We start from the raw sequence: 54,620 nt of genomic DNA, 5'->3' as shown, positions 1-54,620 counted from the left end.
GGAGACGGGCCGCTTGCCGCTCAGGGCGTACGACACGGTGCTCCGCGACACACCGGCCCGCCGGGCGATCTCACCGATGTTCACGAGGGCTCCTCACAGCGACTGGTCGAACCGGTTCGAATTTTTATGAGGATCATGCAGCAACACCTCGTCGAACCGGTTCGCGTGAAGTGAAGTTAGGAGCAACCCTGACGGCTGTCAACGCCTCGCGCCGAAATTCCCGTGGCGTCCGGGAAACCCCGGGGTGGGGTGGCGCGGGGGCCGGACTGCCCGGGTGCGTGCGTCTCCAGCGGCAGGCCAGGCCGTGACCTGCGCGGGGTGCGTGACGGCGCGAGGCCGGTGGACGGAGCGGCGCACCCGCCACACGTCGGGCGGACCGAGCGGAAGGACGTCCGCGCCGCAGAAGGACGTCCGCGCCTTCGGGCGCCGCATCCGGCCTGCGACCCGGCGAGCTCGTTCGGCCGAGGCGCCGGAGGCCGCCGGAGGGGCACCCCGCCACCGGGCCGTCGTCCGGGCCGCCTTGCGCCTTCCCGGCACGGGTGGTGTTCTCCACCACGCTGTCTGCGGTGCGGGGCCATGCCCGCGTGCCTCCGGCGGCCCGGCGGAGAAGATCGAGCGGTGGCCAGCAGGGCCGGGGAGGGCGGCATCGCGTTCGACGGCGCGACCCTCGCCGCCGAGGCGGCCGCGTCGGGCCGGATCGACGAGTACCGGGTCGACGCGCACCGGATCGTCGGGCCAGGGTCTGCCCGGGGCTGGTCGCCGGGGCGCATTCCGTTCTTTCCCCGGCGCTGACACTTGGGTGGATCTCGCAGTCGTCGAGACCCGGACGTGCGGTTCGAGAGTCGTTCACCACCGTTGCCGCGTGGCGCTTCTTACGACTCGCCAGCCGGCCGCGGGGCAGAACGGGCCGGCCGGTGACTTCGCCAGGTTCAACCGACCACCGCGGCCCGTACGCACAGCACGTCGGGCAGGTGCGAGACCAGTTGCCGCCAGGTGTCGCCGTCGTCGGCGGAGGCGAACACCTCGCCGTTGCGGTTGCCGAAGTACACGCCCGCCGGGTCCGCGTCGTCGGTGCACATCGCGTCACGCAGAACCGTGCCGTAGTGGTCCTCCGGCGGCAGGCCCGCGGTGAGCGGCTCCCAGCTCCTGCCGGCGTCCGCCGTGCGGAAGACCCGGCACCTGCGGTCGGCGGGCACGCGGTCCGCGTCGGCGTTGATCGGGAACACGTACGCCGTGTCCCCGCGTGTCGGATGCGCGGCGACGGCGAAGCCGAACGTGGAGGGCAGTCCCTCGCCGATGTCGGTCCACTGCGCGCCCGCGTCGTCGCTGCGGTAGACCCCCCAGTGGTTCTGGAGGTAGAGGCGGTCCGGGTCCGCCGCGTCCCTGGCCACCTTGTGCACGCACTGGCCGAACTCCGGGTGGGGATCCGGCAGGAACACCGCCGACACACCGGAGTTGGACGGCGCCCAGCTCGCCCCGCCGTCGGTCGTGCGGAACACTCCGGCGGTCGACACCGCCACCGTCACCGCCCGCGGGTCGCGCTCGTCCGTGAGGATCGTGTGCAGTCCCTCCCCGCCGCCACCCGGCACCCACCGCGAGCGGGTGGGATGCTCCCACAGCGGGCGGACCAGTTCGAAGCTCTCGCCACGGTCCTCCGAGCGGTACAGCGCGGCCGGCTCCGTGCCCGCGTACACCACGTCCGGCTCTGCCGCGGCCGGATGCAGCTGCCACACCCGCTCCAGCGAGGCCTCCGTGTCCTGCGGGAACCTGACGGCCGGGCGGGACGGTTCGGTCCAGGTGCGGCCCAGGTCGTCGGAGTGGAACACCGACGGGCCCCAGTGGGCGCTGTCGCCGCCGGCCAGCAGCCGCGGCCGCTCGCCGCGAGTGTCGACGGCGACCGAGTAGATCGCCTGTGCGTTGAAGTAGGGGGTCTCGTCGAACTCCCAGACGCCGCCGCGCCGCCGCCCGATGAACAGGCCTTTGCGCGTGCCCACGGCGAGCAGTACCTCGGTCATGCCGATCACCTCCGCTGTGTCTTCGACACCGTCGTCTCAGATATCGGCCAGTCTGCACCCAGCCACTGACAGTCACCTCCGGAAAGGCCGTCACCGCAGGTCACTACGGGAGCGGCGGGCCGCAGCCGCTCGACTTCGGCCACTTTCCCAGGGATGCGTGCGCGGGTTTCGGGGTCCATGGGAACGTCGGCGCGGGGGACCGGCCTTGAGCATCAGGCCCGCCCGCCGCGTATGGGAGGGCGGCCGGGATGTTCATGTGCGCGTGAGGAGGCAGCCTTCGATGGCGTTCCGAGGTCCGAAGGTGTGGCTGTGGCGCTGGCGGCGCAACCCGCTCAAGCGTCGCGCCGACACGGTGGAGTCCTGGGTCGTGCTCGGCGTGTGGGCGCTGACCGTCCTCGCCGGGGTGCTGGCGGGGACGGCGACCGCCGGGTCCGTCGAAGACGGTCTGGCGCGGGAGCGCGTCGAGTGGCGCCCCCTCGTGGGACGGCTGACCGAGCAGGCCCCGGGCAAGCCCGCGGCGAGCCGCTCCGCGAGCGGCGAGCAGGTGTGGGCGAAGGTGGGCTGGACCGGGCCGGACGGCTCCGTGCACACCGGGCAGGTCCGCGTCGGCCCCGGCAGTGCCGCGGGCACCCCGGTCGAGGTCTGGACGGACCCGCAGGGCCGCCTGGTGACCCGGCCGGCCAGCGCCTCGCAGGCCAGGCTGCGCGCCTCCCTGGTGGGCGGTCTGGCCGGTGTCGGGATGGCGACCCTGCCCTTCGCGGGCGGGCGCGTGCTGCGGAGCCGTCTGGAACGCCGGCGCGAGGAGCAGTGGGACATCGAGTGGGCCCGTTTCGCCGTGCTCTGGGGCCGCCCGACGAGCTGACCGACGAGCGCGGGCGCGCCGGCACTCCCGCCCCTGTCCGGCGGACGCGTCGGTCCGCCGACAGGTTCACGGCTCGGGCGACGGTTGTCCGGCGCCCGCTCACCGACCCCGTGTGCCCGTCGGCCTCCTGTCCGCCGACCGGTCCGGCACGGCGCTGCGCGACCTCTACGACCACTGCCGCCGCGAGTTCTCCGCGGCGGTGCCGGTCCGGTTCCCCGAACCACGGGGCGGCCGTGCGAAGCGCCGTGCGGGGATCGCTTCGCACGGCCGCCTTCTCACCGTGGGGGGAACGTGGGAGGGGCTACTTGTAGGTGATGTCGGACGACGAGTACTTGCAGTAGGTGCCGTCGGCGTCCGAGCCGTTCTTGGGCGGTTCCGCGCCGGTGTTGTTGCCGATGTACTTCTGGCAGGGAACGATCTTCTTGCCGCTGTCCCCGACGATGGTGATCTTCTTCAGGGTCGCGCTGTCGCCGTAGTTGGTGTTGATGCCGACGAGCCGGCCGCCCTTGTACGTCGCCTCGATGGTGTTGAGGTTGATGGTGCGCTTGTACTGGGCGCTCTTGCAGTTGCCGCAGCTGCGCACGAACGTCCCGAAGTTCTTCACCGCGAAGTTGGAGACGTTGAGCGTGCCGGCGCCGTTGAACTGGAACACCTTGTCGCTGGCTTCCTTCGCCCCGCCGCCGGAGACGGTGTAGACGTTGGACGACGAGGAGCCGAGGAAGGTCGCCGCGTCCTCGCCGACGTCCTCCCACCAGACGTTCTGCAGCGTGCAGCTGCCCTGGCAGTGGATGCCGTCGGCGGCGGGCGAGCCGATGATCACGTTCTTCAGGACGGCGCCCGGCGCGAGCTGCAGGATCGGGTCCTGGTTCTCGCTCTGGCCGCCGGTTCCCAGGTCGCCGCTGCCGTACAGGCGCTGCATCCCGTAGTCCTTGGTGCCGGAGATCGGGATGGTGGCCGTCACCGCCTTGCTGCTGGTCGGGGTGGGCCAGGTGGCGGCGCTCGCGGGGGTGAGCGCGCCGCTGGTCATGATCATGCCAACCGCGAGCCCGATCGCGGCCAGTCCGCCGGTGAGGGCGCGCCCGGAGGACCGGCCGCCGCGTCGCGCCGCAGGCGATGGCGCCGGCGGAGACGTCTTTTGCGAAAGTGCTGGTGTATCCATGTCCCGATGCCTTCTTCCGGATAGGGGATGGGAGTGGGGGGTGGGAGTGTGGGGGGACGGGCGGGAGCGCTCCGAGCGGTCAGAGCCTTCCGGCGCCCGCGCCCGAGGTCACCGAGGCGACGACGGACGAGGCGGGCTCGGCGGTGTAGCTGTACGGCGGCTTGGTGAACGTCCCGACCCGGGACACCTCGGTCGCGGCTCCGCCGAGGTCGTTGCCGGTGAGGTTGGCGTAGCCGTCCACGTCGCTGTCACGCTTCGTCGTGACGGCGACCAGCGTCGAGCGGAAGACGTTGTTCTCGACGAGCATCTGCGCACCCATGCGCGAGTGGACGGCGGTCTCGGCGCCGACGACGTAGTTGTCGTAGAAGTGACCAGTGCCGAAGCGCAGGCTGGGGATGCGTGAGTAGACGTTGCCGAAGTAGTTGTGGTGGTACGTCACCCTCAGGTGCCCCGTGTCCTGGCCTGCGTTGTTGTCGCTGTGGCCGACGAGCGAGCCCTTGTAGTGGTCCTTGAACGTGTTCCACGACACCGTCACGAAGTCGGAGGCGTGGTTGATGTCCAGCAGGCCGTCGTAGTAGTCCTTGTCGTGATCGCGGTCGGCCGAGAAGGAGTTGTGGTCGATCCACACCTTGGTCGAGGCCTGGACCTCGATCCCGTCGGCCGGCTTGAGCGGCTTGCTGATGTTCAGGTTGCGGATGACGACGTTCGTCACCTTCTTCAGCCGCAGTCCGCCCCCGGTGAACCCCGACGACGAACCGACCCCGAGCACTGTGGTGTTGGACCCGATGTCGACCTGACCGCTCAGCGGGATCAGGCCGTTGACCTTCACCACCTTCGCCGTGCTGCCGGTCACCGCCGTCTTGAACGCGGCCAGGGTCGAGACGGTGACCGCGCCGGCTCCGCCACCGCCGGTCGTGCCGGCGCCGAACCCGATCGGTGAGCTTTCGGCGGCGCCGGCCGAGGACGGGAGGACCGTGACCGCCGCCGTGGCGAGCGCGGCGGACGCCGCGAGGAGGACGAACCTTTGCGGGTGTGCACGCGGGGGACCTGTGCGCATGGGGGGTGCGTCCCTTCGTGGGGAAAGGAATGGGTCATGTATGTGATTGTTGTACTTCTTGCTGAACGCTAAGCGCGGTCAGTGCTTACTTCTTGCGGGCTGTGTGAGCGGCTCGATCACACTGCTGAACGGAACGTAGGGGGTAAGCGCTTTCTAGTCAACGCTTCGCGCAGAAGACTTCCGGCCGTCCGGGTGCGCCCCGGTCGATCGGCGAAAGCTTGCGCGCCGCTGCTGTGGGAGCGCTTCCATGGCGGGCGTGTGCATGCCACCATGCGAGGCGGACGCTTCCCTTCGAGCGCGCCTCCCGGCGTGCACCACGAGAGGGCGAGTCGATGCCGACGCCCCGTACGCGCACGTCCAGCGCCGGGCCGGACCTCGTCGCCGGGCCGCCCGGCGTCGTGGGGCGGTCGTGCCTGCCGCCACCTGACCACCGTCCACGCCGAGTCGGCGTCCCCCGCTCACGCACCTGTCGCTCACGCACCTGTCGCACACCGTCGTCCGAGCAGCCACCGAGAAGGGACAGAACGTGTTGACCACCACCCCCCACATGACCGCTTCTGCCAGAAGAAGGCCTCGTCCGGCGATCCTGGCCCTCCTGGCGGCCCTGGTGTCGTTGCTCGCGGCCACCGTCCTCACCGCGCCCGCCGCCTCCGCCCGTGCGCACGCCGCCGGCCCGGTTCCCGCCGCCACGCTCACCGAGGTCACGGGCTTCGGCACGAACCCCAGCAACCTCCAGATGTACGTGTACGTGCCGGCGAACGTCACCGCGCGCCCGGCTGTTCTGGTGGCCGTGCACTACTGCACGGGTTCCGGCCCCGCCATGTACAACGGCACCGAGTTCGCGCGGCTGGCCGACCGGTACGGATTCATCGTCGTCTACCCGTCGGTCACCCGCAGCAGCAAGTGCTTCGACGTCTCCTCGCCCCAGGCGCTCAAGCGCGGCGGCGGGAGCGATCCCGTCGGCATCAAGTCGATGATCGACTGGACCATCCGCACCTATTCCGCCGACACCGGGCGGATCTTCGCGACGGGCATCTCCTCCGGCGCGATGATGACGAACGTCCTGCTCGGCGACTACCCCGACGTGTTCGCGGCGGGCGCGGCGTTCGCGGGCGTCCCGTTCGGCTGCTTCGCGACCACCGACGGATCCGAGTGGAACAGCCAGTGCGCCGGCGGCACCGTGATCCACACGCCCCAGGAATGGGGCGACCTGGTGCGCAACGCCTACCCCGGCTACACCGGCCCCCGCCCCCGGATGCAGGTCTGGCACGGCACGCAGGACGACACGCTGCGCTACCCGAACTTCGGGGAGGAGATCAAGCAGTGGACGAACGTTCAGGGCGTCGGTCAGACCCCGGCCGCCACCGACTCGCCCGTGTCCGGCTGGACCCGCACCCGCTACGGCGCCACCGGTGACCGCGCCCCCGTCGAGGCCATCAGCGTCCAGGGCGTCGGACACGGGGTGTACAGCGACGGCATGGGCGCACGGGTCCTCAGGTTCTTCGGCCTCGACGGCTCCGTGCCCGACCCCGACCCGGGCCCCCAGCCCGGAGCCTGCCGGGTCACGGCCTCCACCAGTGCATGGAGCACCGGCCTGACCGCGTCAGTGACCCTCACCAACACCGGCGCCTCCGCGATCAACGGCTGGAAACTGGGCTTCACGCTGCCCGCCGGGCAGACCATCACCAGCGGCTGGGGCGCCACGTACGCACCGGTCTCGGGAGCGGTGACGGCGACGAACGCGACCTACAACGGCACGCTGGCGCCTGGTGCGAGCGTCAGCATCGGCTATCAGGCGAATCACACGGGCAACAGCGCGGCGCCGGGTGGCTTCACGCTCAACGGTGCTTCCTGTTCGGCGAGTTGAGTCACCGTGGGCGGCCGGGCCAGGCCGCCCACGAACCTCGCGGGAGCGGACGTCCCCGCGACGGCCGGCGTCTCGCGAGGAGAACGGCGTCGGGGGCGTCGAGGCCCCCAGGAGCGCCGCCCAGGCTGCCGGAGGTCAGGGGAGGAGGTCAGGAGGTCAGGAGGGCCGGTCCGCGGGACGCGAACGGCCGGCAGGCGCGGTCGCGGCGCGCGAAGGGCCGGCGGACCCGGCCGCGGCCCTCAGCGCCGCCCAGTCCGGCAGCTTCACCACGCCCCGTCCCAGAGAGGCTCCCAGCGCCGCCTCGGCCCGCTCGATCGCCAGCCACCCCGCCCACTCGACGGGGTCGGCCCCGATCGCCCGCAGCGCGTCCAGCGGCTCGTCGGGCAACCGCCGCCGCGCGAGAACGGGAGCGTCCTCCAGCAGGGACGTCGCCGTCTCCTTCGCGCACGGCCGGTTGGCGCCGATCACACCGGTCGGGCCGCGCTTGATCCAGCCCGCCACGTACTCGCCCGGCGCGACCGCGCCTCCCCGTACCACCCGCCCGGCGGCATGCGGCACCGTGCCGCTCACCGCGTCGAACGGCAGCCCCTCCAGGGGCGCCCCGCGATACCCCACCGACCGCAGCACCAACTGCGCCTCGACGACCTCGTAGCGGCCGGTGCCCCGCACGCCCCCGCGCCCGTCCGGAGCCGTCCGCTCCAGTCGCACCGCCCCCAACCGGCCTTCGACGGGGAGCAGTTCGACGGGGCGCAGGAAGAACCGGAGCCGGATCCGCCGCCGCACGCCACGGGCCGGCGCCGCCGCCCAGCCGCGCAGCACTTCCACGTTGCGTCGCTGCGCCGCCGGGAGTCCGGACGGATCACCGTACGCCGGATCGGACGCCAGCTCCGCCTCGTCGACGACCACGTCGGTGTCGGGCAGCCCGCCCAGCTCGCGCAGTTCCTTGGTGGTGAAGCGCGCCTGGGACGGGCCGCGCCGCCCCACCATGTGGATCTCGCTCACCCCGCTCGCCGACAGCGCGCTCAGCGCCGACTGCGGCATGTCGGTGGGGCTCAGCTCGGCAGCGCCGCGGGCCAGCATCCGGGTGACGTCCAGCGCGACGTTCCCGGCGCCCACCACGACGGCCGTGCGGACGTCCCGTACGAACCCGTCGCCGGCGGCGGAGTCCGGGTGCGCGCTGTACCAGGACACGAACTCCGTCGCCGACCAGCTGCCGGGCAGTTCCTCGCCGGGGATCCCGAGGCGCCGGTCGGACGCGGCGCCCACGCAGTACACGACCGCGTGGTACATCTCGCGCAGTCGGTCCACGGGGACCCCGTCCGCGCCCACCCGGACCCCGCCGAGGAAACGCACCCGTTCGTGTTCGAGGACCGTGCGCAGGCTGTGCTGCAGGGACTTGATCTTCTCGTGGTCCGGGGCGACGCCGTAGCGCACGAGCCCGTACGGGCACGGCAGGCGGTCCAGGACGTCGACGAACGCCTCGGGATCTCGCTCGACCAGGCTCTGAGCGGTGTAGACCCCACTCGGACCTGAACCGACGACGGCGACACGCAGCACGGCGGAACTCCTTGCCCCGGGTACGGAGGAGAACGCTGGTGTCTCCAGCATCGCACCGGCGCCGCTCCGCTGACAGGGCGCTGTGCTCTCGCGGCGCACGCGTGTCCGTTCGTACGGAACGTGACCATGCGATCGCCTTGGGTGTGTGCTAGAGCATCGTTTCTCGGCCTCCGTGCCCGCCCGGCGCCCCTTCCTGAGCGCTGTCCAGGGCTGACCGCCGTCCCTCGGTGCCGTTGCCCGGCCGCGCCGTCACCCGGACGGGCGGCCGGGTGACGGCGTCACCGCATGGCGCGCATCCGGGTGATCTCGCTCGTCTGCTGCGCGATCACATCGTCCGCCATCTCCTCGATCTGCACGTTGTTGCCCTGCGCCTTGACGTCCGCGGCCATGGTGAGCGCGCCCTCGTGGTGGGTGATCATCAAGGTGAGGAAGAGGGCGTCGAACGCCTTGCCGCGCGCCGCGCGCAGCTCGCTCAGCTGGTCCTCGCTCGCCATCCCGGGCATGACGGCGTGGTCGTGCCCGCCGCTCGCCGTGGTCTTGCCGTGCGTCGTGAGCCAGCCCTTCATGGCCTCGATCTCCGGACCCTGAGCCGCGGAGATGCGCAGGGCGAGCCGCTTGACGTCCCCCGACCGGGCGCGGTCCGGGACGAGCTGGGTCATCTCCAGAGCCTGGGCGTGATGCCGGATCATCATCCGCGCGTACGACACGTCCGCCGTGTTCGGGGTGTCGTCGTCGGCGCGCTGCTCGGCCGCTTCCTGGGCGGAGAGGGTGCGGTTCTCGTCGCCCGGCTCGCCGGGGGCGATCACCGAAGGGCCGTCCGCGCCGGACGGCTTGGCGTCCGGCCCGGAGTCGCAGCCCGCGAGGGCGAATGCCAGCAGCAGTGCGGCTGAGGCGAGGGGCATGCGGCGGAGCGGCACAACGACCTCCGGGGATCGGCGAGTTGAGGACGGGTCCGTCCTCGTCTGGATCTATGCACCACTGATCGCACTAATGAACAGAAAGATTCATGACGAGTGCGTTGCCCGCCCTTGATATGTGCATGATGAAGACGATACTTCGGAGCACCGTGAACCGTTCCCTGGGAACGGGGACAAGGGAGGATGCAGTGACCCTGTTGAACGATCCTCGAACACGACGCAGACGGCTGGGAGTCGCCGCCGCGTGCACCGGTCTCCTCGCCGCCCTCCTCACGGCGGTCCCGGCGGCCGCGACCCCCGACCCCGGGGACGCGCCCGCCGTGGAGCAGGAGGTCTCGCAAGGCGCCAGGGCCGAGGCGGCCGCGGCGATCGCCCAGGGCGAGATACCCGGGCAGGACGAGATCGTCCACTCCGCCAACATCGAGCACCTGGCGAACATCCCCAAGGACGCCCTGCCCGGCACCAACTCGGACCTGGCCTTCCAGGGCAAGTACGCCTTCGCCGGCAACTACGACGGCTTCCGCGTCTTCGACATCAGCAACCCGAAGTCGCCGAAGACGGTGGCCCAGGTGCTCTGCCCCGGCTCGCAGAACGACGTCTCCGTCTCGGGCGACCTGCTCTTCCTGTCGACCGACTCCTCGCGCAGCGACAGCAGTTGCCACAGCACCACCCAGCCGGTGACCGAGAAGTCCTCCTGGGAGGGCATGAAGGTCTTCGACATCAGCGACAAGGCGAACCCGAAGTACGTCGCCGCCGTGGAGACCGCCTGCGGCTCGCACACCCACACCCTGGTGCCCGAGCGCAAGAACGTCTACATCTACGTCTCCTCGTACTCGCCCAACGCCGCCTACCCCGACTGCCAGCCGCCGCACGACGGCATCTCGGTCATCAAGGTGCCCCGCAAGGCGCCCGAGCAGGCGGCGGTCGTGAGCTTCCCCGTGCTGTTCCCGGGCGAGGGCCCGGACGGCGGCGGCAACCCCGGCGGTCCGACCAACCCCGGGGTGTCCAAGACCACGGGCTGCCACGACATCACCGTGCTGCCGGAGAAGGACCTGGCGGCCGGCGCCTGCATGGGCGACGGCATCCTCTTCTCCATCAAGGACCCGGAGCACCCGAAGGTCATCGACCAGGTGCAGGACAACGTCAACTTCGCGTTCTGGCACTCCGCGACCTTCAACCAGAAGGCGAACAAGGTCGTGTTCACCGACGAGCTCGGCGGCGGAGGCGCGGCCACCTGCAACGAGGCGACCGGCCCGAACCGCGGCGCCGACGGCATCTACGACATCGTCGGCAAGGGGGACAAGCGCAAGCTCGTCTTCCGCGCCTACTACAAGATCCCGCGCCACCAGGCGGACACCGAGAACTGCGTCGCGCACAACGGTTCGCTGATCCCGGTGAAGGGCAAGGACCTCATGGTCCAGGCCTGGTACCAGGGCGGGGTCTCCGTCTGGGACTTCACCGACTCGACGAAGCCGAAGGAGATCGCCTACTTCGAGCGCGGCCCGCTGAACACCACCACCCTGCAGACCGGCGGCTCGTGGTCGGCCTACTACTACAACGGCTACATCTACTCCAACGACATCGCCAAGGGCTTCGACGTGCTGAAGCTGGACGACAAGCGCACGGACCCCGCGAAGCGGGTGCGGCTGCGCGAGCTCAACGTCCAGACGCAGCCGGACTACTTCGACTGATCCCCGGCCGGCAGATCTGTCGCGAAGAACCGCGACAGATCGCCGCCGCCCTTCCCGCCGGGCGCCTCGGCGTCCGGCGGGTCCCCCTGCTCCCAGTCGAGGCGGTAACGCGCGAACAGGTCGGCTCGCAGGGTGACCAGCGGCAGCGGCACGTTCGGCAGCACCATCGAGTAGACGGCGCCCATCAGTTGGGAGCGCAGCAGCGGGTAGTCGTGGCCGGCGTCCTGTGAGCTGTGCCGGGCCGCGGTGTCCCGCAGGAGTTCGGCCAGCCGCTGCTGCTCCGGGCACTCGAGGAAGCCCTCGGCCTGCAGCAGCCCCGCCATGTGCTGACGCATCAGCACCGTACGGTCCCGGGCCAGCCCGGTGATCGCGTCGATGGCCCGGGCCATCCGCTCCCGGCCGTCCTCGGTGTGCGGTTCGCGCTCCAGCGCCTCTTCCAGTGTGCGGTGCATCAGGCGGTGCACGGCCGACTGCACCAGCTGGCGCTTGCCGGGGAAGTAGTACGACACCAGGCCGCGCGCCGCGCCCGCCCGGTCCGCTATGTCGCCGAGGGTCGTGGCCTCGTAGCCACGCTCTCCCACCAACTCCACCGCGGCCTGCAGAAGCCGCTCCCGGGAACGCCGCCGCAATTCTTCATTGACCGAGGCGCTGCGCGGGGACATCCTGTAACTCCTGGGTTGACTGGCTGCCAGCCAACTATACTCAGGAACTCCGGTCGGCTCCGGAACGGAGCCCGCCGGGGTGGCGCCTGCTCTGGGCGACGCGGGGGATCGTCCAGAGTGGGCGCGCTTTTTCAGTCGTGGGGTCCTGAGGCCGCCGTCGCCGGGGCGTGCGCGGTGTTCTCGCCGCTCAGCCCACCAGCTCGAGCACCGCCCGCAGCCCGTCCGGGCGTTCCGCCGCAGGCAGATGGTCCACGAAGTGCACCGCGCAGCCCAGCGCGGCCGCCCCGCCGTCCGCCCGCCGGTCGTCGCCCACCATCAGGGTCCGGTGAGGTTCGGCCCCCAGCGCTTCGCACGCGATCGTGAACAGCCGTGCGTCCGGCTTCTGCACCCCGTGCTCGTACGACAGCGTGTACGTGTCGACGTATCCGTCGAGGCCATGCTCCCGGAACACGGGCCGCAGGTCCCAGCCGATGTTGCTGACCACGCCGACCCGCAGACCGCGCTCGCGCAACCCGCGCAGCACGGCGAGGGCGTCGGGGTACGGGGACCAGGCCGCCGGCGTTCTGTGCCGGTCGTACAAGGCGTCGTACAACGCCGGGTCCGGCAAGGGCACCTGACGGCACAGGGAGGTGTACGCGGCCCGGTGCAGCTCCGCGCTCTCGTCCCGTGCCCGCCACAGCCCGGCCAGCTCGTCGGGCACCCTCAGGGGAGAGGCCCCGCCCGGCAGGGCCCCGGCCGTCTCCAGGGCCCGCGCCGTCGCGGCCAGCTCCGGCCCGGGCATCGCGATGCCGGCCTCGTGCAGCACCGATCCCAGCCAGGACTCGGCGGACTCGATGCGGAAGAGGGTCCCGGAGAAGTCGAACAGCACACTCGTCATGGGGCGATCCTATGAACCCCGCCTCGGCCGGCGCCGGGCGTTCCGCACGCCCGGCATCGCCTCGCGGACGGCGCGGATGATGCGGACGACGCGGACGACGCAGCGGCGCGGACGACTGACGTTGCGGACGTTGCGGACCCGGACGGGAATCGGTGCCGGTGCGCGGAAGGCGCGGACGCGCGCACGCGTCGCTGCCTGCCACGCCGTGACGAAGCGTCACCCGAGGCTCCGCCACCACCTCAGATGCGCGGCCCGGCCGTCGAACTCGCCGCGTCCACCGTGGGCCTGGCCCGGTCCGGCCGCCCACGCAGGTGTGCCGCGATCGCCACCGCCACCAGGGTCGCGCCGAGCAGCCAGCCGGCCAGGACGTCCGAGGGCCAGTGCACCCCCAGCCAGATCCTGGTGAGTCCCACGCCCACCACGGAGATCACCGCCACCGTCAGCGCCGCGCACCACAGGAGGGGACCGGCGCCGTGCCGGTGCAGCAGCCACAGCAGGAGGCCGCACACCACCATGGCGGTCAGGGCGTGCCCGGAGGGATAGGCCGCGTAGTGCGCCGAGTCGACGGGGTCGGGCCAGACCGGGCGGGCGCGGCCCACGGCGGCCTTGAGCGCCTGCTGGATCAGCGTGCCCAGCGCGGCCGTGGCCACCAGCCATCCGGCGGTCCACCAGTCCGTGTGGCGCCACACCAGCCACACGGCCGCCGCCGCGCCCAGCAGTCGCATGGTCACCGGATCCCAGACCCAGTCGGTGAGGATGCGGCAGACCCGGGTGACGTCGGGATCGGCGACGGCCCAGCGGTGGGTGGTGCGGGCGACGTCGCGGTCGGCGGAGATCAGGGGACCCCACTCGCCCACGACGGGGACGAGGAGGAGGACGGAGCACAGGCCCAGGACCAGGGCGACGCGGGCGGCCGTGCGCTGGGCGACGGGAAGGGGCGGGGAGTCGGTGGACGGGTAGCGCATACGACGATCCTCGCCGACCGAGTGCGCCGGAGGCGAACGCGCCGTCCGGGAAGAGGTCCTGAGCCACCGTCGACCCGTGCGGGGCGCACACGGTTCCTCCCGCTCCGTCGGACGCTCAACTGCCCTTGTGGTCAGCTCGGTCGGTCCCGCCGGGCGGGCTCCGGCCTCCGCACGTGGCCTCTCGGCGGAGCCGGCGGGCGGGCAGTCCGGCGAGCGCGGTCCCGGCATCGGTGGCCGGGCCGGCACCCCATGAGCGGCGCACCTTCAGGAGTACGGCTTCACCCGGCGAAGGGACGCAGGTCATGCCCGTGACTCGAAGTCACATCGTCAGCAGCATGGCGAGCATGCCGATGCCCATCGACAGACGGCACGCCCGCGCCACTTCGGGCCGGTCACCCCAGGCGACGGCCGCCCCGCCCGCACCGGCGGCCGGCAGCAGCCTCACCCCGGCGAGAAGGACGTAACCGGTGAAGTACGCCAGCAGCGCGCCCGTCAGCACCGGGACTCCCGAGCCGCCGTGCCCGTGACTGTGCGAGGGCGTGCCGGCCATCGCCGCCGCCATGTACACCATGGCCCCGGCGCCCACCAGATGATGCAGATGATGCGCGTCCGTCCGGGCCGACCACAGCGCCCGCAGGGCTGCCGCGCCGAAGACCGCGGCGTAGGCCGGCCACGCCCACGCCGGTGGGGTGAACACGGCCGGCGGCACGGCCATCGAGGCCATGCCGAAGCCCATCAGGGCCTCGCCGCCCGCGGCTCTGCGCTGTTCCTCGACCCTGCTGCGCATCCGCAGCAGGCAGTAGGCCCCGGTCGCCGCACACAGCGCGACCAGCAGCCAGCCGGGCGAAGCCGGTCCGTGCACGCGCACCTCCCCGCTCGACGTTCACCGACCGCTCGGCGTCCACGCGGCGACGCGCAGCGCCCTGCGCGCTCGGTGTCCGCCGTCGAGGGATGCGATGCCCACACCGTGCCGTGCGCACGCGGGCGCAAGGGTGTATGCGGGGAGCATGCGAGGAAGCACGGAAGTATTTCATGAGTAAAACACATGTTAAATTAATGAGGTGAGCAGCGCGATTCCTCAGCGACCCCGCCCACGGCCCGGGCCCCGGTTCCGGCTCCGCTTCCGGCCGGGGCCCCGGCCCGAACCCCGAAAGCGCCCCGGACCCCGTTTCCCGCTCTCCGGCGTCCTGCGGCTCGGACGCCCCTCGGACATCTGGTTCAAGCCCGCTCTCAGCGTGATCGCCGCGGTCGCCCCGCCGAACCTGATCCTGCTGGCGCTCGGACGGCTGGATCTCGCGGTGTACACCATGGCCGGATCCCTGTGCGCCCTCTACGCCCACAACCGCCCTTACGCGGCGCGGGCCCGTGTGCTGGCGTGGGTGGTGCTCGGCATGACCGGCGGCCTGGCCGTCGCCCTGCTCGCCGCCTCGCTCACCGCGTCGCCCCTCGTCCTGGTCACCGTCGGCGCGCTCCTCGCGGCCGCCCAGAAGGCCCTGTGCGACGCCACCCGCCTCGGCCCGCCCGGCAACGTCGTCCTCACCTTCATCAGCTCCGCCGCGCTGTTCGTGCCGCAGACCCTCGGACAGGTCCCCGGCCATCTCGGGCCCGCTCTCGCCGCGGGCGGCTGGGCCTGGCTGATCGGCATGGCGCCCGGGCTGGCGCGCCCGCACGGCCCCGAACGACGAGCCACCGCGCACGCCCTGAACGCGGCCGCCGCCCACGTCGACGCGTATGCGGCGGGCGAAGGCGAGGACCGGGCCCGCGCCGGCGCGGCCGCCGCCGTGCACGCCGCCTGGCAGACCCTCCTGTCGGCCCGTGCCGGGCAGACGCGGCGCGGCCTGGAACGGCTCGTCGTGCGGGCCGAGATCGCCCTCGCCGCCCCCGCTGACACCGACCCGGCCCGGCTGCGCGACTGGGCCCGCGACCTGCGCGGCACCACCTCGGTCCCGCGCCCCGAGGACCTCGTCGACGACGACGAACTCATCGGCGTCGACGCCGGACTCGCGGTCGGCCGAACGTCGTCGAGGCGACGCCTCGGTCCTCTCGCGCCTCTCGCGCCCCTCGCGGCGCGCACGGCCCTGGGCTGTGCCCTCGCCGGATACGCCTCCTGCGCCCTGGGGATCGGCCGCCCCTACTGGGCGCTGGTCACCGCCGCGTCCCTTTACCAGGCGAACGTCACGCTCACCTGGAGCCGCGCGGTCCAGCGCATCGTCGGCAATCTCGTCGGCGTCCTCGCCTTCGCCGTGCTGGTCCCGCTCGCCCACCTCGCGCAGGCGGCCCTCGTCCTGGTCTGTCTCGCCCTCAACTTCGGCGCCGAGGCGCTGATCAGCCGCAACTACTGGCTCGGCAGCGTCTGCGTGACCCCGATGGCCCTGCTCATCACCGAGTTCACGCGGATCCAGGACCCCGGGCGGCTCATCGCCGAGCGGCTCGTGGACACCCTCGTGGGCGCCGCGGTCGGTTTCGCCGCCGCGATCGCCGTCACCGACCGCCGCGTCGGCGACCGGCTGGAAGCCGCTCTGACGGCGGTGGAAAGGACCCGGGAGCACGCCGCTCGCCTGGCGGCGGAGCCGCACCCCGCCACCGGAACCCTGGACGCGGCCCGCCGCGCACTGGCCGCCGCCCTGGTCGACCTCCGTGCCACCGCCGACGCCGCGGCCGGCGAGTGGTGGCAGCGCGCCCTGCCCCGGGAGCGGGTCGTGACGGCCGAAGAGTCGGGACACCGTACGCTCGCGGCGACGGTACGGCGTCAGGGGCTGCTCCTGGACCGGGACGCGAGCGTGAGAGCGGAGGACCTACGGCGATGACGGCGACGCAGGGACGGGCGGCGGCCGGGAACGGGGCGCGGGAGGGTTCGGCGGCCGGGAACACCCCGAGGGGAGGCCCTGCCGCAGAGACCCCGACCGCCACGGGTGCTCCGACCGTAACCGGCGTCCCGACCGCCACCGACGACGCCACGGCCACCGATGACGCCACGGCCACGGGTGACCGGGTCAGGAGCGGCGACCGGACCGCGGACGGCGAGCCGGCGAGGAGCGACACGGTCGCCGCCGTCGTACGGCAGTGGCAGACCGTCCGGCCCGACCTGGACACCGGGCCCATGGAGATCATCGGCCGGGTCAACCGCTGTGCCGCCCTGCTCCAGCAGGCCGAGGACGCGCCCCTGCGCCGGGTCGGACTGAGCCGACCGGAGTTCGACCTGCTCGGCGCGCTGCGCCGCACCGGCCACGAGCTGACCCCCGGCGAGCTGGCCCGCGAGACCTTCTCCTCCGGGGCAGCCGTCACCAAACGCCTCAAGCAGCTCACCGAGCGCGGCCTCGTGGAGCGCCGCGGCGACACCCGCGACCGCCGGGTCGCCCACCTCCGCCTCACGGAGGCAGGACAGGAACTCGTCGACGGCGTCCTGCCCGAGCAGCTCGCCTACGAGAGCGCGGTCCTGTCCGCCCTGGACGACAGCAGCCAGGGCGAACTGGCCACCCTGCTGGGCAAGTTGCTCAGCCGTCTGGAGGGGCACATGCGCGCGCTGCGGGTCTGAGCGGCGGCCTTGTCCGCCGACGACGCCCAAGGCTGCGCGGGCCGTGCGGAGAGAGGCGGCTCAGGTGGCTGTGCGGACGGGGCGGCCTCAGGGGGCTGTGAGGACGGGGGCGGGCTCAGAGGGCTGGGTCGCGGCGCGCGCCGTACCCCGTCGACGTCGAAGTCGACGTGCGACGTTCACCCCTCGTGGTTCGCGCGGTACACGCCGAAGGCGGCGCCGGGAGGGTCGCGGAGCACGGCGATCCGCGGGCCGTCCGGCATGGCGGTCGGTTCCATGAGCACGGTGCCGCCTGCCCCGACGGCGGTCCGCGTGGAGGCGTCCACGTCGCTCACCGCGAAGTACGGCAGCCAGTGCGGCGGCACCTCCGGCGCGAACTTCTCGTCCATCGTGATCATGCCGCCGAAGTCGGCGCCGCCGACGCCCCACTGCACGTAGTTCTCGGAGGAGCCGACGGTCCAGCCGAACACCGTGGTGTAGAACGTCTCCGCGCGCTCCGGCTCACGGGTCAGGAGCTCGACCCAGCCGAGCGAGCCGGGCGCGTTGAACAGCCCGGCGCCCGGGAAGGTCCGCGCCTGCCACAGCTGGAACGCCGCGCCGGCCGGATCCAGGGCGACCACGAAACGGCCCATGTCGAAGACGTCCATCGGACCGGCGAGGACCTTGCCGCCTGCCTCCGTGACCAGCCGTGCGCTGACGTCCGCGTCGGTCACCGTGAACAAGACGCTCCAGGCGCATGGCTGCGCCTGCTGATGCAGGGGCGTGAGCGCCGCGACGGCGGCCTCGCCGAGGTGCGCGACCGCGTATCCGCCCGCCCCCTGCCGGGGGTCGGTCCGCGCGCGCCAGCCGAACAGCTCCGCGTAGAACCGCTTCGCCTCCTGCAGGTCGCTGGTCCCCAGCTCGGCCCAGCAGGGCCCGCCGGGCACGGGCGCGTCGAGCTTCATGACGATCCTTCCGAAACGACGGGGACCCCTTCCAGCACGCTAAGCCTCGCCCCGGACGACGGCATCCGCTGACGGTCGCGGCAAGAATCCGCCGGTGGCGGGGCGGTCGCGGGTGGTGGCGGACCGGCCTGCGGGCATGGGCCGGAAAGGCCCCGCCCGGTGGTTCAGATGCCCGGGCGGTACCGGATCGGATGGTCCGCGGGCACCTCCACCAGCACGATCGGGGTGCCGTCCGGGTCCGCGATCCACATCTCGACGAGCCCCCACGGTTCCTTCGCCGGGGGACGGACGATCTCGACCCCCTTCGCCCGCAGCTCCTCGTGCGCGGCCGTCACATCCGCGACCTGCAGCCACAACCGCACCGCGGGATCAGGGGGCATCGGCGTCCGTGAGCGGCCGGAGAGCTCCAGGAAACCGCCGCCGAGGAAGTAGACGACCCCGCGGTCCGGCCCCGTCCCGAACTCGCGGAAGACGGCCAGCCCCAGCCGCTCGCCGTAGAAGGCGCGCGAGCGTTCGGGGTCGGTGGGACGGATCAGGGTTCTGCCGCTGAGTACGTGCACCATGCATCCTGATCCTAGCGGGGCGGCGTTAGGCTCGCCGGTGCCCCAGACATGCCAGAGACCGGAGACCGCCCGCATGGACACCGCCGCCACCGACCTGACCTTCCGCGACGCCACCCCCGCCGACGTCGACGCCGTCGTCCGGCTCATCGAGTCCGCCTACCGCGGTGACTCCAGCCGGGCCGGCTGGACGACGGAGGCGGACATCCTGCAAGGGCAGCGGACCGACCCCGACGGCGTGCTCGCGGTGGTCGAGGCGCCCGACTGCAGGCTGCTCACGGCCGAGCAGGACGGCCGGATCGTCGCCTGCTGCCAGCTCGAGCTCCGCGGCGGCCACGCCTACTTCGGCATGTTCGCGGTCAGCCCCACGGCGCAGGGCGCCGGCCTCGGCAAGGCCGTCATGGCGCAGGCCGAGCGCGAGGCGCGCGAGGACTGGGGCGTCACCGAGATGCACATGACCGTGATCTCCGTCCGCGAGGACCTCATCGCCTGGTACGAGCGCCGCGGCTACCGCCGTACGGGACGGATGACCCCCTTCCCGTACGGCGACGAGCGTTTCGGCATCCCGCAGCGCGACGACCTGGAGTTCGAGCTGCTGGTCAAGGAACTCGTGTGAGCCCTGCGAGTACGTCCGGTGGCCGGGCTCCGCTCCGCCTCGCGAGGCTCGGCGCGCGACGCCGCGTGCTCGACCGGCGGGATCCGGAAGAGGCGGGGAAGAGGCGGGCTACGCCGTGAAGCGGCCGGTCCGCCTGATCTGCGGGTAGTCGGTGGTCGCGCCGTCGAGTCCGAGGGCGCGGACGAGACGCAGCTGGTCCTGGGTGTTGACCACCCAGCCGATGATGCGGAGGTCGCGCTCGCGGGCCTTCTCGACGATCTCCAGGGTGAGCCGCCGGAGGTTGAGGCAGAGCGTGGCGGCGCCGGCCGTCACCGCCCGGTCCACGATGTCGAGGCCGTAATGGCTGCCGATGAGCGCGGTGCGCACCCCGGGGACCAGGCGCGCGATCTCCGCGACGGCCTCCTCGTGGAAGGAGGACACCTCCACCCGCCCCGTCAGGTCCCGGGCCCGGATCACCTCGGCCAGCGCCCGCGCCGCCCCGACGTCCTTGATCTCGGCCTGCAGCGGTGTGCGCACGGCGTCGAGGACCTCCTCGAAGACCGGCACACGTTCCCCGCGTCCCGCGTCGAGGGTCCGCAGCTCGGCAAGGGTCTGGTCGGCGACGGCCCCGGCGCCGTCGGTCGTGCGGTCCACGTCGGGGTCGTGCATGACCACGAGCGCGCCGTCCTTGCTCAGGTGCAGGTCGAGTTCGACGACGTCGAGGCCGGCCTGCTCGGCGGCGACGAAGGAGCGCAGGGTGTTCTCGGGCTCGACGCCCATCACCCCGCGGTGGCCGATGGTGAGGAAGTTCAAGGCGTGACTCGTTTCCGTCGACGGCTGGGCCGGGGGAGCACGTGAGCCGACGGCCGCGGGCAGGCCAGGACTCGCGTGCGTCCGGGGAGTTACCTACCCGCCCTGGCCGCGCGGAAGCGTCGCCTCTCCGGTGTCCGACAGGAAAAAGTGCGGTGAAGATGCGAGTGGGCAGGATAATTTCCCGAAGGTCCACTTGCTGGAGGAAACCTCGTATGCATACGGTGTCCTGACGCGAGGTTCTCCAGGGGAGGATGGGACATGACGGAAATTCTTGTGCAGGCAGCTACGGAGGATCGGGTTCCTCCGGTGGTCAGGGTGGTGGAGCACCCGGCGTGGCGCGTGCTCAAGGATGCCGTGGAAGGGATCCGGCCCTGGCAGGCGAAGGACGGATCGATCGACTTCACGGCCGAGGGCGCACCGCCGCGCACGGACGCCGAGCGGGCGGTCCAGCGGGTGATCGACGCCGTCGAGGAGCTCTCCCCGCTGCTTCCGCACGACGCCGACTACCACCGGGCCCTGGCGAAGGACCTGCGGGTCTGGGCCGACGGCGGCTTCGAGGTGCCGGACTTCCTCGACTCGCTGCTGGCCTTCCAGCCCGCCGCGAACCGCGCGGACGGCCTCCAGCACCTGGTCGTCTTCCCGATGTACACGCAGAACGGCAACCCGGACCGCAACCTCGAGGCGGTCGTGCTGCGCATGGTCTGGCCGGACTGGCTGGCCGAGCTGGAGCGCACCCGCTACGACAACCCGCTGTTCTGCGGCATCACCTTCGAGGACTTCACGGCCGGCTACGACACCAACTCGGCCGTCCTCTTCCCGGAGACCATCGCCGTCCGCGAGGCGCCGGAACGTTTCTCCTGGGGTGGCATCTTCTGCGACCGCGAAGCCGCCCGCTTCCGCCGTGTCACCGACGCCGCCGTCGACGTGCTGGGTCTGGAGCTTCCCGAGGACATCGCCGCCATGGTCCACGACCAGAAGCGCTGCGAGGAGGCCTTCGTGCTCTGGGACATGGTCCACGACCGCACCCACAGCCATGGCGACCTGCCCTTCGACCCGTTCATGATCAAGCAGCGCCAGCCGTTCTGGATGTACGGCCTGGAGGAGCTGCGCTGCGACCTCACCGCCTTCAAGGAGGCCGTGAAGCTGCAGGACGACGGGGTCCCGCAGGCCCGCGACGTCCAGTACGCGGTCCTCTTCGACCGTATGTTCCGCTTCCCCGTCACCGGCGAGCGGGTGCGCAACTACGACGGCCTCGGCGGCCAGCTGCTCTTCGCCTACCTGCACAAGCACGACGTCGTCCGCTGGACCGACAACCGGCTGCACATCGACTGGCAGCGCGCCCCGCAGGTCACCAACCAGCTCTGCGCCGACATCGAGCAGCTCTACCGGGACGGCATCGACCGCCCCAAGCTCGTCCACTGGTTCGCCGGCTACGAGCTGGTCTCGGCCTACCTCGCGCCGCATCCGGGCTCCAAGTGGGCCAAGGGTCCCGACGCGCTGGACCTGACCCAGCCGCCCCGCAAGCTCGTGGACGACGTGCTTCCGGACGAGTTTCCGCTGAGCATGTTCTATGAGGCACTGTCCAAGAAGCTGAAGAGCGTGATCGCCTCCACCAAGGGCATCACGGCGGACGGCGCCGAGCGGATCGCCGCGTGAGCGACCTGCGTACCGAGAACACTGCTCAGGAGGCGAGGAACATGGGGAACGGGGCTCTCAGCGGTGCGGTGATCGCGGTGGCCGGCGCGGGCGGACCCGCGGGCCGGGCGGCGCTGCTCAGGCTCGCCGAGGCCGGCGCGACCGTCGTCGGCGCGGACAACGACCCGGAACGTCTGGCGGAGGCCGTCGATGCGGCCCGCTACGGGGCCGGGGGCGCCACCGTCACCGGTGAGCCCGTCGACCTGCTCGATCTGGACTCGACCCGCGACTGGGCGCTGCGCGTCGAGAAGGACTTCGGCCGGATCGACGGCGTGGTCCACCTCGTCGGCGGCTGGCGAGGCAGCGAGACGTTCATCAAGACGAGCCTGGACGACTGGGACTTCCTGGAGCTGCTGCTCATCAAGACCGTGCAGCACACCTCGCTCGCCTTCTTCGAGGGCCTCCAGCGCAGCGCGCGCGGCCGTTACGTGCTGATCAGCGCCTCCAGCGCCACGAAGCCCACCGCGGGCAACGCCGCGTACGCCGCCGCCAAGGCCGCGGCCGAGGCCTGGACCCTGGCGCTCGCCGACGCCTTCCGCAAGGCGGGGGGCGCCGAAGGCCCGACCTCCGCGGCTGCGATCCTGGTGGTGAAGGCGCTGGTGCACGAGGCGATGCGCGCCGACCGCCCCAACGCGAAGTTCGCGGGTTTCACGGACGTCAAGGACCTGGCCGAGGCCATCGCCGGGGTCTGGGAGAAGCCCGCCGCCGAAGTGAACGGAAAGCGTCTGTGGCTCACCGAGCAGCCGTGAACCCTCCGAAGACCGATGCCCGCCGCCATCACGACCCCGAGGTCCGCGGCTTCGCCAGCGACAACTACGCCGGCGTGCACCCCGAGGTGCTGGCCGCCCTGGCCGTCGCCAACGGCGGCCACCAGGTGGCGTACGGGGAGGACGACTACACCGAAAACCTCCAGGGGATCGTCCGCAGTCATTTCGGGCCGACGGCGGAGGCCTTCCCGGTCTTCAACGGCACCGGCGCGAACGTCGTAGCGCTCCAGGCGGTCACCGACCGCTGGGGCGCGGTGATCTGCGCGGAGAGCGCGCACATCAACGTCGACGAGGGCGGCGCGCCCGAGCGCATGGGCGGTCTGAAGCTGCTCACCGTCCCCACGCCCGACGGCAAGCTCACCCCCGAGCTGATCGACCGGCAGGCCTGGGGGTGGGAGGACGAGCACCGCGCGATGCCCCAGGCCGTCTCGATCACCCAGAGCACGGAGCTCGGCACGCTCTACACGCCGGAGGAGATCCGCGCGATCTGCGACCACGCCCACGCGCGCGGTATGAAGGTCCACCTGGACGGCTCGCGGATAGCCAACGCGGCGGCCTCGCTGGACGTCCCGATGCGGACGTTCACCAATGCCGTCGGCGTCGACATCCTCTCCCTCGGCGGGACGAAGAACGGCGCACTGTTCGGCGAGGCGGTCGTCGTGATCGACCAGGACGCCGTCAGTCACATGAAGCATCTGCGCAAGCTGTCCATGCAGCTCGCCTCCAAGATGCGCTTCGTGTCGGTGCAGTTGGAGGCGCTGCTCGCCAGGGACCTGTGGCTGCGCAACGCCCGCCACGCCAACGAGATGGCCCAGCGGCTCGCGGAAGGCGTGCGTGCCGTGCACGGCGTGGAGGTGCTCCACCCGGTGCAGGCCAACGGCGTCTTCGCGCGGCTCCCGCACGACGTGAGCGAGCGTCTCCAGAAGCGGTTCCGGTTCTACTTCTGGGACGAGGCGGCGGGCGTCGTGCGCTGGATGTGCGCGTTCGACACGACCGAGGACGACGTGGACACGTTCGTGGCGGCGGTCAAGGAGGAGATGGCGCGCTGACTCCCGGCGGCTCAGGACACGACAGGACTGCATAGATATACGGTCACCCGAAAAGTCATTGACTCTCGGGTGATCGTTTTCCTATGCTCGGCGCTCATGGAGCTGACCCAGGAGAACCCTGACCTGTCCGCCTACCTGGCCGCGGACGAGGCCATAGACCATCACCATCCGCGGGTGCGGGCCACGGCGGCCCGCCTCGCGAAGAACGCGGAAGGCTCGTATGACTATGCGAGGCTGGCGTTCGAGTACGTCCGTGACGCCGTCTCCCACTCGCGGGACGCGGGCGACCCGCGGGTGACGTGGCGCGCCTCGGACGTGCTCGAGCAGGGGACCGGCATCTGCCACGCCAAGGCCCACGCCCTGGCCGCGCTGCTGCGCGCCGAGGACATCCCGACGGGCCTGTGCTACCAGCGGCTCGTGCACGACGCGGGTGACGGGCACGTCCTGCACGCACTGGTCGCCGTCCGCTTCGGCAGGGCCTGGCACCGCCAGGATCCGCGCGGCGGCAAGCCGGGTGTGGACGCGTGCTTCTCCCTGGACGGCGAACGCCTGGCCTTCGTGCCCGACCCGGCGGCGGGGGAGTCGGACCACCGGGTTCTCTACGCGGCGCCGCACCCGGCGGTCCTCGACGCGCTCAGGGCCGCGCCCGATCGTCCGCACCTGTGGCGGACGCTGCCCTCGGCGCTGTGAGCGCCCGCCTCGCGGGGCCCGACGCGCGGCGGTCCTCGACGCGCTCAGGGCCGCGCCCGATCGTCCGCACCTGTGGCGGACGCTGCCCTCGGCGCTGTGAGCGCCCGCCTCGCGGGGCCCGACGCGCCGGACCCCGCCCCGCACCCGGCGCACGGCGGGCGGCCGGGCCGGTCCCGGGGGTCAGCGCGACTCGGCCTCGCGCACCTGCTCCGGCGTGGGCGCGGTGCCGCCGAGGTGGGCCGGCATCCACCAGGTGTCGTTCGCGTCCTTGGGGCGCACGGGGTAGGCACGCTGGGCGGCCTCCAGCAGCTCCTGGACGCGCTCGCGCAGCTGACGGGTGATGGCCCCCGCGTACTTGTCGCGGGAGGCGTCCATGGCCTCGCCCACGCGGATGGTGATCGGGGTGTGGCTGCGCTTGAAGTTGCGCGGGTGACCCTTGGTCCACAGTCGCTGCGTCCCCCAAAGGGCCACCGGGACCAGCGGGACGCCCGCTTCCTGGGCCATGCGCGCCGCGCCCGACTTGAAGGTCTTCAGCGTGAACGACTGCGAGATCGTGGCCTCGGGGAAGACCCCGACGATCTCGCCCGAGCGCAGCGACTCCAGCGCGTGCGCGTAGGCCGTCTCGCCCTGCTTGCGGTCCACCGGGATGTGCTTCATGCCGCGCATCAGCGGACCGGAGATCCGGTGGCGGAACACGGACTCCTTCGCCATGAAGCGAACGAGACGTTTCTGCGGGAGCGCGGCCAGGCCGTCGAAGATGAAGTCGAGGTAGCTGATGTGATTGCTCACCAGCACGGCACCACCTGAGCGCGGGATGTTCTCCGATCCCTTGCAGTCGATCTTGAGGTCCCAGGCCTTGAACAAGGCCTGGGCCAGGCCGACGACGGGGCGGTAGACAAGCTCTGCCATGGGCGGGGCGAACCCTTCCTCACTCTTTGCCGGGGATGCCTCCCGGCGGCAAAGTTACGCAGCCGTAGGTTTACGGCATCTCGCAGATCGTGCCCGAAGAACGGCCCGGGAGCCAGCCCTGGTGCCCGGCGGCGGCGAGATCCTCGTCACGTGGGCTCCCTTGATCCACCTCGGGCTTTTAAATGGCCTTTACTTCGCGCGAACCGCGACGCGCCGTGCGAGCAGGTACATATCGCATCCGATGGGGTACCCGAACGCGGCATCGAGGAACGCGGCTGCGGTGGCGGCGAGGCCGAACGGGCCGGGCCCGGCGTCGGGCCGACGACCCGAGTTCCGCGGGAACGATTCCCGGGACCGGGAATCTTCGCGGTCCCGGGAACGCTGCACGACCTGATGACCGGACTGTCGGTGCTCGCGGCGGCGAGCGCCCACGGAGTGCCGCGACGGCGGCGGAGCGGGAGGGTGCGGGTGCCCGGGCGTGACGACGGCAGGCGGCTGGGGGCGGACCGGCTGGGCGGCGCACTCGGCGAGCGGGCCACCCTCGTACTGTTCTCCAGCGCCTTCTGCGCGCCCTGCCGGGCGACCCGCAGGGTGCTCGGCGAGGTGGCCGGCATGGTCCCCGGAGTCGCCCACGTCGAGATCGACGCCGAGGCGCGGCTGGACCTCGTGCGGGAACTCGGCATCCTCCGGACGCCGACCGTGCTGGTCCTCGACGCCGAGGGCCGCATCGTCCGGCGCGCGTCCGGCCTGCCCCGCAAGGCCGACGTCGTCGCGGCCCTGGGGGAGGCGGTGTCACCTGAGGGCGGGGAACGGTGAGGCATCTCCCAGTTGCCGGGACGGACTTGACTGTGCGTGCCGGCCGTCGTCAGCCTGACCGTATGCCTGAGGAACTCCTTCTCCACGGACGCGTCCACGTGGACCTGCTCCGTACCGCGAGCGCGCGCTGTCCGGTCCGTTGAGCGCCCACGGTCCGACCCGCCACCTCCCGCAGAAGGACGACGTCATGACGGCCACGCCCGGCCTGGGCCTTCCCCGGCTCGCCTCTCCCGACCTGCTGCGCTCCGTCTTCAGGCGGCACGCGGCCGGGGTCGCCGTGATCACCGCTTCCGGCGCCGCCGGGCCGGTCGGCTTCACCGCCACCTCACTGAGTTCCGTGTCCGCGGAGCCCCCGATGCTCTCCTTCGGCATCGGCGCCGCAGCCTCCAGCTGGCCCGCGGTGTCCCGGGCGGAGCACGTGGGCGTCCACATACTCGGCGAGCACCAGCAGGAGCTGGCGGCCACCTTCGCCCGGAGCGGCGCCGACCGCTTCGGCGCGCCGACCGCGTGGCGGGAGGGTCCGCACGGGGTGCCCGTCCTGGACGACGTGCTCGCCTGGCTGGTGTGCCGCGTGGTCGCGCGCGTGCCCGCGGGGGACCACCGCATCGTGCTGGCCGAGGTGGTGCTCGGCGACCCGGCGGGCGCGGGCCGTCCGCTGCTGTACCACCAGGGGCGTTTCACTGCTCTGAGGGATTGATCACCGCGCGGCCGCCGCGCGGGGTCGTCGGATTCCGATTACGCTGCGTTGCACAGGTCACAGTTCAAAGCGCTTGCTCAGCGGGAACCACCTGGGTGTACTGGTGAGTAATATTTCGGCCGTAGCGCAGGCCGCCCCAACCGGGATCGGCCGCTCGAGACGCCTATGCTGCCTGGAAGAAGGCAGCCAGAACTGACGATGCAGTAGGAGAGCCGGCGTGAGCTTGAGGATCGTTGTCACTGTGAAGTACGTGCCCGACGCCACCGGCGACCGGCACTTCGCCGATGACCTGACCGTCGACCGGGACGACGTGGACGGTCTGCTCTCCGAGCTCGACGAATACGCGGTCGAGCAGGCGCTGCAGATCTCCGAGAACTCCGACGACGACGTCGAGATCACCGTCCTGACGGTCGGCCCCGAGGACGCCAAGGACGCGCTGCGCAAGGCTCTCTCGATGGGCGCCGACAAGGCCGTCCACGTCGAGGACGACGACCTGCACGGCACCGACGCCATCGGCACCTCGCTGGTGCTGGCCAAGGCGATCGAGAAGGCCGGCTACGACCTGGTCATCTCCGGTCTGGCCTCCACCGACGGCACCATGGGCGTCGTTCCGGCCCTGCTGGCCGAGCGCCTGGGCGTCCCGCAGGTCACCCTGCTCTCCGAGGTCTCGGTCGAGGGCGGCACGGTCAAGGGCCGCCGCGACGGCGACGCCGCCTCCGAGCAGCTCGAGGCCTCCCTGCCGGCCGTCGTGTCGGTCACCGACCAGTCCGGCGAGGCGCGTTACCCGTCCTTCAAGGGCATCATGGCCGCCAAGAAGAAGCCGGTGGAGTCCTGGGACCTGTCGGACCTGGACCTGGAGGCCGGGGAGGTCGGCCTGGAGGGTGCGTGGACCAAGGTCGACTCCGCGACCCAGCGCCCCGCCCGCACCGCGGGCACGATCGTCAAGGACGAGGGCGAGGGCGGCAAGCAGCTCGCCGAGTTCCTCGCGGGCCAGAAGTTCATCTGACAGGCCCCACGCCGACCGCCCCTCAACTTCGTTTCGCAGGAGAGCAAATCCCATGGCTGAAGTCCTCGTCTACGTCGACCACGTGGACGGCGCCGTCCGCAAGCCCACCCTCGAGCTGCTGACCCTGGCCCGCCGCATCGGCGAGCCGGTCGCCGTCGCGCTCGGCCCGGGCGCCGAGAACACCGCCGCCGCGCTCGCCGAGCACGGCGCCGTCAAGGTCCTCACCCACGACGCCTCCGAGTACGCCGACTACCTCGTCGTGCCGAAGGTGGACGCGCTGCAGGCAGCCGTCGAGGCCGCGTCCGCCGGGGGCTCCCCGGCCGCCGTCCTCGTCCCGTCCTCCGCGGAGGGCAAGGAGATCGCCGCGCGTCTGGCGCTGCGCATCGGCTCCGGCATCATCACCGACGCCGTCGACGTGGAGGCCGGCGCCGAGGGCCCGGTGGCCACCCAGTCGGTGTTCGCCGCCTCCTTCACCACCAAGTCCCGCGTCTCCAAGGGCATTCCGGTCATCACCGTCAAGCCCAACTCGGCCGCGGTCGAGGCCGCTCCGGCCGCGGGCGCCGTCGAGGCGCTCAGCGTCTCCTTCTCGGCCCAGGCGACCGGCACCAAGGTCACCGGCCGCACGCCGCGCGAGTCGACCGGGCGCCCGGAGCTGACCGAGGCCGCGATCGTGGTCTCCGGCGGCCGTGGCGTCAACGGCGCCGAGAACTTCGCGCTCATCGAGGCCCTCGCGGACTCCCTCGGCGCGGCCGTCGGCGCCTCCCGCGCCGCCGTCGACGCCGGCTGGTACCCGCACACCAACCAGGTGGGTCAGACCGGCAAGTCGGTCTCCCCGCAGCTCTACATCGCCAACGGCATCTCCGGCGCCATCCAGCACCGGGCCGGCATGCAGACCTCGAAGACGATCGTCGCCGTCAACAAGGACGCCGAGGCCCCGATCTTCGACCTGGTCGACTACGGCGTCGTCGGCGACCTGTTCGCCGTCGTCCCGCAGCTGACCGAGGAGATCAACACCCGCAAGGGCTGATCCCCCTCGTAGTCGCAGCACTGCCTTGAGCCCCCGTGACCGCGCAGGTCACGGGGGCTCTGGCTCACCACAGACTCAACGAGGCCCGCACCGGGAGATGATCGCTCGGGTACTGGCCGTCCACGGTGAAGGTGTCGGTCCACTCCCGGTGGACCGTGACGCCGGGCGTCGCCAGGATCCAGTCGATGCGGTCCCCGCCCGGTATCAGCGGCCTGTATCCGTGGAACGTGGCATACGCTCCGCCACGCGAGCGTGCCGTGTCCCAGGTGTCCACCAGGCCGGTGGCGAGCAGCGCGTCGTAGACCGCGCTGTCGTGTGCGACGGCGTTGAAGTCGCCGGTCAGCAGCAGCGGCAGCGCAGGGTCGAACCGGGCGATCCGCGCGGCGATCAGAGCTGCGGCGCGCACGCGCGCGTACTGGCTCGCGTTGTCGAGATGGGTGTTGAGGACGACGAACTCCCGCCCGGCCGCGCGCAGATCACGGAAGCGGACCCAGGTGACCATGCGGGGATGGCCACCGCCCCAGGTGTTGGAGCCGCGCACCTGCGGGGTGTCGGAGAGCCAGAAGTGCTCGTGTGCCGTCGGGACGAGCCGGCGCGTGTCGTAGAAGACGGCCACCGCCTCGTCGTCGCCCACCGCGCGGCTGGTGCCGATCCAGTCGTAGTGCGGCCCGAGATCGGCCTCGATGTCGCGCAGTTGCCGGGGCCGGCCCTCCTGGGTGCCGATGACGTGCGGGGTCGCGCGGTGCAGCAACGCGCTCATCACCGGCCGCCGGTCCGCCCAGCTGTGGGGCTTCCTGCGGGACGCGAAGCGGAGGTTGAACGTCATGACCTCCAGCGGGGGCACGGGCGCCGACGGGACCGCCCCGCGCGACCGGCTCTCCTGCCGTCCGGCCGAGGATCTCACCATGCCGAGCAGGGGGACGGCCGCCGCGGCGGCCACCACGGTTCTCAGCCCCGCCCGCCTGCTCGGTCCGCTTCTGACGGTCATGTGTTCCCCCTCGTCCCGTGAGTCAGGATGAGGGGGAGAAGCCCTGTGCGGAAGAGGGCACGGGTGCGGCGGTGAACGGAAGGGGCACGCCGTGGACAGGGTGTTGACCCGCCGGAAGCCGCACGGATAACTTCGCCGTGCGGATTGTTGATTCCGTACAGCGGAAAACGGGAGGTGCGGCATGGGGCAGGGCCGACAGGAGACGGTGACGACTAGTCTCGCGGGCGCCGTCAGCGAGGGGATCAGCGCCTCCCTCGCGCCGATCGACGCCGAGCTCGACCGCCGCTACCCCGGAGACCCCGGCACCCGTCAGCCCGTCCACACCGTCTACGTCCCCGGTGACGTCTTCGACGCCCGCACCGTCCGCACCTGGGGCGACCGGGCCCTCGCGGCCCTCGACGAGCACGCCCCCGACGCGGCCGCCTTCGCCGGCTGCCTCGGCCTGTCCGACGAACTCGCCGAGCCCGTGTACGCGCGCGTACGGGCCAAACTGGAACGCGAGCCCGTGGAAGACCTGCGCGTCGACTTCGAGGACGGCTACGGCCCCCGCCCCGACGCGGAGGAGGACGCGGCGGCCGCTCGGGCGGCCCGGCTGATCGTCGAGGCCCACACCAGGGGCACCGCGGCCCCCTACATGGGCATCCGCATGAAGTGCATGGAGGCGGCGGTGCGCGACCGGGCCATCCGCACGCTCGACATCTTCCTCACCGGTCTGACCGAGGCCGGCGCACTGCCCGGCGGACTGGTCCTCACCCTGCCGAAAGTCACCTACCCCGAGCAGGTCACGGCGATGGTCCGGCTGCTGGAGGCCTTCGAGCGGGCGCGCGGGCTGGACGCCGGGCGGCTCGGCTTCGAGATCCAGATCGAGACCAGCCAGGCCGTCCTCGCCGCCGACGGCACCGCGACCGTCGCCCGCATGATCCAGGCGGCCGGGGGGCGGGCCATCGGACTGCACTACGGCACCTTCGACTACAGCGCCTGTCTGGGGGTCTCCGCCGCCTACCAGGCGGCCGACCACCCCGTCGCCGACCACGCCAAGGCGGTGATGCAGGTCGCCGCGGCCGGCACCGGCGTACGGGTCTCGGACGGTTCCACGAACGTCCTCCCGGTCGGCCCGACTGCGAACGTCCACGACGCCTGGCGACTCCATTACCGTCTCACCCGCCGCGCGCTGGCCCGCGCCTACTACCAGGGCTGGGACATGCACCCCGGCCACCTCCCCACCCGCTACGCGGCCGTCTTCGCGTTCTACCGCGAGGGCTTCGCCCAGGCCGCGGAGCGCCTGTCCCGGTACGCACACCGGGCCGGCGGCGACATCATGGACGAACCGGCGACCGCCAAGGCCCTCAGCGGCTATCTGCTGCGCGGTCTCGACTGCGGCGCCCTCGACCCGGCCGAGGTGAGCGGCGCGACGGGACTGTCGCGGACCGCCCTGGAGGGCTTCGCCGCACCGCGCCGGTGAGCGTGTGATGGCCGGCCGGTGCGCGGACGCCCCGGCCGGCCACCGCCCCCGGAAACCGGTACCGCTACCGCAACCGTTACTGCTGCTGCGTCTGCTGCGTCTGCTGCGTCTGCTGCGTCTGCTGCGCGGGAACGGCGTACGGGGTGGTGATGATCTCCATTCCATGCCCCGAGGGATCCAGGAAGTACAGACCCCGGCCGCCGTGGTGATGGTTGATCTCACCCGGCTGCCTGCCGTGCGGATCCGCGAAGTAGGTGATCCCGGCGCGCTCGATCCGGTCGAAGGCGGCGTCGAACTCCGCGTCGGAGACGAGGAACGCGTAGTGCTGCATGACGATCGACTCCGCAGGGAGTGTGGCGAAGTCCAGCGTGACCTTGTTGCTCGTGTCGACGGGAACGAAGGGGCCCCACTCGGCTCCGACTTCGAGTCCCAGGATGTGGGCGAGGAACTCGGCCGACTCCCGGTTGTCACGGGAGTGGACGATGGTGTGATTCAGCTCGACTGACATGTGTGGAATGCCTCCGTAAGGCAAACTCACGGGCGCCTCCATGCCTCACCCGGTCGGTGACCGACACGCGACGCCGTCCGGTCAGACTAACGGACGCGCGGTCTCTCGGGACCTGAAACGGTCACCGGATTCTCCTCCGCGAACAAGCGCTTTCCCTGCTCGCACGGCAGGTTTCGACCGGTGCCCGTCGGTGGAACTCCTTCGCTGTCTCGCTTGAGAGCCCCCTCAAGGCCGATGATCGAGCACGGAGTTGGAGATCAGAGCGCGTCGGCCGGGACGGCCGCGCCGGACGACCGAACCGTTGTGCGGAACCCCGTGCTGATTCACGTGAGCGAATGCCGAGAAGCGCCTCGCCGTTCACCGGCTCGACCCGGACCTGCGGCGCGGGCGACAGAACGCGGTCGTGGTTCGGCTGCGTTGCGCCGAGGGGGCGAATCGGTCCGCGTCCAGCCCGGTGACGGACAACTGCCGTGCGGCGCCGGGCGCGTCGACGGGTGGGGAGGAGGCATGGCCGAGGCAGCTGATGTGTGCCGACACGCCCACGTGGGCCCAAGGTGCCCCGTGCCGCGCCGCGTCCGGGCGGCGCGGACCCGATGCCCATCACCCGTGCCGGCGCCGTCCGGATGGGGGCGATCCCGAACTCGCTCGTCTCGTAGCGTAGTTGATCCTGTCTGCCTAGGATTTGTCGGCAACCACCGGGTCCGCTCCGGGATGCCTGAGGCGGTCCGGCGGCAGCGGCTCGTCCCCGTCGAGCAGTCCGAGGACCCGCTCGGCCGGACACCGGGGTGGCGCAACGGATGGTCGCGCGGCGACTCGGTCAGGCCGGCCCGGCGCCTCCAGCGTGCGGTGCTCGTCGCGGGCGTCGTGGCGGGCTCAGTCCGCCGGCGGCAGTTCGCCCGAGCCGCGGGTGATGAGCCTGGTCGGCAGTTCGATGCGTTCCGGGACGAGCAGAGTGCCGTCCAGCTGCCGGAACAGACGCTCGGCGGCGGTGCGGCCGAGCGCGGCCGCGTCCTGCGCGACGACGGTGACCCCCGGCTGGAGCAGGTCGGCGAGTTCCAGGTCGTCGAAGGCCACCAGGGCGGTTTGGCGGTCCCGCTCCGCGAGCACCCGGATGACGGTGACCGTCACCCGGTTGTTCCCCGAGAAGACCGCCGTGACCGGCGCGGCCCCCGACAGCATCTGCTCGGCCGCGCGGCGCACCCGCGCCGGGTCGGTGGCGCCCAGGGACATCCAGGCCTCCTGCACCGGTATCCCGGCGTCCTCCATCGCCGCGCGGTAGCCGCGCAGGCGCTCCGCGGCGGTGTGGATGCGGGGCATGTCGCCGATGAAGCCGATCCGGCGATGCCCCTGGGCGACGAGATGGGCCACGCCCGCGCGGGCGCCGCCGAAGTTGTCCGACAGGACGCAGTCGGCCTCGATGCGACCGGCCGGCCGGTCGACGAAGACCGTCGCGATTCCGGCCTTGATCTCGGGCTCCAGATACCGGTGGTCGTCACCGGCCGGGATCACCACCAGCCCGTCCACCCGGCGCGCGCACAGCGCCAGCGCCAGCTCCTGCTCCCGGTCCGGATCCTCGGCGCTGGAGCCGTTGATGAGCAGCGCGCCGTGCGCCCGGGCGACCTCCTCCACCGCCCGGCTGAGCGGCCCGTAGAACGGGTCGGCGAGGTCCTCCAGGACCAGGCCGATGCTGGCGGTGCGGCCCTTGCGCAGCACCCTGGCGCTGTCGTTGCGGCGGAAGCCGAGCGCGTCGATGGACTCCTGGACCCGGCGTTCGGTCTCGGGTGTGACCCCCGGCTCGCCGTTGACCACACGGGACACGGTCTTGAGACCGACTCCGGCCCGCGCCGCGACGTCCTTCATCGTGGGACGGTTGCCGTAACGGCTCTCGGGGCGGCGCGGCGTCTCCGGCACGATGCTGTGTCCTGTTCCTGTCGTCCACGGGAGGCCGGCATGTCCGCCGTCCGGTCGATCTCGCGGACGGGGATGCGGAGCCCCAGGGTTTGTATGAGGATGTGGCGTCGAGCATAGAGCCTGGACAACGTTGTCAGATGCAGGAGAGACTGTCCACCGCAATCGGCCCGCGTCCCCCAATCGCTGGACCGGCCAGCCCATTTCCATGGTGGACGGGGAGAACCCAGACTGATGCACACCGACCTCGTGGCCGCGCTCGACATCGGCGGCACCAAGATCGCCGGAGCGCTGGTGGACGGCGACGGCACGATCCTGGCCCGCGCACAGCGCCCCACGCCCGCCCGGGAGGACGGCGACACCGTCATGCGGGCCGTCGGGGAGGTGCTGGGAGTGCTGACCGGGTCACCGCTGTGGGAGGGCGTCCACGCCGTCGGCATCGGCAGCGCCGGTCCGGTGGACGCCTCCGCAGGCACCGTCAGTCCGGTGAACGTGCCCGGCTGGCGGGCGTATCCGCTGGTCGACCGGGTCCGGGAGGTGACCGGGAACCTTCCGGTCGAGCTGATCGGCGACGGCGTGGCCATCGCGGCGGCCGAGCACTGGCAGGGCGCCGCCCGCGGCCACGACAACGCGCTGTGCATGGTGGTCTCCACCGGCGTCGGGGGTGGCTTGATCCTGGGCGGACGACTGCACCCCGGCCCCACGGGCAATGCCGGCCACATCGGCCACATCAGCGTCGACCTCGACGGCGACCCGTGCCCGTGCGGGGCGCGCGGCTGCGTGGAACGCATCGCCAGCGGTCCCCACATCGCCCGCCGGGCGCTGGAGAACGGCTGGCTGCCCGGTCCCGACGGCGACGCCTCGGCGGCCGCGGTGGCCGCCGCCGCGCATGCCGGCGACCCGGTCGCGCTGGCCTCCTTCGAACGGGCCGCCCAGGCGCTGGCCGCCGGCATCGCCGCGACGGCGACCCTGGTCGAGATCGACATCGCGGTGATCGGCGGGGGAGTGGGCAACGCGGGCGAGATCCTCTTCGCCCCCCTGCGCCGAGCCCTCCGCGACTACGCCACCCTTTCCTTCGTCCAGCGCCTGACGGTGACCCCCGCGCAGACGGGCACGGACGCGGGACTCGTGGGAGCGGCCGCGGCCGCACTGGCAAGAGGAACGGCGGCGGGAGTCTGAGAACACCAGAAGGAACGTTCCGGCCCACCCTCTGAGACCGCGACCGGGGTCTGCGGCATCGGGCTGGGCCGTTCCGTGTCGCCTGGTGCTGGTGCTGGTGCTGGTGCGGCTCACCGATGTTCGCCGCCCATGTGCGTGCACCGCCCGTTCCGCCAAGCCCGTTCCGCCACTCCCGCTCCGGCGGATGCGCCGCGCGAACGGATTACCGGATCGGGCGTGACTCCGCGCGCGCCCGCGCAGTTGATCCGCACATGAAGAAGCGCAGCATGCTCGCCATCGCCTCCCTCGCCACCGGCTTCGTCGTCGCGGCGATCACCCCCTCGCACGGTCTGGCCGCCGAGAGCCTCGACGGACTGAACGTCGGCGACACCCTCAGCACGCTGGACCACACCGTCGCCGACGACAGCCTGGCCGTCGACGACAACGCCCTGGGGCAGAACGACTGACGGGCAGCACCGAACCGCCGCGCCGGCGCCCCCAGCGAGGGGCGCCGGCGCCGTCGCGTTCGCGTGCCCTCAGCCGTCGCGTTCGCGTGCCCTCAACGGGAACTGGTTTCCGTGGCAGGGTGGAGCGGGCAAGCCACAGGGGGCCAACAGAAGAGGGGGAACCGTGACCGTCGTCTGGATCAACGGCGCGTTCGGTGCGGGCAAGACCACCACCGCACGGGAATTGATCGACCTGATCCCGAACAGCACGCTCTTCGACCCCGAGGTCATCGGGGCGGCGCTCCCGCATCTGCTGCCGGCCAAGCGGCTGGCCGAGGTCGGCGACTTCCAGGACCTGCCGATGTGGCGGCGGCTGGTGATCGACACGGCGGCCGCGCTGCTCGCAGAGCTGGGCGGCGTCCTCGTCGTTCCCATGACCCTGCTGCGCGAGGAGTACCGGGACGAGATATTCGGCGGTCTCGCCGCCCGCCGGATCGCGGTCCGCCATGTGGTCCTGGCTCCGGCGGAAACGATCCTGCGCGCACGCATAGCCAACCGGGAGATCCCCCCGGACCTCCCCGACGGCGAGATACGGGTCCGCCAGTGGTCGTACGACCACATCGAGCCCTTCCGCGCCGCCCTCGCGACCTGGCTCACCGCCGACGCCCATCCGGTCGACAACGGCGCCCTCACCCCGCGGGAGACGGCCGCCCGGATCGCTGAAGCCGTCGGCAGCGGCGCCGCGGCCGCGTGCGACATCGTGCAGACACCGGAGCCCACCGCCGAGACGGTGGCGGCCGGCGTGCTCCTCTTCGACGAACACGACCGCGTGCTGCTGGTCGATCCGACGTACAAGCCCGGCTGGGAGTTCCCGGGCGGCGTGGTGGAGCCCGGCGAGGCGCCCGCGCGCGCGGGGATGCGGGAGGTGGAGGAGGAGACCGGGATCCGGCTGGTGGACGTGCCCCGGCTGCTGGTCGTCGACTGGGAACGGCCGGTGCCTCCCGCCTACGGCGGCCTGCGCCTTCTCTTCGACGGCGGCATGCTCGCCCCCGCGGCCGTGGCCGGGCTCCTGCTGCCGGGCCCCGAACTGCGCGCCTGGCGCTTCGTCACGGAGGAGGAGGCGGCCGGTCTCCTCCCGCCGGTCCGCTACGAGCGGCTGCGCTGGGCGTTGCGAGCCCGCGAGCGCCGGTCCGCGCTCTACCTGGAGGCCGGCGTTCCCCGAGGGTGAGCCCACACACCGGGACTCCGCCGTTCCCGGGCTCCGCCCCCACCCGGGACCACCGTCGGGAGGGTGCGGTCAGCTCGCCGCGTAGGTCCGCAGGAACAGGGCTTCCGCCACCGACAGCCGCTCCAGCTCCTGCGGGCAGACGCTCTCGTCCACCGCGTGGATCTGCGCCTCGGGCTCGCTCAGGCCGATGAGGAGGATCTCCGCCCGCGGGTAGAGCGCGGCGAGGGTGCTGCAGAGCGGGATGGAACCGCCCTGGCCCGCGTACTGCATCTCCTGCCCGGGGTAGGCGACCGCCATCGCCTCGGCCATCGCCCCGTAGGCGGGGCTGTCCGTGTCGGCGCTGAACGCCTGCCCCTGGCCGACCTGTTCGACGCTCACGCGCGCGCCCCACGGTGTGTGCGCCTCCAGGTGGGCCTCCAGCAGTTTCGTGGCCTCGGCCGCGTCCACGCCCGGCGGCACCCGCAGGCTGATCAGCGCGCGGGCGCTCGCCTGCACCGAGGGAGTCGCTCCGACGACCGGCGGGCAGTCGATGCCGAGGACGGTCACCGCGGGGCGGGCCCAGATCCGGTCGGCGACCGTGCCGGACCCGATCAGGGCGACGCCGTCGAGGACCTTGGCGTCCTGGCGGAACTGCGCGTCGTCGTACTGCAGGCCCTCCCAGCGCGAGTCGTCGGTGAGGCCGTCGACCGTCGTCGAGCCGTCCTCCGCGCGCAGCGAGTCCAGGACGCGGATCAGCGCGCCGAGCGCGTCGGGGGCAGCCCCGCCGAACTGACCGGAGTGCAGGTTGCCCTCCAGGGTGTCGATCCGGACCCGCATCATGGTCATGCCGCGCAGAGTGGAGGTGACCGTAGGCAGGCCCACGCGGAAGTTGCCCGCGTCGCCGATGACGATCGTGTCGGCCGTCAGCAGATCGGGGTGCCGCTCGGCGTATCGCTCCAGCCCGCCGGTGCCCTGCTCCTCGGAGCCCTCGACGATCACCTTGACGTTCACCGGGACGCCGCCGTGGGCCTTCAGGGCGCGCAGCGCGAGCAGGTGCATGATCACGCCGCCCTTGCAGTCGGCGCTGCCGCGCCCGTACCAGCGCCCGTCCCGCTCGGTCAGCTCGAAGGGCGGGGTGGTCCACGCGGACTCGTCCAGCGGGGGCTGCACGTCGTAGTGGGCGTAGAGCAGGACGGTCTTCGCGCCGGCGGGCCCGGGCAGGCAGCCGTAGACCGACTGGGTGCCGTCGGGCGTGTCGAGGACGGCCACGTCCTGGAAGCCCTCGGCGCGCAGCGCGGCGCTGATCCAGCCGGCGGCCGCCTCGCTCTCGCTCCTGGGGAACTGGTCGAAGTCCGCCACCGACTTGAAGGCCACCAGTTCGGTGAGCTCCGCCCGCGCCCTGGGCATCAGCGAGGCGACGGTCTCGGCGATCGGGTTCGACGGCATGGGCACGCTCCTTGTGGGTGCGACGTTGTACAGGGTGGCACTGGCCCGTGCGGGGGACCGTGCGAGCGTACGCGTTGCCCGGTGGGGGCGCGCACGCCGCCGATCCTGCCACAGCGGACCGTCATCGGGCCGTGACGATCTCCGCCGTAGGATGCGGGGGACAGGTGCGGCAAGCAGCTTGATCGGGAGCAGTAGACCATCGTGAGCAGCGAGAACTCTTCGGCGGACGACGAGAACTCTTCGGCGGACGCCCGGCAGGTGTGGGACGTCGTCGTGGTGGGAGCGGGGCCCGGGGGCGCTTCGGCCGCCTACGCGGCGGCGGTCAGCGGGCGGCGCGTGCTGTTGCTGGAGAAGGCGGAGCTGCCCCGCTACAAAACGTGCGGGGGCGGCATCATCGGCCCGTCGCGGGATGCCCTGCCTCCGGGCTTCGAGCTGCCCTTCCGCGACCGGGTGCACGCGGTGACCTTCTCGAACAACGGGCGCTTCACCCGTACCCGCCGCTCGCGGCAGATGCTGTTCGGACTGATCAACCGGCCCGAGTTCGACCAGCAGCTCGTCGAGCACGCCCAGAAGGCGGGAGCCGAGCTGCGCACGGGCGTCACCGTGCAGCGGGTCGAGCAGCACGGCTCGTCGGTGCCGGACCGGCGCTCGGTGGCGGTGGTCCTGCAGGGCGGCGAGACACTGCTGGCGCGCGCGGTGGTCGGCGCGGACGGCAGTGCCGGCCGGATAGGGGCGCACGTCGGCGTGAAGCTCGACCAGGTGGATCTCGGCCTGGAGGCGGAGATCCCGGTGCCCGACACGGTCGCCGAGGACTGGAAGGGGCGCGTCCTCATCGACTGGGGGCCGATGCCCGGCAGCTACGGCTGGGTGTTCCCCAAGGGAGACACCCTGACCGTGGGCGTGATCTCCGCGCGCGGAGAGGGTGCGGCCACCAAGCGCTATCTGGAGGACTTCATCGGGCGGCTCGGCCTCGCCGGGTTCGAGCCGAGCATCTCCTCCGGCCACCTCACCCGGTGCCGGGCGGACGACTCGCCGCTCTCGCGCGGGCGGGTGCTCGTCTGCGGGGACGCGGCGGGCCTGCTGGAGCCGTGGACCCGCGAGGGCATCTCCTTCGCCCTGCGTTCGGGCCGGCTCGCCGGCGAGTGGGCCGTGCGCATCGCCGAAGCCCACGACGCGGTGGACACCCGGCGCCAGGCACTGAACTACGCCTTCGCGGTCAAGGCGGGGCTCGGTGTGGAGATGAGCGTCGGCAAGCGGATGCTGGCCGCGTTCGAGCGCCGCCCCGGGCTCTTCCACGCGGCCCTCACCGGGTTCCGCCCGGCCTGGAGGGCGTTCACCGACATCACCCGCGGCCGGACCACCCTGGGCGAGCTCGTCCGCTCGCATCCGATGGCCCAGCGGGCGCTGACCGCGATGGACCGACGGCAGACGGCCGCGCCGACGGCGGAGGCGAAGACGGAGGACGGCGAGTCCTGAGCTCGGCCGGGGCGGCCTCCCCGCCCCGCGTCTCCCAGGAGGGCCGGAGAGCCAAGAGCGCCGGGGAGCCGCGGAGCCCGGTGCCCGCGGGCGCCGGGCACCAGGGTCGGGAGCAGCGTCGGTCCGCTCCTGCCCGTCTGCCCACAGCGCTCGCCACGGTCAAGTTCGCCCGTGGTGAAGCCGGGCGCGTGGGACCGGGCCCAACTCGTGTTCCTGGCCTACGAGTCGGGGCCGGTCCGGTCGGGCCTGCCGGGCTGAGCGCCCCCGCGGAAGCGGAACAGCACGGAGACCACCCGGACCACGAACACCAGGGCAGCGAGCACCAGGCCCGCGCGCAGCGACAACTTCTCCGCCATGGAAGGCAGTTCGAACAGCAGCGCCGGACCCGCCGCCGCCCCGAACAGCACCGCCGCCGCGAACGCCGCGCTGAACAGCGCGTACCCGATCTCGACGGTGATCGCGTCCCGCTCGGCCTGCGATCGCCGCCGCTCCCCGTATCCGCTCATGGGGCGAGTGTCACAGGCGCGCGCCCTGCGGGCCAGTCCGGCCCGCAGGACACACCACGCCGACGCACACGGGCGCGCCGCCGGGCATGTCCCGAAAGGCCCGTCCGACCGGGGACGCCTGGCGCCCCCCCGAAGGACCGCGTGTCGCCCGCAGCCGTGGAGCCCGTGGAGCCACAGTGGGGCCCGTGCAGCGCCGGTGCCGACCCGCATGCCCACCGACCGGCGGCCGCGGCCGGTCAGTTCACGCCGGACGACTCCCGCCACAGCGTCGCGAGCGTGACGTCCCCGGTCACGGCGGGCAGCGGCAGCCGGTTCCACAACGACAGGTAGAGCGCCGCCGCCGGACCGGACACCTCACAGTCGGCCGCCCCTTCGGAACCGCGTACCGTCACGGGCGGTTCGGCCGACAGACGTACGGTCCACACGGCGTCGGCCGCGTCGGTCGCCCGCACCCTCAGGACCGCGGGCTCCTCGGTGCGCACCCTGCTCTTGGCGCGCGCGTGAAAACCGCGCAGCAGTTCGTCGATCCCGTCCGCCGCGAACCAGGGGTCCATGTCGCGGGCGACCTCCTCGAGGTCGCGCCCGCGGGCCGCGTCGGCGTCCACGCGGTGCACCGCCGTCTCGTGGGCCTGCCGCCGGGCCCAGAACGCGAGCGGGGACGGCGCGGGCAGGAAGTGCCAGCACGCCACGTCGGGCGACGCGTCGGACAGGGTGTCGACGAGCTGCCGGTGCCCCTCGCGGAACCAGTCGAGCAGCGCTTCGCCTTCGAGGTCCGGCGGTTCGCCGAAGGGGAGGAACGAGGTGTGGCCCCCGGCGACGAACGAGGTCGCCCAGCGATGCACCGTGCCCGTGTGCCGCAGCAGCTCCCGCACCTGCCACTGCGGACAGGTCGGCACCTTCGCGTCGGGGCCGGCCTGCGCCGCCGCGGCAGCCAGCGAGCGGCCCTCCTGGTCCAGGACGCGGATGAACTCGGCAGTCTCCATGGGGGGAGTCTGCCGGATGACGCCCGGTCGAGGGGAGGCCTGCCGGGGCCCGCGCCGGACGCCGTCGTGGCAACGGCCTCACCCTGCGCAGCGCGCTCCTGCGCCGAGGACCGCCGCGGACCGTCGACGGCCGTCGACGACAATGATCCGAACGAGTTGCAGCCTACGCTGACTTGGTGTTTTACAGTGGCTGTCGCCCGTCCAGGAGACTCCGGAACTGTGAGGTACACGCGCATCATGTCGACCGAAACGTTTGAGTTCCAGGTAGAGGCCCGACAGCTGCTGCAGTTGATGATCCACTCGGTCTACTCGAACAAGGACGTCTTTCTCCGCGAGCTCGTCTCCAACGCCTCCGACGCGTTGGACAAGCTGCGCCTCGCCGCGCTGCGGGACGACACGCTCGATGCCGACGTCTCCGACCTGCACATCGACATCGAGACCGACACCGAGGCCCGCACCCTCACTGTGCGCGACAACGGCATCGGCATGTCGTACGACGAGGTCGGCCGGCTGATCGGCACCATCGCCAACTCGGGCACGGCGAAGTTCGTCGAGGAACTGCGCGAGGCGCAGGACGAGGCCGGGGCCGAGGGGCTCATCGGACAGTTCGGCGTCGGCTTCTACTCCGGCTTCATGGTGGCCGACGAGATGACGCTGCTGACCCGGCGGGCCGGTGAGGGCCACGGCACCCGTTGGTCCTCGCGCGGCGAGGGCACGTACACCCTGGAACGGGTGGACGACGCTCCTCAGGGCACGACGGTCACCCTGCACCTGAAGCCCGCCGACTCCGACGACCAGCTTCACGACTACACCTCGGAGTGGACGATCAGGGAGATCGTCAAGCGCTACTCCGACTTCATCACCTGGCCGATCCGGATGGTCCCGAAGGCGGCCGCTTCCGGTGCCGACGACACCGCCGACGGCTCCGACAGCCCCGACGAGGCCGCCGCCGCGCCCGAACCCGAGACGCTGAACTCGATGAAGGCGCTGTGGGCGCGCTCGCGCGAGGAGGTGTCCGACGACGAGTACCACGAGCTGTACAAGCACATCAGCCACGACTGGCGCGAACCGCTCGAGACGGTCCGGCTCCAGGCGGAGGGCACGTTCGAGTACCAGGCGCTGCTCTTCGTCCCCTCGCACGCCCCGCACGACCTGTACAACCAGGGTTACCAGCGCGGAGTGCAGCTGTACGTGAAGCGCGTCTTCATCATGGACGACTGCGAGGCGCTGCTGCCGCCGTATCTTCGCTTCGTCAAGGGCGTGGTCGACGCGGCGGACCTCTCGCTCAACGTCTCCCGCGAGATCCTCCAGCAGGACCGGCACATCCGGATGATGCAGCGCCGGCTCACCAAGAAGGTCGTGTCGACCGTCAAGGACATGATGACCGCGGCTCCCGAGCGCTACGCCACGTTCTGGCGGGAGTTCGGCGCCGTCCTGAAGGAAGGCCTGCTGTCGGACTCCGACAACCGCGACGCCCTCCTCGCGGTCTCGTCGTTCGCGACCACGCACAGCCAGGAGGAGCCGACCACGCTGAAGAGCTATGTGGAGCGGATGAAGGACGGCCAGGAAGCCGTCTACTACCTGACCGGCGAGTCCCGGCAGAGCATCGAGAACTCCCCCCACATGGAGGCCTTCCGGGCCAAGGGCATCGAGGTCCTGCTGCTCACCGACCCGGTCGACGAGGTGTGGGTCGACGCGGTCGGAGAGTTCGAGGGCAAGCCGCTGCGGTCCGTGGCCAAGGGAGAGGTCGACCTCGGCGGAGAGGGCGACGAGAAGGCCGACGGCGAACGGGAGAAGCAGGACGAGGAGTACGCGGCTCTGCTCGGCTGGATGAAGGAGCACCTGGACGAGGACGTCAAGGAGGTGCGGCTGTCCTCGCGGCTGACGGTGTCCCCGGCCTGCATCGTCTCCGACGCGCACGATCTGACCCCGGCGCTGGAGAACATGTACCGCGCGATGGGACAGGAGGTGCCGCGCGCCCGACGGATTCTCGAGCTGAACCCGGACCACGTGCTGGTGAAGGGCCTGAACCAGGCGTACAAGGAGCGTGAGGACCGCACGGGCCTCGCCGGGACCGCGGAGCTGCTGCACGGACTGGCGGTCCTCGCCGAAGGCGGCCGGCCCAAGGAGCCGGGCCGCTTCGTGAAGCTCGTCGCCGATCACCTGGAGCGGGCCCTGTAACCCATCGAGAGGCCTCCGGGCAGGCCACGCGCCTGCCCGGAGCCCCCGCACCGCCGTGACGACGGCTCCGCGGCCCGGCGCGCCGAAGCCCCGGGCGCCGAGTCCGTGGAGCCGAGTCCGGGGCGCCCCTCCGCGCGCGGGGCGCGCGGCCCGTCGGCTCACCTCGCGCGATTTCCGTACCGCACGCGTGGTTGAAGCGGTGCGAAAGCCCGCTCTACCGTGCACGCACGACACCGTCGGCGAGAGGTGGGGCATGACGCACGTCGAGGACGAGCTGACCGACCAGCCCGCGTGCTGGAGCCGGGCCGCGAACGAAGCCGCCGGACACGCCGAGCAGCTGCCGAAGCCGGGGGAGCGGGTGGCGCTCGTGGGCTGCGGAACCTCCTGCTTCATGGCCCAGGCCGCGGCAGCCCTGCGCGAGGGCGTGGGACACGGCGAGACGGACGCCTTCGCCGCCTCGGAGTTCCCGCACGGCCGCCGCTACGACCGGGTGGTCGCCCTGACCCGCTCCGGCACCACAACCGAAGTCCTCGACCTGCTCGCCCGGCTGCGCGGACGCACCCGCACCACCGCCGTCACCGCCGACCCGGACACCCCGGTCGCGACCGCCGCCGACCACGTCGTCGTCCTGGACCACGCCGACGAACGCTCCGTCGTCCAGACCCGGTTCGCCACCACCGCGCTCACCCTGCTCCGCGCCCACCTGGGACTGCACACCGACGCCGTCGTCGGGGACGCCCGTACCGCGCTCGCCGAGCCGCTGCCCCAAGGCCTGGTGGAGTGCGAGCAGTTCACCTTCCTGGGACGGGGCTGGACGGTCGGCCTCGCGAACGAGGCCGCGCTGAAGATGCGGGAGGCCTCGCTGTCCTGGACGGAGGCCTACCCGGCCATGGAGTACCGGCACGGCCCCGTCAGCATCAGCGCCGGGGGCAGGGCCGTCTGGATGTTCGGGGCGGCGCCGCGCGGCCTGGCCGACGAAGTGCGCGCCACCGGGGCGCTGTGGGTCGGGAGCACCCTGGACCCCCTGGCCGAGCTGGTCCGGGCGCAGCGCCTCGCCGTCGCCGTCGCCGCCGCGCGCGGGCTCGATCCGGACCGCCCGCGGCACCTCGCCCGGTCGGTGATCCTCGCCCCCTGAGCACGTCCGCGCGGCGGCCGCCCTGTCCCGGGCGGGCGAGCGCCCCGACCGCCCGAAGCCCGACGTCTCCCGCGGCGCCGGAAGTCCTCGAAGGTCCTGACCGGAGCGATCCCGGTGTGCCGGGAGGAGGACCCCGAGGCGGTCGACGCCCGCCGCTGCCCCGGCGCGGGCCGCGAGGCCGGGGCACGCGCCGTCGAGCGGATCCTCGTCGGGGCGGGGCCTACTCGGGCCTGACCGCCCTCAGCACCACGAACTTCCGGTCGGCGGCGACCGTCTCACAGGCGCCGAACAGCCGCTTCAGCTTCACGTGGTAGCCCAGGTGCCGGTTACCCACCACCCACAGCTCCCCTCCCGGCCGCAGTGCGCGCCGCGCCCCGGCGAACATGCGCCACGCCGTCGCGTCCGTCGTGGCCTGGTGGGAGTGGAACGGCGGGTTGTTCAGCACGACGTCCACACTGCCGTCCGCCACCCCCGCCAGCCCGTCGCCGACCCGGAACTCGGCCTGTCCGGGGACCCCGTTCGCCTTGTAGGTGGCTTCCGCCGACGCCACCGCCTGGAACGACTCGTCCGTGAAGAGCATCTCGGCGGCCGGGTCGGCCAGTGACACCGCCGTACCGACGATCCCGTTGCCGCAGCCCAGGTCGACGACCCGGCGCCCGCCCGCGGTCCCCGGCAGATGCCGCAGAAAGAAGCGGGTGCCGATGTCGAGCCGTTCGGCGCAGAACACTCCCGCGTGATTGACGACCGGACGGCCCGGAAGGGCGCCGCCGACGTCGTCGGGCAGGTCGTAGGTGTACGGCCACGGGTTGCGGGGGCGCCGCAGAGACGGGTCCGGGGTGCAGAACACCAGCCGGGCCTTCTGCTCGGCGAGAGAGGTGCGGGTCGGCCCGATGATCCGCTCGAACAGGCGCAGCGTCGAGGTGTGGATCTCCTTCACCATGCCGGCGCCGACGACGACCGTGTCCGCGTGCAGGGCGGGTGCCAGCCGCAGCAGCTGGTCCTCCAGCAGCGCGAGGCTCTTGGGCACCCTGACCAGCAGCATGTCGATCCGCTCCGGCGGGGGGTCCTGGGTGGTGAGCAGCCGGACGGCGCCGGTCTCGACGCCGGCCCGCGCGAGGTTCGCCCGGGTCGCCTCCCGTCCCAGCCACGAGTCGGTGATCTGGGTCGGACGGTGCGCCGCGAGGGCCGTGACCAGCGCGCCCCAGCGGTCCCCGAGCACCACCACGGTCCCGGTCGGCGGGACGTCCCGCGTCGCGAGGTGTCTGAGCAGATACGCGTCGGAGGCGTCCCAGGCGCGCAGCGTCTCGCGCGGGTCCTCGGGGAAGCGGGTCAGGGCGACCTCGCCCCACGGCGTCGTCATCGGGTCGTTCATCGTGGTCAAGGCTAGCCGAGCCGCAGATCAGGCCCGGTCCCGGAGCTTCGGAGAAGGAGAGAGGATGGGCGCATGGACGCCGAGCTGTTTCCGCGGGAGCGAGCACGGGTCGCGCCGGGCGCGGTGCACCTGCCCGACTGGCTGGACGCCGCCCGTCAACGTGAGCTGCTGCGGGCCTGCCGGGAGTGGGCGCGCCCTCCGGCCGGCCTGCGCACGGTGCGCACACCCGGCGGCGGCGCCATGACCGCGCGCCAGGTCTGCCTGGGCTGGCACTGGTACCCGTACGCCTACGCCCGCACGGTCGCCGACGGCGACGGCGCGCCCGTCAAGCCCTTCCCGGTCTGGCTGGGCGAGCTGGGACGTCGTGCCGTGTCCGACGCGCTGGGCCCGGCGCAGGCCGAGGACGCCGCGTACGACATCGCGTTGATCAATTTCTACGAGGGCGACGCGCGGATGGGCATGCACCGTGACGCCGACGAGCGGGCCACGGCGCCCGTGGTGTCCCTCAGCCTCGGCGACGCCTGCGTCTTCCGCTTCGGCAACACGCGGACGCGGGCCCGGCCCTACACCGACGTCGAACTGCGCAGCGGCGACCTGTTCGTGTTCGGAGGAGCGTCCAGACTCGCCTACCACGGGGTGCCGCGGGTGCTGCTGGGCACGGCCCCGGCCGGGCTCGGGCTGACGGGACGGCTGAACGTCACCCTGCGCGTCAGCGGCTTCCCGGACGACTCCTGACGAAGCGGATCATGGGAGACTCGCCCTCATGAGCGGCAAGGCGGACCCCCGGCCGGCGGGGGAAGGGACCACCTCGAGGGCGCGGTTGGACCGGGGGCGCGGAGCGCTCGGGCCCGCTCTGGAGCTCGTGCACACCGGGCGGGCGCCCACCCGCGCCGTGCTCACCGCCGAACTCGGCGTCACCAGGGCCACGGCGGGCGCCGTGGCCGCCGAGCTGGAGGCGCTGGGGCTGATCCGGGTGGACGCGCGGCCCGCCGCGGCGGCCGGTTCGCAGGGCCGCCCCTCGCACCGGCTGGAAGTCGCGCGCGAAGGTCCGGTCGTGCTGGCCGCACAGGTCCACTCCGACGGGTTCCGGGCCGCGTTGGTCGGCCTGGGCGGGCGGATCGTCGCCACGACGCCCAGCTGCGAGACCGTCGACGCCGACCCGGCCAAGGTTCTCGGCGCCGCCGTCGACGCGGGGGCGGAACTGTTGCGACGGACCGGCAGACGCTGTGTGGGCGCCGGGCTCGCCGTGCCGTCCGCGGTCACCGAGCCCGAGGGGCTGGCGCTGAATCCGCTGCACCTGGCGTGGCCGGCGGGCGCGCCGGTGCGGGAGATCTTCGCCGAGCGGATCCGGGCCGCCGGCGTCACCGGCCCCGCCTTCGCGGCCAACGACGTCAATCTCGCCGCCCTCGCCGAGCACCGGCACGGCGCGGGACGCGGCGCCCGCGATCTGCTGTGCGTGGCGACCGGGCACCGGGGCGTCGGTGGCGCGCTGGTGCTCGACGGCCGCCTGCACACCGGCAGTTCGGGCCTCGCCCTCGAAGTGGGCCACCTCACCGTCAACCCCGAGGGCCGGCCCTGCCACTGCGGCAGCCGCGGCTGTCTCGACGTCGAGGCCGATCCGCTCGCCCTTCTCACCGCCGCCGGCCGCGAGCCCGGCCCCGAGGGCTCCCTGCTGCGGCAGGCCGACGAACTGATCCGCGGGGAGTACGGCGATCCGGTCGTCCGCGCGGCCGCCGAGGCCCTGATCGACCGGCTCGGGCTGGGGCTGGCGGGCCTGGTGAACATCCTCAACCCCGACCGCATCGTCCTGGGCGGCCTGCACGGCACCCTCCTGGAGGCCGATCCCGGCCGGCTCCGCGCGGTCGTCGCCGACCGCAGTCTGTGGGGCCACGGCGGCGGGGTGCCCATCCTCGCCTGTTCCCTCGACCACAACAGCCTGGTCGGCGCGGCCGAGCTGGCCTGGCAGCCGGTGCTGGACGACCCGCTGGGGGCGCTCGTCGCCGGATGACGCGCGGGGCGCGCCGCGGGGGCGGCGCGGGGAGGAGCGCCGGTCAGTCGTCCCGGCAGGCGGCACGGAACTGCGCGATCGTCCCCGTCACATAGCCCTCGTCGTCGGCACCCCGCACGTCACCGGCGAAGTAGCGCACCTGTCCGGGTGCGAGCGCGGCGAGCTGCTCGGGAGTGAAGGAGACGTCGGCCGTCGACCATGAGTCGTCGTCGGTCCCGCCGAACAGGTGGTACGTGCGACGCGGTTGCAGAGTGGCGGGCATCGGTCCGTCGACCCGCCACCCCTGCCCGCCGGTGGTCAGCGGCCAGCTCGCGAAGCCGGTGACCGGCTTCGAGGAGCTCCACCGCCCCGCATCCTCGGACCCGCCCTCCTCGGCCGCGTCCCGTCCGGACCCGGCGCTGTCGGTGTACAGGAGGGCTCCGTCGATGTGGTCGTGACAGACCATCAGCACTCCGACCGGCCGTCCGTCCTCGGTGACCGTGATGCCCGTGAGCCCTGCCGACGGCACGGTGCAGCCCGTCAACGAGGTCAGCGCCGCGAGGCCCGCGCAGGCCGCGGCGGCGTTCCGCATCCGCATGGTCACCCCCTGGAAGAGAGCGACATCATCGCCGTCGACGACGGTGATGGACAAGGCGTGAAGGCCAGGGGCCACGACCCGGTGCGTCCGACGCCGGACCGCCGACCCGGCGTGGCTGGACGACCTGCTCCGCGCCGCGCCGACGTAGGTTGACGGTATGACAGACAACCTGACCGTGAGCGTCCTCGGCACGGGCATCATGGGGGCCGCGATGGCCCGCAACCTCGCCCGGGCCGGACACACCGTGCGCGCCTGGAACCGCACCCGGGCCAAGGCGGAGCCGCTCGCCGCCGACGGCGTGCATGTTGCCGGCACTCCCGCCGCGGCCGTCGAGGGCGCGGACGTCGTCCTGACCATGCTCCACGACGGCCCCGCCGCGCTGGAGGTCATGCGTGAGGCGGCGCCCGCGCTGCGTGCGGGGGCGGCCTGGGTGCAGTCGACGACCGCGGGGATCGAGGCCGTCGGTGACCTTGCAGCCTTCGCCCACGACCACGGCCTCGTCTTCTTCGACGCGCCCGTGCTGGGCACCCGCCAGCCCGCCGAGGCCGGCCAGCTGACCGTGCTCGCGGCGGGACCGCCGGCCGGTCGTGAGGCGGTGGCCCCGGTCCTGGAGGCCGTCGGCGCGCGGACCGTGTGGACCGGCGAGGACGGCGCCGAGGGCAGCGCCACCCGTCTGAAACTGGTCGCCAACAGCTGGGTCCTCGCGGCCACCGCCGCGGCGGGCGAGGTCCTCGCCCTGTCGCAGGCCCTGGGCGTCGACCCGCACGCGTTCTTCGAGCTGATCGCGGGCGGACCGCTCGACATGGGGTACCTGAAGGCGAAGACGGCGCTCGTCCTCGACGACCGGCTCTCGCCCGCCCAGTTCGCGGTGACGACGGCCGCCAAGGACGCACGTCTGATCGTCGAGGCCGGCCGCGCGAACGGCGTCCGGCTGGACGTGGCGGCGGCGAGCGCCGAACGGCTGGAGCGCGCCGCCGCTCAGGGACACGGCGACGAGGACATGGTCGCCGCCTACTTCGCCAGCTTCGACGACACGGCTCGATCCGACGACACGGCCCGGTCCGAAGGCGCCGCCCGTTCCGACGGCGACGCCTGATCCGGGGTCGACGAGCGGTTCGGCCGGTCCGGCCGTCAGGACGGTGCGCGCGGCCGGCTGTCACGGACGGCGGGCCGACCGCCCCGGCACACCCGTGCCACATGCCCCGCACACCCGTGCCACATGCCCGCACACCCGTGCCCGCAGCGCCCGCCCTGCCCGCACACCCGCACCCGCCCCGGTGCGCCGTATGTACGGGCGCCCCGCGTCGGCCGCGGCGACGACGAACGCCCGGTGGGCGCCCCGAAAAGGGCAGTCCGCACCGGGCGGGCGCGTCCAGCGGAGGTCACCGCCCGGTCAGCCGACGGCGGCCGACCGGGCGGGAGCGTGGGCGGGCCGCAGGTCGTCGACGGAGATGACCTCCGCGAACAGGGGAGCGGTCTGCTCCCGGGGGGTGCGCCGGGTCGGCCGCGCCGACAGATCACGGGTGGCGATCGGCGCCGGCAGCGTGAACCACACGACCTTGCCCGTCTCGCCGTCCGGCCGGGCGCCCCAGCTCTCGCTCACCGCGGCCACCATCGCCAGCCCGCGTCCGCAGGTGGCGAGAGCCTCGTGGTCGACGGACCCCACGACAGGCAGTCGCGGATCGTGGTCGCGCACGGAGACGGTGAGCCGGTCCGGCATCAGCTCCATCTCCACGACACACGTCTTGTCGGGCTGAGCGTGCAGGTGGACGTTGGTCAGCAACTCCGTCACACCGAGCGCTGCCCGGTCTATCAACGGGTCCATATGCCAGTAGCGCAACTGCGCCGATACGATTCTGCGGACCTGGCCGATCCGCGACGGCAGGGCCTGAAGCTCCACCATGCAGTGCCTGCTTGGGTTGGTGATCACGGCTGCGACTCCCCGACTGAGGTCCGGAAGAACACGGAGTTCGGATCGAGCAGGGCGTCTGCGCAAGGCGGCCGCCTGCTGTCATGGCCGGCGGGCTGGTTCGCAGCGTTATCGCCGGTAAACCCAGAGTGACGTGAGATCAGAGTGACGTGGCGGGCGGCGCACCGCAACTCGCGGTGGTCCGGCCGGGGCATCGTCCGATTCCGCGCGGCTCAGCCGCCGCGACCCGCCGCCCTGCGCACGGCCTCGATGAAACGGCGCGCCGCCGGCGGCCCCGGCTCGCCCGGCGCCGGATCGTGGTCGCCGAGGGTCAGCAGGTACCGCTTGCCGTTGAGGTCGGCCAGCGCCCGGTCCTCCGGGGCGAACCAGGGCCTGGAGGCGCGGACCGCCTGCACGGGCGCACTGTCGATCTCGCTGCCGTAGCTGGTCAGCAACTCCAGCCTGCCGTCGTTGATCCGGACCTGGCCGGCCCGGGTGAGCGAACGCAGCCGCTTGCCTATACGCACGCCCGTAGCCGTGAACTCCGGCTCCGCCATGCCGTCCCGCCCCCTCGCGATCGATCTCTCCCCCGGTCCGGTGTGCGCCCCCGTCGGGACCCGGCTCCGGGCCGGGGCTCTCACCCCGTCCGGGACGTCGGCCCCGCCCGTGCAGTCTGCCCGCGCCCGGCGTCGAGCACCAGTGCGTACGACACCCCCGGCGCACCCGCCCGGAGCACTCGCGCGAATGCGCCCCCACCCGTCCCGCCCTGTCCCCAGGACCCGCTTTGAGGTCCTCAAAGGTGTGTTTATGCAGGTGAGAAGCGTGCGGAAGGTGTTTATGATCGAGGCGTCGGCCGCGCGGACCACCGTCGGCGCGAAGCCTGAAGGAGCCCCGCCGTGCCCACCTCCCCGCCCGCCAGGACCGGCGCCACCCTCGATGTCGACCGCAGTGACGCCGCCTACCGCGCCTGGCTGAAAGAGGCGGTCCGCAAGGTCCAGGCGGACGCCAACCGCTCGGCCGACACGCACCTGCTGCGCTTCCCGCTGCCCGAGCGGTGGGGCATCGACCTCTATCTCAAGGACGAGTCGACCCACCCCACGGGCAGCCTCAAGCACCGGCTCGCCCGCTCCCTCTTCCTCTACGGTCTGTGCAATGGCTGGATCCGGCCGGACCGCCCGGTGATCGAGGCGTCCAGCGGCTCGACGGCCGTGTCCGAGGCGTACTTCGCCAAGCTGATCGGCGTGCCCTTCATCGCCGTCATGCCGCGTACGACGAGCGCCGAGAAGATCCGCCTGATCGAGTTCCACGGCGGCCGGTGCCACTTCGTCGACGACTCGCGCACACTGTACGAGGAGTCGGCCCGCCTCGCGGCGGACGGCGGCGGCCACTACATGGACCAGTTCACCTACGCCGAGCGGGCCACGGACTGGCGCGGAAACAACAACATCGCCGAATCCATCTTCCGCCAGCTGGAGTGGGAGCGGTTCCCGGAACCCGCGTGGATCGTCGCCACGGCCGGCACCGGCGGCACCTCCGCGACCCTCGCGCGCTACATCCACTACACGCGGCGCGACACCCGCGTCTGCGTCGCCGATCCGGAGAACTCGTGCTTCTTCGAAGGCTGGACCACCGGCGATCCGGACGTCACCTGCGACTGCGGCTCCCGCATCGAGGGCATCGGCCGGCCTCGCATGGAACCCAGCTTCGTGCCGGGCGCCGTCGACCGGATGATGAAGGTCCCGGACGCGGCCAGCGTCGCCGCCGTGCGCGCGTTGGAACAGGCCATCGGCCGCAAGGCGGGCGGCTCCACGGGCACCGGACTGTGGAGCGCGCTCAAGATCGTCGCCGAGATGGTGGCTGACGGCCGTCAGGGCAGCGTGGTCACCCTGCTGTGCGACCCGGGCGACCGCTATCTCGACAAGTACTACTCCGACGCCTGGCTCGCCGAACAGGGCCTGGACATCGCCCCCTACACGGCCGCGATCGAGTCACTGCTGGCCACCGGCGTGTGGCCGCGGTGACACCCGGCCTGTGACGCCCCGGCCGGCCCTCACGTCGCGAGCCTCCGGTCCAGGGCGCCGACGGCCTGCCGGAAGGACCGCCCCAGACCCGGCCGGGCCAGTCGCGCCACGCCCCGGAAGACGGCCGTCCCGTCCGTCGCGAAAGTCCACCGCACCCGCGTGCCGGCGCCCGCGGGCGTCAGCCGCCACTCCTCGACGAGCGCCCGCACCCCCGGCACGTTGGTGACGTCCACGCGATAGGCGTACACCTCGGGCGGCTTCGCCGCGAGCACGGTCTCCCGGAACCGGGCACCGCCCCACAGACGTACGTCGCGCCCCGCGTCCCCGTCGAGCGGCTGGACCGCGGTCACGGCCGGGAACCACTCGGGCCAGTCGCGGACGTCGTCAGCGAGGGCCCGGTAGACCCGTTCCGGGGCAGCGGCGACCTCCTGGACGAAGGACATGCGCACCGGAGCGCTGTCGGCGAACTCGAGCCCTTCCGGGCGCAGACGACGGGCCATGGCGACGACCAACCCCCTTGCTCGACGGGTGGGTCACCTTAGCCGCGGCCCCGTCAGATGTCTGCATCCTCGTCGGGCTCGCCCGCGACCACCAGGCGTCGCAGGTGCTCGGAGATCTCCGCGCGCGCCGCGCCCGGCAGCCCCGCGTCTGTCACCAGGGTGTCCACCTGCTCCAGCGCGGCGAACGAACTCAGCCCCACCACACCCCACTTGGTGTGGTCCGCGACCACCACGACCCGCCGCGCCGACTGCACCAGACGCCGGTTGGTCTCGGCCTCCGCGAGGTTCGGCGTCGACAGCCCGGCCTCCGCCGATATGCCGTGCACACCGAGGAACAGGACGTCGAAGTGGAGCGCCGCGATGGCCTGGTCGGCCACCGGACCCACCAGCGAGTCCGAGGGCGTGCGCACCCCGCCGGTCAGCACGACCGTGGCCGCGCCCTGCCGCGGCCCCGAGGTGCGCTGCGCCCCGTGGAAGACGTCCGCCACCCGCACCGAGTTGGTGACCACCGTCAGATCCGGCAGATCCACCAGATGATGCGCCAGCGCGTAGGTCGTCGTCCCGCCCGACAGCGCGATCGCGCTGCCCGGGGTGACGAGCTGCGCCGCGGCCTTCGCGATGTCCTCCTTGGCGGTCAGCTCCAGGCCCGACTTCGCCTCGAAGCCCGGCTCGTGCGTGCTCGCCTCCATGACGGGCACCGCGCCGCCGTGCACCTTCTCCAGCACGCCCTGGCGCGCCAGCGCGTCCAGATCGCGGCGCACCGTCATGTCCGACACGCCGAGCTTGCGGGTCAGCTCATTGACCCGGACACCGCCACGGCGACGAACCTCGTCCAGGATGAGGGCGCGGCGCTGCTCCGCGAGGAGGTTCTGATTCTCACTCACGTACGCTCCGGTCCTTTCCCTCATGGCGTCCTACAGGCCCGCTCACCTGCTCCGACGTGGCCGTGACGGCCGACGCAGGTGTGCGGGCGTCCCATCCTCGCACGGCCCGCTCACCACTGTGCCACCACCCCGTCGCGGTCACGTCACACACGGTGTCCCCTCTCCGCCCGCGCGCGTCCGTCGCCCGGCGCGGGGAGATTCCGTGACGGGAGGTGTATCACGCCCCCCGAGCGGCGATCCTTATGCCCGCACGGACACATGTCGACGGCGTGTCACGGGGGAAGTGCCAACAGTGAAACGTGCTGCTGCAGGCGGAGCCGCCCTGGAACTCCTGGTCCACGGCGTGGGCGGCGCCACGCCCGAGAAGATGCTGAACGATCCGCGCACCACGCGGATCACCGGTGACGACACGGCGGCCGTCTACCGGCGGGCCGACGACGTGACCGCGGACACCGGTCCCGCCGACGGCCACCGCCGCGACGCACCCGTTCCCGAGGCCTACGTCTGGTCCGACCTCACCTCCGGCAACGGCACGCGCGCCCTGTGGCTGTTGCTGCTGCCGTTCATGGTCGTCAACCTCGCCCACTGGATGCGCCCCGCCGCGCGCGAACGCGTCCGCGCGGTGCGCCTGTACGGCCTGCTGGTGCGGCTGGCGGCACTGAGCCTGACGGTGCTGCTCGTCGCCGCCGCCTGCGAGGTCGCCCTCGACCTGACCGCCTGGCAGTGCGCGGGCACGCCCGCCTGCGCGAGCCGTCACTCCTGGCTGGGCTTTCTGTCGCCGACGGCCTCGAACGACGGCTGGTGGAGCCGGCCGGGCCGCCGGCTGGCCCTCGCGGCCCTGGTCCCGACCGCGCTCGTCGGCCTTCTCTGGTACCTCTCCCACCGCACCTGGCGGGCCTACGAGTCCCAGGAACCCCTCGATCACGTGTCCGAACCGGAGGACGGTCCCGGACACACCGCGCTCAGCCGGCCCGGCTTCTGGTACGGCCGCCGCCTGGTGGCGCGCCTGCGCGCGGCGCACACGGCCGCGGGCCTGCTGACGGTGGCCGCGGCGGTCGGCGCCGCGGCCGTGCGCCAGGACCGGGCCGCCGGCGGCCCGGCCCTCCTCGACGGCCTGGGCCGGCTGCTGGAGGCCTCCCTGATCGCGGGCGCGCTGGCCACGGTATGGGTGGTGTGCCGCCGGGGCCGCAGCGAACACCGGCTCGACCGCCGCCTC

At 72.5% G+C, this 54,620-nt stretch carries 53 protein-coding genes (1 of these 53 only partly in view); 27 read left to right on the top strand and 26 right to left on the bottom strand.

The window, feature by feature from the left end; translation table 11 throughout:
- On the bottom strand, nt 1-84 hold an 84-nt coding region (locus IE239_RS32605; RefSeq protein ID WP_190153062.1), incomplete at its 3' end, for a LacI family DNA-binding transcriptional regulator.
- Nucleotides 85-618: 534 nt separating this feature from the next.
- Between IE239_RS32605 and IE239_RS32600 the strand changes: the two genes are divergently transcribed.
- The gene (locus tag IE239_RS32600) at nt 619-792 is read left to right on the top strand and encodes a hypothetical protein (RefSeq protein WP_190153050.1); all 174 of its coding nucleotides are present in this window, start codon (nt 619-621) and stop codon (nt 790-792) included.
- A gap of 137 nt (nt 793-929) precedes the next feature.
- On the opposite strand, the gene IE239_RS32595 is transcribed toward IE239_RS32600, so the two are convergent.
- Nucleotides 930-2,024, bottom strand: coding sequence for a WD40/YVTN/BNR-like repeat-containing protein (locus tag IE239_RS32595; RefSeq protein WP_190153049.1), 1,095 nt, complete (start codon nt 2,022-2,024; stop codon nt 930-932).
- Nucleotides 2,025-2,295: 271 nt separating this feature from the next.
- Between IE239_RS32595 and IE239_RS32590 the strand changes: the two genes are divergently transcribed.
- A complete protein-coding gene (locus tag IE239_RS32590) occupies nt 2,296-2,877 on the top strand; it encodes an Rv1733c family protein (protein ID WP_190153048.1) in 582 nt (193 codons plus the stop codon).
- Between the two features lie 301 nt (nt 2,878-3,178).
- On the opposite strand, the gene IE239_RS32585 is transcribed toward IE239_RS32590, so the two are convergent.
- Both IE239_RS32585 and IE239_RS32580 read right to left on the bottom strand, forming a co-directional pair.
- Nucleotides 3,179-3,910 (bottom strand): pectate lyase, encoded by a 732-nt coding sequence (locus IE239_RS32585; protein ID WP_229878476.1) that lies wholly within the window; start codon nt 3,908-3,910, stop codon nt 3,179-3,181.
- A 205-nt stretch (nt 3,911-4,115) separates the two neighbouring features.
- The gene (locus tag IE239_RS32580) at nt 4,116-5,093 is read right to left on the bottom strand and encodes a pectate lyase family protein (protein WP_190153046.1); all 978 of its coding nucleotides are present in this window, start codon (nt 5,091-5,093) and stop codon (nt 4,116-4,118) included.
- Nucleotides 5,094-5,640: 547 nt separating this feature from the next.
- Between IE239_RS32580 and IE239_RS32575 the strand changes: the two genes are divergently transcribed.
- Nucleotides 5,641-6,960, top strand: a complete 1,320-nt coding sequence (locus tag IE239_RS32575) for an extracellular catalytic domain type 1 short-chain-length polyhydroxyalkanoate depolymerase (protein ID WP_190153045.1) — start codon at nt 5,641-5,643, stop codon at nt 6,958-6,960.
- Between the two features lie 156 nt (nt 6,961-7,116).
- Here the strand turns inward: IE239_RS32575 and IE239_RS32570 are convergent, their stop codons facing one another.
- Nucleotides 7,117-8,517 (bottom strand): FAD-dependent oxidoreductase, encoded by a 1,401-nt coding sequence (locus tag IE239_RS32570; protein ID WP_190153044.1) that lies wholly within the window; start codon nt 8,515-8,517, stop codon nt 7,117-7,119.
- A gap of 278 nt (nt 8,518-8,795) precedes the next feature.
- Entirely contained in the window at nt 8,796-9,419 is a 624-nt protein-coding gene (locus tag IE239_RS32565) for a DUF305 domain-containing protein (protein WP_190153043.1), read from the bottom strand.
- 203 nt (nt 9,420-9,622) lie between these two features.
- On the opposite strand from IE239_RS32565, the gene IE239_RS32560 reads away from it, so the two are divergent.
- Nucleotides 9,623-11,125 carry an LVIVD repeat-containing protein gene (locus IE239_RS32560; RefSeq protein WP_190153042.1) on the top strand — a complete coding sequence of 501 codons (1,503 nt, stop codon included), beginning with the start codon at nt 9,623-9,625 and terminating at the stop codon, nt 11,123-11,125.
- Here the strand turns inward: IE239_RS32560 and IE239_RS32555 are convergent.
- From IE239_RS32555 to IE239_RS32540, 4 genes are all read right to left on the bottom strand, one after another.
- A complete protein-coding gene (locus IE239_RS32555; RefSeq protein WP_190153041.1) occupies nt 11,113-11,787 on the bottom strand; it encodes a TetR/AcrR family transcriptional regulator in 675 nt (224 codons plus the stop codon). The two genes, IE239_RS32560 and IE239_RS32555, sit on opposite strands and share 13 nt — an antisense overlap.
- Nucleotides 11,788-11,974: 187 nt before the next feature.
- A complete protein-coding gene (locus tag IE239_RS32550) occupies nt 11,975-12,664 on the bottom strand; it encodes an HAD family hydrolase (protein ID WP_190153040.1) in 690 nt (229 codons plus the stop codon).
- Between the two features lie 239 nt (nt 12,665-12,903).
- The gene (locus IE239_RS32545; RefSeq protein WP_190153039.1) at nt 12,904-13,629 is read right to left on the bottom strand and encodes a phosphatase PAP2 family protein; all 726 of its coding nucleotides are present in this window, start codon (nt 13,627-13,629) and stop codon (nt 12,904-12,906) included.
- Between the two features lie 319 nt (nt 13,630-13,948).
- Nucleotides 13,949-14,491, bottom strand: coding sequence for a DUF5134 domain-containing protein (locus IE239_RS32540; protein WP_190153038.1), 543 nt, complete (start codon nt 14,489-14,491; stop codon nt 13,949-13,951).
- 325 nt (nt 14,492-14,816) lie between these two features.
- On the opposite strand from IE239_RS32540, the gene IE239_RS32535 reads away from it, so the two are divergent.
- Together IE239_RS32535 and IE239_RS32530 are read left to right on the top strand one after the other, a co-directional pair.
- On the top strand, nt 14,817-16,436 hold the full coding sequence (locus IE239_RS32535; RefSeq protein ID WP_229878483.1) for an FUSC family protein: 1,620 nt from the start codon (nt 14,817-14,819) through the stop codon (nt 16,434-16,436).
- On the top strand, nt 16,433-17,164 hold the full coding sequence (locus tag IE239_RS32530) for a MarR family winged helix-turn-helix transcriptional regulator (protein WP_229878474.1): 732 nt from the start codon (nt 16,433-16,435) through the stop codon (nt 17,162-17,164). The genes IE239_RS32535 and IE239_RS32530 overlap by 4 nt, the downstream gene beginning before the upstream one ends.
- Nucleotides 17,165-17,340: 176 nt before the next feature.
- On the opposite strand, the gene IE239_RS32525 is transcribed toward IE239_RS32530, so the two are convergent.
- Nucleotides 17,341-18,105, bottom strand: coding sequence for a VOC family protein (locus IE239_RS32525; RefSeq protein ID WP_190153037.1), 765 nt, complete (start codon nt 18,103-18,105; stop codon nt 17,341-17,343).
- Nucleotides 18,106-18,269: 164 nt separating this feature from the next.
- On the bottom strand, nt 18,270-18,668 hold the full coding sequence (locus IE239_RS32520; RefSeq protein WP_190153036.1) for a VOC family protein: 399 nt from the start codon (nt 18,666-18,668) through the stop codon (nt 18,270-18,272).
- Nucleotides 18,669-18,741: 73 nt separating this feature from the next.
- Between IE239_RS32520 and IE239_RS32515 the strand changes: the two genes are divergently transcribed.
- Nucleotides 18,742-19,281 (top strand): GNAT family N-acetyltransferase, encoded by a 540-nt coding sequence (locus IE239_RS32515; protein ID WP_190153035.1) that lies wholly within the window; start codon nt 18,742-18,744, stop codon nt 19,279-19,281.
- Between the two features lie 108 nt (nt 19,282-19,389).
- On the opposite strand, the gene IE239_RS32510 is transcribed toward IE239_RS32515, so the two are convergent.
- On the bottom strand, nt 19,390-20,073 hold the full coding sequence (locus IE239_RS32510; RefSeq protein ID WP_190153034.1) for a glycerophosphodiester phosphodiesterase: 684 nt from the start codon (nt 20,071-20,073) through the stop codon (nt 19,390-19,392).
- A gap of 258 nt (nt 20,074-20,331) precedes the next feature.
- Here IE239_RS32510 and IE239_RS32505 point away from each other — a divergent pair, with 258 nt between their 5' ends.
- The 4 genes from IE239_RS32505 to IE239_RS32490 all read left to right on the top strand — a co-directional run bounded on the left by IE239_RS32505 (nt 20,332) and on the right by IE239_RS32490 (nt 24,274).
- Nucleotides 20,332-21,729 (top strand): DUF6421 family protein, encoded by a 1,398-nt coding sequence (locus IE239_RS32505; RefSeq protein WP_190153033.1) that lies wholly within the window; start codon nt 20,332-20,334, stop codon nt 21,727-21,729.
- 41 nt (nt 21,730-21,770) lie between these two features.
- Nucleotides 21,771-22,517: an SDR family NAD(P)-dependent oxidoreductase gene (locus IE239_RS32500; protein WP_190153060.1), complete on the top strand. Its 747-nt coding sequence runs from the start codon at nt 21,771-21,773 to the stop codon at nt 22,515-22,517.
- Nucleotides 22,514-23,584 carry a threonine aldolase family protein gene (locus IE239_RS32495; protein ID WP_190153032.1) on the top strand — a complete coding sequence of 357 codons (1,071 nt, stop codon included), beginning with the start codon at nt 22,514-22,516 and terminating at the stop codon, nt 23,582-23,584. Before IE239_RS32500 ends, IE239_RS32495 begins: the two co-directional genes overlap by 4 nt.
- Before the next feature lie 96 nt (nt 23,585-23,680).
- Nucleotides 23,681-24,274, top strand: coding sequence for a transglutaminase domain-containing protein (locus IE239_RS32490; RefSeq protein ID WP_190153031.1), 594 nt, complete (start codon nt 23,681-23,683; stop codon nt 24,272-24,274).
- Between the two features lie 180 nt (nt 24,275-24,454).
- On the opposite strand, the gene IE239_RS32485 is transcribed toward IE239_RS32490, so the two are convergent.
- Nucleotides 24,455-25,183, bottom strand: a complete 729-nt coding sequence (locus IE239_RS32485; RefSeq protein WP_190153030.1) for a lysophospholipid acyltransferase family protein — start codon at nt 25,181-25,183, stop codon at nt 24,455-24,457.
- Between the two features lie 393 nt (nt 25,184-25,576).
- Here IE239_RS32485 and IE239_RS32480 point away from each other — a divergent pair, with 393 nt between their 5' ends.
- The 4 genes from IE239_RS32480 to IE239_RS32465 all read left to right on the top strand — a co-directional run bounded on the left by IE239_RS32480 (nt 25,577) and on the right by IE239_RS32465 (nt 28,729).
- The gene (locus IE239_RS32480; RefSeq protein ID WP_190153029.1) at nt 25,577-25,999 is read left to right on the top strand and encodes a TlpA family protein disulfide reductase; all 423 of its coding nucleotides are present in this window, start codon (nt 25,577-25,579) and stop codon (nt 25,997-25,999) included.
- A 187-nt stretch (nt 26,000-26,186) separates the two neighbouring features.
- On the top strand, nt 26,187-26,696 hold the full coding sequence (locus tag IE239_RS32475; RefSeq protein WP_190153028.1) for a flavin reductase family protein: 510 nt from the start codon (nt 26,187-26,189) through the stop codon (nt 26,694-26,696).
- Nucleotides 26,697-26,913: 217 nt separating this feature from the next.
- Complete coding sequence (locus tag IE239_RS32470; RefSeq protein WP_190153027.1) at nt 26,914-27,702, top strand: electron transfer flavoprotein subunit beta/FixA family protein; 789 nt, start codon at nt 26,914-26,916, stop codon at nt 27,700-27,702.
- 52 nt (nt 27,703-27,754) lie between these two features.
- Nucleotides 27,755-28,729, top strand: coding sequence for an electron transfer flavoprotein subunit alpha/FixB family protein (locus IE239_RS32465; RefSeq protein ID WP_190153026.1), 975 nt, complete (start codon nt 27,755-27,757; stop codon nt 28,727-28,729).
- Nucleotides 28,730-28,793: 64 nt separating this feature from the next.
- On the opposite strand, the gene IE239_RS32460 is transcribed toward IE239_RS32465, so the two are convergent.
- On the bottom strand, nt 28,794-29,717 hold the full coding sequence (locus IE239_RS32460) for an endonuclease/exonuclease/phosphatase family protein (RefSeq protein ID WP_190153025.1): 924 nt from the start codon (nt 29,715-29,717) through the stop codon (nt 28,794-28,796).
- Between the two features lie 181 nt (nt 29,718-29,898).
- On the opposite strand from IE239_RS32460, the gene IE239_RS32455 reads away from it, so the two are divergent.
- Nucleotides 29,899-31,179, top strand: coding sequence for a DUF6986 family protein (locus IE239_RS32455; protein ID WP_190153024.1), 1,281 nt, complete (start codon nt 29,899-29,901; stop codon nt 31,177-31,179).
- A 76-nt stretch (nt 31,180-31,255) separates the two neighbouring features.
- Here the strand turns inward: IE239_RS32455 and IE239_RS32450 are convergent, their stop codons facing one another.
- Nucleotides 31,256-31,687: a VOC family protein gene (locus IE239_RS32450; RefSeq protein WP_190153023.1), complete on the bottom strand. Its 432-nt coding sequence runs from the start codon at nt 31,685-31,687 to the stop codon at nt 31,256-31,258.
- Nucleotides 31,688-32,560: 873 nt separating this feature from the next.
- Nucleotides 32,561-33,598: a LacI family DNA-binding transcriptional regulator gene (locus tag IE239_RS32445; RefSeq protein ID WP_190153022.1), complete on the bottom strand. Its 1,038-nt coding sequence runs from the start codon at nt 33,596-33,598 to the stop codon at nt 32,561-32,563.
- 231 nt (nt 33,599-33,829) lie between these two features.
- Between IE239_RS32445 and IE239_RS32440 the strand changes: the two genes are divergently transcribed.
- From IE239_RS32440 to IE239_RS32430, 3 genes are all read left to right on the top strand, one after another.
- Complete coding sequence (locus IE239_RS32440) at nt 33,830-34,774, top strand: ROK family protein (protein ID WP_190153021.1); 945 nt, start codon at nt 33,830-33,832, stop codon at nt 34,772-34,774.
- A gap of 251 nt (nt 34,775-35,025) precedes the next feature.
- A complete protein-coding gene (locus IE239_RS32435; protein WP_190153020.1) occupies nt 35,026-35,220 on the top strand; it encodes a hypothetical protein in 195 nt (64 codons plus the stop codon).
- A gap of 163 nt (nt 35,221-35,383) precedes the next feature.
- On the top strand, nt 35,384-36,427 hold the full coding sequence (locus tag IE239_RS32430; protein ID WP_190153019.1) for an NUDIX hydrolase: 1,044 nt from the start codon (nt 35,384-35,386) through the stop codon (nt 36,425-36,427).
- Between the two features lie 69 nt (nt 36,428-36,496).
- On the opposite strand, the gene IE239_RS32425 is transcribed toward IE239_RS32430, so the two are convergent.
- Nucleotides 36,497-37,852, bottom strand: a complete 1,356-nt coding sequence (locus tag IE239_RS32425; RefSeq protein WP_190153018.1) for a dipeptidase — start codon at nt 37,850-37,852, stop codon at nt 36,497-36,499.
- A 201-nt stretch (nt 37,853-38,053) separates the two neighbouring features.
- Here IE239_RS32425 and IE239_RS32420 point away from each other — a divergent pair, with 201 nt between their 5' ends.
- Complete coding sequence (locus IE239_RS32420) at nt 38,054-39,328, top strand: geranylgeranyl reductase family protein (RefSeq protein WP_190153017.1); 1,275 nt, start codon at nt 38,054-38,056, stop codon at nt 39,326-39,328.
- A gap of 218 nt (nt 39,329-39,546) precedes the next feature.
- Here IE239_RS32420 and IE239_RS32415 read toward each other — a convergent pair whose 3' ends face one another.
- Entirely contained in the window at nt 39,547-39,834 is a 288-nt protein-coding gene (locus IE239_RS32415) for a DUF6332 family protein (RefSeq protein WP_190153016.1), read from the bottom strand.
- Nucleotides 39,835-40,070: 236 nt separating this feature from the next.
- Nucleotides 40,071-40,817, bottom strand: coding sequence for a maleylpyruvate isomerase family mycothiol-dependent enzyme (locus IE239_RS32410; protein ID WP_190153015.1), 747 nt, complete (start codon nt 40,815-40,817; stop codon nt 40,071-40,073).
- 237 nt (nt 40,818-41,054) lie between these two features.
- Between IE239_RS32410 and htpG the strand changes: the two genes are divergently transcribed.
- Both htpG and IE239_RS32400 read left to right on the top strand, forming a co-directional pair.
- On the top strand, nt 41,055-42,998 hold the full coding sequence (htpG, locus tag IE239_RS32405) for a molecular chaperone HtpG (protein WP_190153014.1): 1,944 nt from the start codon (nt 41,055-41,057) through the stop codon (nt 42,996-42,998).
- 253 nt (nt 42,999-43,251) lie between these two features.
- On the top strand, nt 43,252-44,133 hold the full coding sequence (locus tag IE239_RS32400; protein ID WP_190153013.1) for an SIS domain-containing protein: 882 nt from the start codon (nt 43,252-43,254) through the stop codon (nt 44,131-44,133).
- A 220-nt stretch (nt 44,134-44,353) separates the two neighbouring features.
- Here the strand turns inward: IE239_RS32400 and IE239_RS32395 are convergent, their stop codons facing one another.
- Nucleotides 44,354-45,493 carry a methyltransferase gene (locus IE239_RS32395; RefSeq protein ID WP_190153059.1) on the bottom strand — a complete coding sequence of 380 codons (1,140 nt, stop codon included), beginning with the start codon at nt 45,491-45,493 and terminating at the stop codon, nt 44,354-44,356.
- An 84-nt stretch (nt 45,494-45,577) separates the two neighbouring features.
- Here IE239_RS32395 and IE239_RS32390 point away from each other — a divergent pair, with 84 nt between their 5' ends.
- Together IE239_RS32390 and IE239_RS32385 are read left to right on the top strand one after the other, a co-directional pair.
- Nucleotides 45,578-46,240 carry an alpha-ketoglutarate-dependent dioxygenase AlkB family protein gene (locus IE239_RS32390; protein ID WP_190153012.1) on the top strand — a complete coding sequence of 221 codons (663 nt, stop codon included), beginning with the start codon at nt 45,578-45,580 and terminating at the stop codon, nt 46,238-46,240.
- 28 nt (nt 46,241-46,268) lie between these two features.
- A complete protein-coding gene (locus IE239_RS32385) occupies nt 46,269-47,513 on the top strand; it encodes an ROK family protein (RefSeq protein WP_190153011.1) in 1,245 nt (414 codons plus the stop codon).
- Nucleotides 47,514-47,556: 43 nt separating this feature from the next.
- Here IE239_RS32385 and IE239_RS32380 read toward each other — a convergent pair whose 3' ends face one another.
- Nucleotides 47,557-48,144, bottom strand: a complete 588-nt coding sequence (locus tag IE239_RS32380; protein WP_229878472.1) for a hypothetical protein — start codon at nt 48,142-48,144, stop codon at nt 47,557-47,559.
- 103 nt (nt 48,145-48,247) lie between these two features.
- On the opposite strand from IE239_RS32380, the gene IE239_RS32375 reads away from it, so the two are divergent.
- A complete protein-coding gene (locus IE239_RS32375; protein WP_190153010.1) occupies nt 48,248-49,186 on the top strand; it encodes an NAD(P)-dependent oxidoreductase in 939 nt (312 codons plus the stop codon).
- A gap of 297 nt (nt 49,187-49,483) precedes the next feature.
- Here IE239_RS32375 and IE239_RS32370 read toward each other — a convergent pair whose 3' ends face one another.
- Nucleotides 49,484-50,020 carry an ATP-binding protein gene (locus IE239_RS32370; RefSeq protein WP_190153009.1) on the bottom strand — a complete coding sequence of 179 codons (537 nt, stop codon included), beginning with the start codon at nt 50,018-50,020 and terminating at the stop codon, nt 49,484-49,486.
- A 212-nt stretch (nt 50,021-50,232) separates the two neighbouring features.
- Nucleotides 50,233-50,556, bottom strand: a complete 324-nt coding sequence (locus IE239_RS32365) for a hypothetical protein (protein WP_028806191.1) — start codon at nt 50,554-50,556, stop codon at nt 50,233-50,235.
- 339 nt (nt 50,557-50,895) lie between these two features.
- Between IE239_RS32365 and cds1 the strand changes: the two genes are divergently transcribed.
- Complete coding sequence (cds1, locus tag IE239_RS32360) at nt 50,896-52,020, top strand: L-cysteine desulfhydrase Cds1 (RefSeq protein ID WP_190153008.1); 1,125 nt, start codon at nt 50,896-50,898, stop codon at nt 52,018-52,020.
- A 29-nt stretch (nt 52,021-52,049) separates the two neighbouring features.
- Here cds1 and IE239_RS32355 read toward each other — a convergent pair whose 3' ends face one another.
- The gene (locus tag IE239_RS32355) at nt 52,050-52,520 is read right to left on the bottom strand and encodes an SRPBCC family protein (protein WP_190153007.1); all 471 of its coding nucleotides are present in this window, start codon (nt 52,518-52,520) and stop codon (nt 52,050-52,052) included.
- A gap of 53 nt (nt 52,521-52,573) precedes the next feature.
- Nucleotides 52,574-53,404 (bottom strand): DeoR/GlpR family DNA-binding transcription regulator, encoded by an 831-nt coding sequence (locus IE239_RS32350; RefSeq protein WP_190153006.1) that lies wholly within the window; start codon nt 53,402-53,404, stop codon nt 52,574-52,576.
- A 367-nt stretch (nt 53,405-53,771) separates the two neighbouring features.
- On the opposite strand from IE239_RS32350, the gene IE239_RS42540 reads away from it, so the two are divergent.
- A protein-coding gene (locus tag IE239_RS42540) for a hypothetical protein (RefSeq protein WP_229878481.1) crosses the window boundary here: on the top strand, nt 53,772-54,620 show its 5' portion. Its footprint extends 1,641 nt past the window's final position; 849 of the gene's 2,490 nt are visible here — the first part of the coding sequence; the start codon lies at nt 53,772-53,774; its stop codon lies off the right edge, out of view.

Source organism: Streptomyces humidus (genome assembly GCF_014649655.1).
GTDB classification, from domain to species: domain Bacteria; phylum Actinomycetota; class Actinomycetes; order Streptomycetales; family Streptomycetaceae; genus Streptomyces; species Streptomyces humidus.
Note: the sequence above shows the minus strand (reverse complement) of the source record. Positions and strands in the feature narration are given on the sequence as shown.

Excerpts from the sequence above, each read along its gene's own strand:
- IE239_RS32520 (WP_190153036.1), bottom strand. The coding sequence starts at position 18,668 with ATGGTGCACGTACTCAGCGGCAGAACCCTGATCCGTCCCACCGACCCC.
- IE239_RS32410 (WP_190153015.1), bottom strand. The coding sequence starts at position 40,817 with ATGGAGACTGCCGAGTTCATCCGCGTCCTGGACCAGGAGGGCCGCTCG.
- IE239_RS32415 (WP_190153016.1), bottom strand. The coding sequence starts at position 39,834 with ATGAGCGGATACGGGGAGCGGCGGCGATCGCAGGCCGAGCGGGACGCG.
- IE239_RS32480 (WP_190153029.1), top strand. The coding sequence starts at position 25,577 with ATGACCGGACTGTCGGTGCTCGCGGCGGCGAGCGCCCACGGAGTGCCG.
- IE239_RS32525 (WP_190153037.1), bottom strand. The coding sequence starts at position 18,105 with ATGAAGCTCGACGCGCCCGTGCCCGGCGGGCCCTGCTGGGCCGAGCTG.
- IE239_RS32450 (WP_190153023.1), bottom strand. The coding sequence starts at position 31,687 with ATGTCAGTCGAGCTGAATCACACCATCGTCCACTCCCGTGACAACCGG.
- IE239_RS32435 (WP_190153020.1), top strand. The coding sequence starts at position 35,026 with ATGAAGAAGCGCAGCATGCTCGCCATCGCCTCCCTCGCCACCGGCTTC.
- IE239_RS32555 (WP_190153041.1), bottom strand. The coding sequence starts at position 11,787 with ATGTCCCCGCGCAGCGCCTCGGTCAATGAAGAATTGCGGCGGCGTTCC.
- IE239_RS32505 (WP_190153033.1), top strand. The coding sequence starts at position 20,332 with ATGACGGAAATTCTTGTGCAGGCAGCTACGGAGGATCGGGTTCCTCCG.
- IE239_RS32460 (WP_190153025.1), bottom strand. The coding sequence starts at position 29,717 with ATGACCGTCAGAAGCGGACCGAGCAGGCGGGCGGGGCTGAGAACCGTG.
- IE239_RS32590 (WP_190153048.1), top strand. The coding sequence starts at position 2,296 with ATGGCGTTCCGAGGTCCGAAGGTGTGGCTGTGGCGCTGGCGGCGCAAC.
- IE239_RS32440 (WP_190153021.1), top strand. The coding sequence starts at position 33,830 with ATGCACACCGACCTCGTGGCCGCGCTCGACATCGGCGGCACCAAGATC.
- IE239_RS32355 (WP_190153007.1), bottom strand. The coding sequence starts at position 52,520 with ATGGCCCGTCGTCTGCGCCCGGAAGGGCTCGAGTTCGCCGACAGCGCT.
- IE239_RS32395 (WP_190153059.1), bottom strand. The coding sequence starts at position 45,493 with ATGACGACGCCGTGGGGCGAGGTCGCCCTGACCCGCTTCCCCGAGGAC.
- IE239_RS32490 (WP_190153031.1), top strand. The coding sequence starts at position 23,681 with ATGGAGCTGACCCAGGAGAACCCTGACCTGTCCGCCTACCTGGCCGCG.
- IE239_RS32365 (WP_028806191.1), bottom strand. The coding sequence starts at position 50,556 with ATGGCGGAGCCGGAGTTCACGGCTACGGGCGTGCGTATAGGCAAGCGG.
- IE239_RS32545 (WP_190153039.1), bottom strand. The coding sequence starts at position 13,629 with ATGCGCTACCCGTCCACCGACTCCCCGCCCCTTCCCGTCGCCCAGCGC.
- IE239_RS32530 (WP_229878474.1), top strand. The coding sequence starts at position 16,433 with ATGACGGCGACGCAGGGACGGGCGGCGGCCGGGAACGGGGCGCGGGAG.
- IE239_RS32425 (WP_190153018.1), bottom strand. The coding sequence starts at position 37,852 with ATGCCGTCGAACCCGATCGCCGAGACCGTCGCCTCGCTGATGCCCAGG.
- IE239_RS32585 (WP_229878476.1), bottom strand. The coding sequence starts at position 3,910 with ATGATCATGACCAGCGGCGCGCTCACCCCCGCGAGCGCCGCCACCTGG.
- IE239_RS32580 (WP_190153046.1), bottom strand. The coding sequence starts at position 5,093 with ATGCGCACAGGTCCCCCGCGTGCACACCCGCAAAGGTTCGTCCTCCTC.
- IE239_RS32515 (WP_190153035.1), top strand. The coding sequence starts at position 18,742 with ATGGACACCGCCGCCACCGACCTGACCTTCCGCGACGCCACCCCCGCC.
- IE239_RS32485 (WP_190153030.1), bottom strand. The coding sequence starts at position 25,183 with ATGGCAGAGCTTGTCTACCGCCCCGTCGTCGGCCTGGCCCAGGCCTTG.
- IE239_RS32475 (WP_190153028.1), top strand. The coding sequence starts at position 26,187 with ATGACGGCCACGCCCGGCCTGGGCCTTCCCCGGCTCGCCTCTCCCGAC.
- IE239_RS32455 (WP_190153024.1), top strand. The coding sequence starts at position 29,899 with ATGGGGCAGGGCCGACAGGAGACGGTGACGACTAGTCTCGCGGGCGCC.
- htpG (WP_190153014.1), top strand. The coding sequence starts at position 41,055 with ATGTCGACCGAAACGTTTGAGTTCCAGGTAGAGGCCCGACAGCTGCTG.
- IE239_RS32400 (WP_190153013.1), top strand. The coding sequence starts at position 43,252 with ATGACGCACGTCGAGGACGAGCTGACCGACCAGCCCGCGTGCTGGAGC.
- IE239_RS32500 (WP_190153060.1), top strand. The coding sequence starts at position 21,771 with ATGGGGAACGGGGCTCTCAGCGGTGCGGTGATCGCGGTGGCCGGCGCG.
- IE239_RS32385 (WP_190153011.1), top strand. The coding sequence starts at position 46,269 with ATGAGCGGCAAGGCGGACCCCCGGCCGGCGGGGGAAGGGACCACCTCG.
- IE239_RS32550 (WP_190153040.1), bottom strand. The coding sequence starts at position 12,664 with ATGACGAGTGTGCTGTTCGACTTCTCCGGGACCCTCTTCCGCATCGAG.
- IE239_RS32465 (WP_190153026.1), top strand. The coding sequence starts at position 27,755 with ATGGCTGAAGTCCTCGTCTACGTCGACCACGTGGACGGCGCCGTCCGC.
- IE239_RS32375 (WP_190153010.1), top strand. The coding sequence starts at position 48,248 with ATGACAGACAACCTGACCGTGAGCGTCCTCGGCACGGGCATCATGGGG.
- IE239_RS32390 (WP_190153012.1), top strand. The coding sequence starts at position 45,578 with ATGGACGCCGAGCTGTTTCCGCGGGAGCGAGCACGGGTCGCGCCGGGC.
- IE239_RS32575 (WP_190153045.1), top strand. The coding sequence starts at position 5,641 with ATGACCGCTTCTGCCAGAAGAAGGCCTCGTCCGGCGATCCTGGCCCTC.
- IE239_RS32565 (WP_190153043.1), bottom strand. The coding sequence starts at position 9,419 with ATGCCCCTCGCCTCAGCCGCACTGCTGCTGGCATTCGCCCTCGCGGGC.